Origin of the sequence: Paenibacillus sp. FSL H3-0310 (assembly GCF_038002785.1) — a bacterium.
In the GTDB taxonomy this organism is placed as follows: Bacteria; Bacillota; Bacilli; order Paenibacillales; family Paenibacillaceae; genus Paenibacillus_AQ; species Paenibacillus_AQ odorifer.
In genome coordinates this window covers 229,978-287,648 of the sequence record NZ_JBBODC010000001.1, presented here as the reverse complement: position 1 = coordinate 287,648, position 57,671 = coordinate 229,978, and the positions used below count along the sequence as shown (strand labels likewise).

Below are 57,671 nucleotides of genomic sequence, written 5' to 3'. Positions count from 1 at the left end.
AGATAGCAGATTATCAGCTATGCTTGCTTCACTAGCGATCCCTTGCCGCATCCGATCCTCCGGTATATAGGAAACGCCTAGCTTACGAATATCCAAAATATCCGATTCACGGATATCCTTTCCCTTCACTAGTACAGAACCCTGACTTGAGACACCTCTCAAGCTACCTGTAAGAGCTTCAATGAGCTGTGTCTGCCCGTTGCCTTCTACACCAGCAATTCCAACGATCTGCCCACCACGTACCGCAAAATTGATATCCGACAATAATGCTTTGCCATCTGCATCATTCACACCGAGTCCCTGCACCGTTAGTACTGGCTCACTAACAGCCAGAATCTCTTTGTCATATTTCAGCACGACATCTCTGCCGACCATTAACCGCGAGATTTCCTGTTCTGTCACATCCTGTGTTTGAAAAACACCTTCACTACGGCCGCTGCGCATAATCGTAATTCTGTCGCAAATCGCTTTGACTTCCTTTAATTTGTGCGAAATAAAAACTATCGTATGGCCCTGTTCCCTTAATTGCTTAAGTTCGCGGAACAATTCCTCTGTTTCCTGTGGAGTCAACACCGCAGTTGGCTCATCAAGCACCAGAATTTTCGCACCACGCAGCAGCGCCTTAAGAATCTCAACCTTTTGCTTCATCCCAACTGTAAGATCCTCTACTTTTGCCTTTGGATCCACGGCCAGATTGTATTTCCTTGCGGTCTCTTCCGTCATGCGCACAGCCTCGGCATAATTAATGCCAACTCCTCTGCGCGGCTCCATACCCAGCACCATATTCTCTGCCACCGTAAAAGAAGGTACCAACATGAAATGCTGGTGGACCATGCCGATGCCTCTATCAATGGCGTCCTGAGCGGATTGCAGCTTTACTTTTTCACCCTTGATATAGATCTCGCCTTCACTTGGCTCTTCCATGCCGAACATAATCTTCATTAAAGTCGATTTACCTGCACCGTTCTCACCTGCAATCGCATGTATTTCTCCCTCACGTAAAGAAAAATGCACGTCTTTATTTGCAACGACGCCATTGGGATATACCTTGGTAATTCCCCGCATTTCCAGCAGAGCTGTGTACATAGGTCTCAACGCCTTTCAACTTGGAGGTCTGCAAAAATATACAGCTGGAATTCCCCTGACTAGAAGAATCTCCAACTGTAGGTTTATCTCTATAGAACTGATCTTAAGATTTAAAGCTTAAGGCTTAACTGCGTTACGAATAGCTTCTACCTCTGCGGTTTCCATCCCCATCGCATTATCCACTTTAATTTCTTTATTGATCAGCTTTTGCTTCACTTCTTCAACCTTGGCCTGAAGATCAGCCGGGAATACATTTTTATAAATATCATTCTCAGCAATACCTACACCATCATCTACAAAGCTCAATACATCACGTTTGCCCATTTCTAGCGTACCCTCTTGCAATCTCTTCACTGCACCTAGAATAGCCGTATCAATCTTTTTAATAGATGAAGTAACGATTAGATTTGCTTTTTCACTATCCGTATCGTTAATCAACATTGCCTGATCGGAGTCTACACCAATTGCATATTTTTTCTTCTCTTTAGCTGCGTCAAAGATCCCAAGACCTGTACCCCCAGCCACGTTAAAAATAACATCCACACCGGAGTTATATTGAATTAGAGACAGCTCCTTACCTTTTGCCGGGTTAACAAAATCACCAGCGTACGACACAGCAACTTTTACATCAGGATCAACGTACTGAGCACCTTGAATGTAACCGACCAAGAAAGCATTAATCCCCGGAATATCCATACCGCCGACAAACCCAATCACATTCTCAGGGGTAGCATTCGGCATATCCGATTGTGTAGCTAATGCTGCTACGGCACCTGCCAAGAAAGATACTTCATTTGTCGCATAAGACATGTTGTACATGTTATCTGGTGCTTCATCGATGTCAGTATCATAATTAATGAATTTTTTGTCTGGATACAATTCTGCCGTTGCATTAAACATCTCTGTAATTTCAGAACCGCCAGAAATAATTACATCCCAATCCTCGGAAGCGATATCGTTAAATGTAGGCTCCCATTTCGTTTTATCAACGCCCATTTCAACAACCTTTGTTACTGCACCAAGTTCATCCTTAACCTTTTGCAAGCCGTTATTAGCGGAATCAAAAAATGATTTATCCCCAAGTGTCCCCGGAATCAGCAATACAACCTTGAGTTTATCCCCTGCACCTGTTTCTCCACCCTCAGCAGCGTTTGATCCAGTATTCGCAGAAGAACCGTTATTGGACGTGTTATTCCCACATGCTGTGACCAGAACCATCACCATTAATAACAACAAAGAAAGAACTTTTTTATTCATTACTCTATTCCACCCCTAATTTTAGTTGGTTAGTAATCCGCAGAATCCCATCTTCACCCATTGTATAATTCACGGTTCAAATGGAAATTCTCTTTTTTCCAAATAAAGTATCATTAAAAGTAATAAATTTAACGTTTAGGCTCAAAAATAGCAATAAAAATACCATTATTATTAATAATCCGCTTTATTTCCGAACGAGATGGCCAGTCAGGTTGCGAACTTTCGGATTTATTGATACGATCATAACAAATATTATTAAAAATAATTATATGATTTCGGTCATAGTTTTGTACGATTCGGCTAAAACATAAGTATTGGAGGATCATCATGGATCGTGTTCTATATATTGTAAGTGCCACACATGAGCTAAATACTTATATCCCTCCACACCAGCATGAATGCTACGAACTAGTCTATTATTTACAGGGGGTAGGGACAACCAATGTTGGCCCACGAAGTTACCATTTTCGCTCCTCTTCTTTCGCGCTTGTGCCACCCAATCATAAACATGACGAGCACCACCGTGAGGATGCAAATGTATTATTTGTAGGCTTCCACTCGGAACACCCTAATATGAGTAATCTGCTCGGCATATATGAAGATGATAAAGATCAGACCGTTCTTCAAATCCTGCTGCGAATGAAAGCAGAGTTTACACGCAAGCAAGACGGATTCTCTGAGCTTCTAAACCTACAAATGAGCGAGATTACCGTCCATCTTATGAGGCTTCTTAGTGCCTCTGGATATCAATCCCCAACAGAAGATCGAGTACAATATGTCCTTAATTATATGAATGAGCATTATCGCCATAAATTGTCCGTCGAAACACTATCAGAAATGTCCGGATATAGTTACGATCGTTTTCGCCATCTATTTAAAGAACGTTTCGGGTCTTCACCCCTGCGGTATTTGCTGTTAAAACGCCTGGATTATGCAAAGTCTCTATTACGTCATACTCAGATGCAAATCTCTGAAGTATCCGCTGCTGCAGGTTTTGTGAACGATGCCCAATTCTGCAATATGTTTAAACGAGAAATAGGTCTTACTCCGCGAGCATTCCGCATTAATAATCAATCAGGTTAATCACTAATCAGATTAAAAAAAGCCGTTGAAATAGAGAAACTCTCTATTCAACGGCTTACTGCTGTAAACCCAAGGACATAAAGAAAAAAGGTTTGTAAGAATGCTTTTATAAGCAGTCTTACAAACCTTTTTAAGATACCGGCGAGAGGACTCGAACCTCCACGGTTTCCCACTCGATTTTGAGTCGAGCGCGTCTGCCATTCCGCCACGCCGGCACATATGAACTAAATGGAGGCGCCACCCAGATTTGAACTGGGGATAAAGCTTTTGCAGAGCTTTGCCTTACCACTTGGCTATGGCGCCATGAAAACTTGGAGCGGACGACGGGAATCGAACCCGCGACCCTCGCCTTGGCAAGGCGATGCTCTACCGCTGAGCCACGTCCGCATAAAATGGCTGGGGATATAGGATTCGAACCTATGAGTGACGGAGTCAAAGTCCGTTGCCTTACCGCTTGGCTAATCCCCAATAACATTTTAAAGTAAAATGGGGCGACTGATGGGTCTCGAACCCACGAATGCCGGAACCACAATCCGGTGCGTTAACCCCTTCGCCACAGTCGCCATATTAAGTTGATATTGTTGCCATTATTCATTTTAAAGTAAATGGGGCGGCCGATGGGTCTCGAACCCACGAATGCCGGAACCACAATCCGGTGCGTTAACCCCTTCGCCACGGCCGCCATATTAAACTTTAGAAAGAACTTGGCAGGGGCAGCAGGAATTGAACCCACACCAACGGTTTTGGAGACCGTTGTTCTACCTTTAAACTATGCCCCTAAAAACTGGTGGAGGATGATGGATTCGAACCACCGAACACTCACGTGAGCAGATTTACAGTCTGATGCGTTTGGCCACTTCGCTAATCCTCCAAGGATGGTGCCGGCGAGAGGACTTGAACCCCCAACCTACTGATTACAAGTCAGTTGCTCTACCAATTGAGCTACACCGGCATGGCACTCATTCTTTTGTGATGATAAATGGTGGCTCGGGACGGAATCGAACCGCCGACACGAGGATTTTCAGTCCTCTGCTCTACCGACTGAGCTACCGAGCCATGATGAAAATGGCGGAACCGACGGGATTCGAACCCGCGATCTCCTGCGTGACAGGCAGGCATGTTAGGCCAACTACACCACGGTTCCAAAAGATATAATTGCTTAAGTTAATTGGTTGCGGGGGCAGGATTTGAACCTGCGGCCTTCGGGTTATGAGCCCGACGAGCTACCGGGCTGCTCCACCCCGCGTCAGTAAGAAAGTGTTATGGTGGAGGCTGAGGGGATCGAACCCCCGACCCTCTGCTTGTAAGGCAGATGCTCTCCCAGCTGAGCTAAGCCTCCATAAACAACAATTGTTATTGTACCAAAGTCCACTAGGATAAATCAAGTGAAAATTTGGTGACCCGTATGGGATTCGAACCCATGTTACCTCCGTGAAAGGGAGGTGTCTTAACCCCTTGACCAACGGGCCATACTAATTAAAAATTTGTGGCGGAGAGAGAGGGATTCGAACCCTCGAGACGCTTGTGGCGCCTACACGATTTCCAATCGTGCTCCTTCGGCCAAACTCGGACACCTCTCCATATGGCTCCCCGAACAGGACTCGAACCTGTGACAACTCGATTAACAGTCGAGTGCTCTACCAACTGAGCTATCAGGGAATATTCATACCAGGCTTGATGCCTGAAAACTGAATCCGAAACGAATCTGCATTCTACGTATAGGATAAGCCCTCGACCGATTAGTATTGGTCAGCTCCATGCATTGCTGCACTTCCACCTCCAACCTATCTACCTCGTCGTCTTCAAGGGGTCTTACTAATTGGGAAATCTCATCTTGAGGGGGGCTTCACGCTTAGATGCTTTCAGCGCTTATCCCGTCCGTACGTAGCTACCCAGCCATGCTCCTGGCGGAACAACTGGTGCACCAGCGGTACGTCCATCCCGGTCCTCTCGTACTAAGGACAGCTCCTCTCAAATTTCCTGCGCCCACGACAGATAGGGACCGAACTGTCTCACGACGTTCTGAACCCAGCTCGCGTACCGCTTTAATGGGCGAACAGCCCAACCCTTGGGACCTACTTCAGCCCCAGGATGCGATGAGCCGACATCGAGGTGCCAAACCTCCCCGTCGATGTGGACTCTTGGGGGAGATAAGCCTGTTATCCCCAGGGTAGCTTTTATCCGTTGAGCGATGGCCCTTCCATGCGGTACCACCGGATCACTAAGTCCGACTTTCGTCCCTGCTCGACTTGTAGGTCTCGCAGTCAAGCTCCCTTATGCCTTTGCACTCTGCGAATGATTTCCAACCATTCTGAGGGAACCTTGGAACGCCTCCGTTACTCTTTAGGAGGCGACCGCCCCAGTCAAACTGCCCGCCTGACACGGTCCCCGTACCCGATTAGGGCACTAGGTTAGAACCTAGATACGATCAGGGTGGTATCCCAACGGCGCCTCCACCGAAGCTTGCGCTCCGATTTCTACGGCTCCCACCTATCCTGTACAGATCGTACCCAAATTCAATATCAAGCTGCAGTAAAGCTCCATGGGGTCTTTCCGTCTTGTCGCGGGTAACCTGCATCTTCACAGGTATTAAAATTTCACCGGATCTCTCGTTGAGACAGCGCCCAAGTCGTTACGCCATTCGTGCGGGTCAGAATTTACCTGACAAGGAATTTCGCTACCTTAGGACCGTTATAGTTACGGCCGCCGTTTACTGGGGCTTCGGTTCATAGCTTCGGGTTACCCCTAACCACTCCCCTTAACCTTCCAGCACCGGGCAGGCGTCAGCCCGTATACTTCGCCTTGCGGCTTCGCACAGACCTGTGTTTTTGCTAAACAGTCGCTTGGGCCTTTTCACTGCGGCCCCCTCGTGCTATTCACACTACCGGGGCACCCCTTCTCCCGAAGTTACGGGGTCATTTTGCCGAGTTCCTTAACGAGAGTTCTTCCGCGCGCCTTAGAATTCTCTTCTCGCCTACCTGTGTCGGTTTGCGGTACGGGCACCTTCTCCTGGCTAGAGGCTTTTCTTGGCAGTGTGAGATCATGACCTTCGCTACTATAATTTTCGCTCCCCATCACAGCCCAGCCTTAATGATGTGCGGATTTGCCTACACATCAGCCTCACTGCTTAGACGGACATCCATCAGTCCGCGTCACTACCCTCCTGCGTCACCCCATCGCTCATAGCGGATTACGGTGGTACAGTAATTTCAAACTGTTGTCCTTCGACTACGCCTTTCGGCCTCGCCTTAGGTCCCGACTTACCCTGAGCGGACGAGCCTTCCTCAGGAAACCTTGGGCTTTCGGCGGATCAGATTCTCACTGATCTTTTCGTTACTCATACCGGCATTCTCACTTGTGTAGTGTCCAGCGCTCTTTTCAGTACACCTTCAACCCCTACACAACGCTCCCCTACCCCAGATACATACGTATCTAGCCATAGCTTCGGTGGTGTGTTTAGCCCCGTTACATTTTCGGCGCAGAGTCACTCGACCAGTGAGCTATTACGCACTCTTTCAATGGTGGCTGCTTCTAAGCCAACATCCTGGTTGTCTGTGCAACTCCACATCCTTTCCCACTTAACACACACTTGGGGACCTTAGCTGATGGTCTGGGCTGTTTCCCTTTTGACAATGGATCTTAGCACTCACTGTCTGACTCCCGGCAATAAGTATATGGCATTCGGAGTTTGACTGAGCTTGGTAATCCTTGCGGACCCCGCACCCAATCAGTGCTCTACCTCCACTACTCTTATACCGAGGCTAGCCCTAAAGCTATTTCGGGGAGAACCAGCTATCTCCGAGTTCGATTGGAATTTCTCCGCTACCCCCACCTCATCCCCGCACTTTTCAACGTACGTGGGTTCGGGCCTCCAGTGCGTGTTACCGCACCTTCACCCTGGACAGGGGTAGATCACACGGTTTCGGGTCTACGTCCACATACTAATTCGCCCTATTCAGACTCGCTTTCGCTGCGGCTCCACCTTCTCGGCTTAACCTTGCATGTTAAACGTAACTCGCCGGTTCATTCTACAAAAGGCACGCCATCACCCATTAATAGGGCTCTGACTTTTTGTAAGCACACGGTTTCAGGTTCTATTTCACTCCCCTTCCGGGGTGCTTTTCACCTTTCCCTCACGGTACTGTTTCACTATCGGTCGCCAGGTAGTATTTAGCCTTAGCAGATGGTCCTGCTGGATTCATACGGGGTTTCACGTGCCCCGCACTACTCGGGATCCGTCTCGGAGAGAATACAGTTTAGGTTACAGGGCTTTTACCTCTATCGCGGGCCTTTCCAGACCTCTTCACCTACCATATTCCTTTGTAACTCCATGTGAGACGTCCCACAACCCCTAAGAGCAAGCTCTTAGGTTTAGGCTGTTCCGCGTTCGCTCGCCGCTACTGACGGAATCACTATTGTTTTCTCTTCCTCAGGGTACTTAGATGTTTCAGTTCCCCTGGTCTGCCTCTACATTTCCTATGTATTCAGAAATGAGTAACTGCGAATTACCACAGCTGGGTTTCCCCATTCGGACACCCCCGGATCAAAGCTTGCTTACAGCTCCCCGAGGCAGTTTCGTTGTTCGCCACGTCCTTCGTCGGCTCCTGGCGCCTAGGCATCCTCCGTGTGCTCTTATTAGCTTAACCTTGATTCTTCCGCAGGAAAATATCATACGATGACATTCTCTTTGGAATCATCTCACTAATAACATTTACTTGTTTGCACAAGTTGCTAAAAGATGTTCTAAAACGCAAATTCGTTTCGGTATCCAGTTTTCAAGGATCAAGTCTTACTTGAGAGCTTAAACTCTCAAAACTGAGCAACGAGTGAGTAACAGGCCTAAACCTGAGTTTTGGAAGCTTAGCTTCCGATTTGAATGTTCTCATTGCAGAGAACGATTCTCCATAGAAAGGAGGTGATCCAGCCGCACCTTCCGATACGGCTACCTTGTTACGACTTCACCCCAATCATCTACCCCACCTTCGGCGGCTGGCTCCCTTGCGGGTTACCCCACCGACTTCGGGTGTTGTAAACTCTCGTGGTGTGACGGGCGGTGTGTACAAGACCCGGGAACGTATTCACCGCGGCATGCTGATCCGCGATTACTAGCAATTCCGACTTCATGCAGGCGAGTTGCAGCCTGCAATCCGAACTGAGACCGGCTTTGATGGGATTGGCTCCACCTCGCGGCTTCGCTTCCCGTTGTACCGGCCATTGTAGTACGTGTGTAGCCCAGGTCATAAGGGGCATGATGATTTGACGTCATCCCCACCTTCCTCCGGTTTGTCACCGGCAGTCACTCTAGAGTGCCCAACATTACTTGCTGGCAACTAAAGTTAAGGGTTGCGCTCGTTGCGGGACTTAACCCAACATCTCACGACACGAGCTGACGACAACCATGCACCACCTGTCTCCTCTGTCCCGAAGGCCGCTGCTATCTCTAGCAGATTCAGAGGGATGTCAAGACCTGGTAAGGTTCTTCGCGTTGCTTCGAATTAAACCACATACTCCACTGCTTGTGCGGGTCCCCGTCAATTCCTTTGAGTTTCAGTCTTGCGACCGTACTCCCCAGGCGGAGTGCTTACTGTGTTAACTTCGGCACCAAGGGTATCGAAACCCCTAACACCTAGCACTCATCGTTTACGGCGTGGACTACCAGGGTATCTAATCCTGTTTGCTCCCCACGCTTTCGCGCCTCAGCGTCAGTTACAGCCCAGAAAGTCGCCTTCGCCACTGGTGTTCCTCCACATATCTACGCATTTCACCGCTACACGTGGAATTCCACTTTCCTCTTCTGTACTCAAGCCACCCAGTTTCCAGTGCGACCTCAGGTTGAGCCCAAGGTTTAAACACCAGACTTAAATAGCCGCCTGCGCGCGCTTTACGCCCAATAATTCCGGACAACGCTTGCCCCCTACGTATTACCGCGGCTGCTGGCACGTAGTTAGCCGGGGCTTTCTTCTCAGGTACCGTCACTCCGGTAGCAGTTACTCTACCGGACGTTCTTCCCTGGCAACAGAGCTTTACGATCCGAAAACCTTCATCACTCACGCGGCGTTGCTCCGTCAGGCTTTCGCCCATTGCGGAAGATTCCCTACTGCTGCCTCCCGTAGGAGTCTGGGCCGTGTCTCAGTCCCAGTGTGGCCGTTCACCCTCTCAGGTCGGCTACGCATCGTCGCCTTGGTGGGCCGTTACCCCACCAACTAGCTAATGCGCCGCAGGCCCATCCCTCAGTGACAGATTGCTCCGTCTTTCATTCTTCTCTCAGGAGAAAAAAGAAATTATCCGGTATTAGCTACCGTTTCCGGTAGTTATCCCAGTCTGAAGGGCAGGTTGCCTACGTGTTACTCACCCGTCCGCCGCTAAGTTATTTTGAAAGCAAGCTTTCAAAATAACTCCGCTCGACTTGCATGTATTAGGCACGCCGCCAGCGTTCGTCCTGAGCCAGGATCAAACTCTCCAATTAGTATTGAAAAGAGCGATATGCTCATTTTGAAACATCTGACGAGAAAATTAATTCTCTAATTTTGGATTTCACTTGCGTGATTTCCTACTCACTCGTTGTTCAGTTTTCAAAGATCAAGCTGTTTATTTCGTCGATGTGTTGTTCAGCAGCGACCTTTATAATATATCACAGCGTCCTCGTTTTAGTCAACCTTTTTTTTAATTTCTTTTTTCGGTTGTCTTTCGAATGTTTTCGAAAGCACATCTCTGTGTCAGAGGGACGAGTTATAATTTAACACATGAACAAGGAAAGAGTCAACCATTAATTTTTCTGAATAAATATGAGCGTTTCATATTAGTAAACAAACAAAAAGAGAGTGCTCAGCCTCTCCCTATCCTTGCTCATCTCTCTATAATTAAACATCTTCTGCTGTATCTAATTCATCTCTATAATGTATAGCGGATCGCATGCCCTTCTCCCTCGTGAACATCAGCCCAAGATGTAATCTCTCGGATTAGCGAACGAGAAACCAGCTTTCGTAAAACAAGGGGTAGTTCAGACTCTAATTGACTCAGACCTGAATGCTGCAGTAATTCTTTAATGCTCCATGCTTCCTTACGGCTATTCAAAATATTAAAGAGCAATAGACAACAATCCGTCATTTTGGACATAATCCCAAATTCACATGCAAGAAGCACAAGCTCAACACGTTGCTCTAAGGTCTCAGTACTGACCGTTAACTCCTCATAAAGTTTATGAACGGAGGTATTCATGCTTTTAACCTGCTCCCAAATAGCTGGCTCGGGGAAAGCACCCACTTCACTCACTTCTATTCTTGCCCAATGATATAAAGCTATCAATACACAGTTGTAAGCATCCATAATAAATCCAGCCTCTATATAGCGCTTGGATTTCACATACATATGCAAAAAGCGAGCAAACTCCATAAATGCGACCCGTTCCTTAATCGGTCCTTCAAATTGTAATATCTCGCGGCGCATTTCCTCGAGTATTCCCTTGGGGTCCCAGATCACTTCCCCCCTCATCAAACTGATAAGAAGTTCGTTATTATCCCCTGCCATAACAGCCTGCTCCAAAGCAAAAAGGCCGATATGGACTGACTGGGTCCGTTGGTCACCGGCAATGGTATGGCGAACAATATGCTCTCTATCCTGTTCTTCATGCAATACTAACACTACCATATCAAAATCTTGAAGAAGTGCGCTTTGAAACGGAATATCCCCATTCTGCCGCAAAACGACCGCTCCTAAAACATTCTCATCAAACGTTTCTCCACTCAACAAAGTTACATTGGACAATTCCATGCTTCCCTCCATTAAATTTGGCGATTTTGCGTCCAGTCAGTTATAATTCAGTTATAATTATTATTCTACATATGAAAGACAGTTCCTTCTGGACAACCCAACTATATTTAGTTAGGAGCAAACACTCATGAAGTTTAAAACGGCTAAGATCAACGCTTTTCGCACATGGGGATTACTGCTCACAATGCTCGGAATGGGACTTATGGTTTTGGGTACAGCGGGCATCGTGTTTTGGGGCTCAACTGGAAAAGTATTCGCTGGAATCGGTCTTGTAATCGGTTTAATCTCAATGATGGCAAGTCTTGCAATCTATTTCTGGGCTGGGATGCTGTCAACTAGCGCAGTCCAACTGGAATGCCCTGAATGTCACAAGCTGACCAAAATGCTGGGCAAAACAGACCGCTGTATGTTCTGCCATACCATCCTTACTATGGATCCAGCTGAGGCCAATATTACTGCGGAACAACTTAAGAGTCAGCAGCTTAATCAATAAAACACATCTTACAGAAGCTTATTACTAGCGATTTATAATGCAATCAAACATTTGCTAAATACAACAAAGGGGCCCCTATATTGGGAGCCCCTTTGTTTAATATGAATGAAATAATAATTACTTATGAATCCCTTGTAATGCCTCCCACGCAGACGGATTACTAAAGCTGCGATTCCATGAACCGATGCCACCAAGCCCTAAAGACTTAGCAAGCTCAACTCTAGCTTTTAAAGAAACTTTGTCTTCGATCCATATTTTTTTAAGAGCGCCATCCTCCTTATACTCAACGTAATTCTGCCCTGCTGCCTTATCAAAGGTTGGGGTCAGCTTCTTCTCTTTAATAATTTTTTCAACGGCATTCATACTAACCGATTTAGAGCTTACTTTGGTCTTGCCATCCACCTGGGCCTCAGTCCAGATTCTAGTATACAGTGGAATCCCTAGAATCAGCTTCTCAGGCGGCACATCGTCTTCCTCTATGATCCGGCTTAACGAGCTTTCTACCCACGGCAGAGACGCAACAGAGCCCGCTACAGGACTAGCAGCCCAATGCTCGTCATAAGCCATAACAATAAGATAATCAACTACTGAATTAAGAGCTCTACGATCAAGGAATGCTGACCACATCTCACTGTTGGATTTAGGGGTTACGTCTATGGAGACGATTAAGTTTTTGGCTTGAGCCATAGGTTTTAGCTCTCGCATAAATTGTGTAACATTCTCCCCGTCTTTCGTATATACATTCTCAAAGTCAATATTAATTCCATCCAGCTTGTATAAATCTGAATACTCGAGGATCTGTACGATCGCGTTCATCCGCTTCTCATAGCTCGACAATGCCTCAGTGGTTATGTCTGGTTCAAAGCTATTGCTGAGCAGCCCCCATACTTCCAAACCGCGCTCATGGGCCCACTGCACATACGCACTATCAGCCTGACTGCGCACATTCCCGTCACCATCTATGATACTGAACCAAGTCGGGCTAGCCACGTTAACGCCCGGAAGCTCACCGAATGTACTTGGGTCAGGTTTGCGTTGATAAACAGCTTCCCAATACAAATTCACTGACTTCCCTTTCCAGCTTCGTTCTGCCCGTGAGGGAGTGGTGCTTTTGGGTTCCACTGTCTTTTGACCGTCTGAGATAATATCACTGGCCTTGGCATAACCCTCATAACCGCTGCTTAACTGCACATACAGCCAGTCCTCATTTTCCTTATTCCAAATACTCACGATGGCGCCTGGGGACATATCGGCCACGATGGGTGCGTGAATCGACGCTTCGCTGCGAAGAGCGACTGTCTTATCACCTGCTTCACCTTTCACTTTCCCCAGCGGTACAGTCTCCCCTGCTGTCATTAACAGCACAGCCCCGGTAGTCGTATCCTCTTGAATCTCAAACCCATACAGGTCTTCTAAAACATCCGCAGGAAGATAAGTTATCTTTTCCTTAACTTCAGGTGCCAGCCGCAGCTGCAGCGGACGATTGTTCAGACTAGCATCGGTTTTATCCTCTTGCATATATAGAAGTTCACTTTCCGTTGATAGGATGACCGATTTAGTCTTTTCTTCATAACGAATAGATGAGTCCACATGTTCCTGCAGTAATGGTAGAGGTAAAAGCATGCTATCACCGGTCCCTGAGGCGGAATATCCTGTTAGCTCTCCTTTTACGAAGATAGGATGTTCTAGGCCTTTCCAGTCTGGATCGATGTGCTGGCGATTTGGCAATACAAAAAACACAACCCAATAAGCTGCTGCCGCAATGAGCAAAAGTCCAAAAAAGCGTCGGAAAAGACCTCCGCGCTTTTTGACGCGTTTCTGTCTATATCTTCTGTCCAAAATATATCCTCCAAATATTAGATGATTTTAAGTTAAGTCTAACAATACGATTATAACATCCACTTGGTTCCGGATAACCAGTATAAGTTAGTCATTTTCACTATATTTTGTTATTTTGAAAAAAAATAAAAACGTGAGTCCTCCGCTTTCGGATTTCACACGTTTATTGTGTAGCTTGGCTATACGCCCTTAAGTACAGTAGTATTCTGTCTTATTGTTGCTTCTCTCTGCAACATTTGCAAACTCCATGCAATTCCATACGCAAACCCGTAATTTTGAAGCCCGTTTCCTGCTCTGCATGTATCTCTACATCATGAAGCGAAGGATAACTAAAATCTTCAATCTTACCGCATAGCTGACAGATGACATGATAATGATCAGATACATTGGCATCAAAACGACTGGAACTATCCCCGTAGGTCAACTCGCGAACCATGCCGGCTTCCATAAACATCTTGAGATTATTATATACAGTTGCTACGCTCATGCTCGGAAATTTCGGCTCTAGCGCCCGGTATATATCGTCAGCTGTAGGATGATTCATTGCTTCCATCAAATACGTAAGAATCGCATGACGCTGGGGCGTTATACGGACACCTGTTGTCTTTAATTGTTCCAGTGCATGTTGTACTCCACTCCCCATTACTGTCACCGCCTTTTGAATTTAAAAATAAAAGAAATACTTCTTAAGATTGTAAGACCGATTTTTCAATATTGTCAACGAAGTCTATACATTATATTTATTATTATATAAGAAAAATTACTTTTTTCAATATTTCCTAACATTTAGATTGCTATTTCCTTCAACATGAAGCTTGAACTCGCCGGTCCCCACTTCACCTGATACTTTTTTCTTATCAATTGTAAGTTCAGGCAAATCTGAAGTAATATCACCATATCCACTGGATCCATTCACTGTATAGTTGCTTAACATCGGTAAATACAATTGAATGTCACCAACTGCGCTATAAATGTCCCAATCTCCAGCGACATCAGAAGAGCGAACATCAATGGTACCATTTAGAGATTCGGCATGTAGCTTGGATCTGGCTCCATCCACCTCTAAATTACCGTTTTTGGTAGTAATATCGATATCATTGCTATTTCCGATCGCACTAATATTGCCGACAGCCGTCGATAATTTCAAAGCACCGGTAACATCCCAAGCATTCATATTGCCTCCGCTCGTTGTTAAATCAACGCTGCCTTGAACAGATCTGGCACGGACAGCTCCATTCAGTGTTTTTCCCTTAACATTACCAAAGATACGATGAAGGATCAGCTCTCCATTCCCCGTTTCCAGAGAAATGTCTTCGATGGCTTCTACATTCTGCAACGTGATCCCGCCATTCATAGTGCGAACATCGAGATTAAAGCGGCGATCCTCCGGCAAGTAAATATCTAAATCCATGCGTGGCTGGCGTTTACCGGATTCTCCATAGGCCTTGCTATTCGAGGTGATTTTTATGTTGGGCCCTTCAACAACGTCCACAAAGGACTGTTCTGATATAGCTTCAGCCATCGGCCCATCCAACTGATCTACCCAAACTGTCGTTGTAATTTGAATATCATCCACCGGAGCACGGTGTAATAAAATATCACCATTAATACTATCAATAGATATTTTTGCTGTATTTAATTCCACCGGAACAATTAGCGGGGCTTTCTGATATTTGCTGCCTTTAGCCTCACCATAGTCCACTGCTGCTGCCGTCAGGTTTAGACTGACATTTTTCCATAGATATAAATAATGTTCTTGCTCTGCAACAATAAATACACTCGCAGCTAGCAATATAGCAGATAAAAGCCCACGTAAATCCAATCTGATTCTGGTTCCCTTGGCTGAACGGTTAGAGAAGATAAACATCAGCAGGAACTCAATCCCCCATAACACCGGGATGACTGGCCACCACTTCAAGAGCAGAAGCATATAGTCAGTTCCCTCTCTCCAATCCAAAAACAAAGGAACAGAAATAGCTATCAGTAATACAGAAGCCGTATATCTTCCCACGCGCCGCTTGCGAGGTTCATTGTCTTTACGCTGCACAACTGCTCTGGCAATTTCTCTAGCTCCTATAAATAAGCCACCGCATACTAAAATGACAGACACGGCCATTTCGGCATAATGTTCAATAAAGAACTGGAGCCATGTTGGTTTCTGCCGGAACAGAATAAGCAGGGCGCCCCCTAAGAGCAATAAGAGTCCAAAGGATATCCCAGGCTCGCTGACGATACTACGACGTTTAGGAGCCTCGTTTGCTTTGGTCACAGAAATAGCAAGATCATGATCCTCTGGGAAGCGAAGAAGCCTGTCCGCTGATTGCAATACGTCATACACGTTATAAAAATAGATCACTGGAATAATGAGCGCAAGTAAAATAAGCAGTGGAACATTGATCTGCATCCCGATGGATGAGAAATACAATAAAGCTGAGATATCCAAAAGAATTAGAAAGATGAAGGTGATCCCTTTTCGGAGAAGTCCAAAATACAAATGCCCCGTCCCAGGGATGAGTGCTGCCAGCAGTCCAGCAATAAATTTACGTTTGCGGTGGCGCCGCTTCGGACGCGGAGGAATAATCCTCTTCTGTATCTCATTTTCCTTAGTCTCTATATCAACAGAACCTTGCAGTTCTTCCTGCTCTGGGAGCATTGCAGAGTCATGTTTCATTTTGGACTCCTCCTTTCGTAAATAGTTGTCTATGAATATCTTTTTTCAAAGAGAACCACTCCGATGAAATTCAATCAATTCAACTCCTGGAGCGACTTCCTCCACACCGGTAGGCAGAAAACCATGTTTACTGTACAACGAAACGGCAGGTGTATTCTTTTTGCCTGTCGACACAATGAATTGCTCCATCCCTGCAAAATGCTCAAATACATATTCCAAAAGATGGCTAGCGATACCTCTACGAAAAAAGTCCGGCCCCACCATCATTCGTGTAATCGTCAATTTTCCAGGAGATTCTTCCTCTACAGCAACAGCACCCATTAGTTCCTCATCTTTATCGAAGCAGCCATAAAAACCCTCTTTTGAGCTGCTGAGCATTTCTCTCGTCTCCATCAGAGGTGGTATTTCACGAAAGCCTATAAGTTCAGCTTCCAGTCTATAGGCCTTATGCTGAAGACTCCATAATTCATTAACGGTGCTTTCATCCTGCAGATTTAGCTTGTTAATTGTATTCATCCTAACCAGTCCCCTTATATGCCGCTAAGGGCCTGCCGTTGCCGACAAGCCCTTAGCTTATTACATAAGTATATTACCCCAATTATAAACGCCGCTGGCGTCCTTTTACAGACGACAAGCGTTTAGCTGCTCAATACCTCGATGAGAAGTTTATTAGCAAGACCCGGATTCGCCTTACCTTTACTTTCTTTCATGACTTGTCCGACCAGGAAGCCGATTGCTTTCTGTTTACCCGCTTTATAATCTTCCACTGATTGCGGATTGGCGGCTACGACTGCTTCCACTATCCCTTTAATGGCACCTTCATCGCTGATCTGCACTAGACCTTTTTCCTCAACGATAACAGCTGGCAGTTTACCGCTCTCTAGCATTTCTTTAAATACTGTTTTAGCGATTTTGCTGCTGATGGTTCCGGCTGCAATCAGCCCGATCATCTCGCCTAGCCCTTGTGGTGTAATTTGTACCTGCGACAACTCCAGATTATTACCATTCAAATAGGCAAGCAAGTCACCCATAATCCAGTTAGCTACAGCCTTGGCATCCTGCGTATAGGCAAGACACCCTTCGAAAAAGTCCGCTAACAATTTAGAGGATGTAATGACGCCTGCATCATAAGCTGTCAGGCCCAGTTCCTCGCTATAACGTGCTTTCCGAGCATCCGGAAGTTCTGGAATCGTTGAACGAATGGATTCTTTCCAAGCATCATCAATATGCAGAACGATCAAGTCCGGGTCCGGGAAGTAACGATAATCATGCGCTTCTTCTTTCCCGCGCATCGATAATGTTTTCCCTTGTGCTTCATCCCAGCGGCGAGTCTCCTGCACAACAACTCCACCATCATCCAGGATCTCAGCCTGACGATATTGTTCATACTCCAGTCCACGCAATACACCGCGGAAGGAGTTCATGTTCTTAAGCTCTGCTCTAATGCCGAATTCCTCTTGTCCTTCTGGGCGTAGACTGATGTTCGCGTCACAGCGCATCGATCCTTCTTCCATCTTGACATCGGATACGTCACAATACTGCATAATCGCACGGATTTTCTCCAGATAAGCACGAGCTTCCTCAGGGGAGCGCAGATCAGGTTCGGATACGATTTCGATAAGCGGTGTTCCCACCCGGTTAAAATCGACTAGCGAGGCAAAACCGCCATCTACGTGCGTAAGCTTACCTGCATCCTCTTCCAAATGAAGACGAGTAATGCCGATCCGTTTGGTCTCTCCGTTAACTTCAATGTCGATCCAACCGTTCAGGCCGATAGGCTGATCAAATTGTGAAATCTGATAAGCTTTTGGTGAATCCGGGTAAAAATAGTTCTTGCGGTCGAATTTGCTAACATCACCAATGGTGCAATTCAGCGCCATCGCTGCTTTCATAGCGTATTCTACCGCCTGTTTGTTGAGCACTGGCACTACGCCGGGGTGACCCAAGCAGACAGGACAGGTATGAGTGTTAGGTGGGGCTCCAAATTCAGTGGAGCATCCGCAAAAGATTTTGGAGTTGGTATGAAGCTCTACGTGAACTTCCAAGCCGATGACCGTTTCGTATTTAGACATAAGTAATCCCATTCCCTCCTTTACTACAGCTGTGGACGCTGCTTGTGATGATCTGTATTTTGTTCAAAAGCATGAGCGACACGCAAAATCGTGCTCTCGTCAAATTCCTTACCGATAATTTGCAGACCTACAGGCATGCCTTCCGCAAAACCACAAGGAACACTCACGGCCGGAATACCCGCCAAACTTACAGGAATCGTGAGAATATCGTTCAGATACATGGTCAGCGGATCTTCAGTCTGTGAACCCAATTTGAATGCTGTCGTTGGTGCTGTTGGGCCGATGACCACATCATATTTTTTAAAGATGTCATCAAAGTCCTGTTTAATCAAAGTACGCACCTTTTGTGCTTTTAAATAGTAAGCATCGTAATACCCGGAGCTGAGTGCATAAGTACCCAACATAATACGACGTTTAACCTCAGGGCCAAAGCCGCGGCTGCGGGAATTAAGATATAGATCAAGCAATCCTCCGCCTTCATCTACACGTGCGCCATAACGCACACCGTCAAAACGCGCGAGGTTAGATGAAGCTTCCGAAGAGGACAGCAAATAATAAGCTGCTACTGCGTATTCCGTATGTGGTAATGAAACTTCCTCCCAGACAGCACCCATTCCTTCCAGCACTTTAAGTGCAGACAAAACTGTCTCACGCACAGAAGCATCGACACCTGCTCCCAGGTATTCCTTAGGAACAGCAATGCGAAGTCCGGAAACATCACCAGTAAGTGAACTCAAATAATCAGGAATTTCTACTTTAGCCGAAGTAGAGTCTTGGGCATCATAACCAGCAATTGCTTGAAGCACATAGGCAGAATCCTCTACATTACGTGTTAATGGTCCAATCTGATCTAGTGAGGAGGCAAAGGCTACCAGCCCGTAACGTGATACAAGACCGTAAGTAGGTTTGAGACCTACAACACCACAATAGGAAGCTGGCTGGCGGATGGAACCCCCAGTATCCGAACCTAGTGAGAAGAACACTTCGCCCGCAGCTACTGCTGCTGCAGATCCGCCACTGGAACCGCCGGGCACACGCTCTAAATCCCAAGGATTGCGTACAGGACCAAAGCTTGAGTTCTCATTAGATCCGCCCATTGCGAATTCATCCATATTTAATTTACCGATCGTTACGGCATCTGCTTGCTGCAGTTTAGAAGCTACAGTAGCGTTATAAATCGGCTGGAAGTCGCTCAAAAATTGGCTGGCACAAGTTGTGCGCAGGCCTTTAGTTACAATATTATCCTTGATTCCAGCAGGAAGACCAAACAGCAACCCACGTGCTGCTCCGGATGCCAGTTTGTCGTCCAAAGCGCGTGCAGTGCTACGAGCGCCCTCCTCATTCAAGGTCAAAAATGCATTTACGTTCTTATCCCGCTCAGCTATAATCGCCAGCGATTCTTCAGTCAGTTCACTGACCGATACCTCTTTAGCAGTTAACATGCGGTGTACTTCAGGCAATCGATTTTGAAACAGGCTCAAGATTCTTCCCCCTTTCTAATTATGTAGTTATTCCAAAACAGCTGGAACCTTGAAATGTCCGTCTTCATCATCTGGAGCGTTAAGAAGTGCTTCCTCTTGCGTAAGGCTATCCTTCACAACATCCTCCCGCATTACATTGCTGACTTGCAGCACATGCGTGGTCGGCTTTACATTCTCCGTATCTAGCTCATTTAATTTCTCGGCATATTGTAAAATAGCATTCATTTGTTCTGTAAAGGTTGCCTCTTCTTCCGGGCTCAGCTGCAGACGAGCCAGTTTGGCCACATGCTGCACATCTTTAACGGTAATGCTCATAAGAAAAATCCCTCCTGTTTAAAGGGCTAAAGCGCCCGGATAACGTTTTTAATTATATTGTAGAAGCTTGGACAATTCAATGATGGGCTGTAAAACAAACGCTCCTTTATCAAAGTGAAGGGGATTCCTACACATTTTAAAGGAGCGTATCGTTAGTATATTCATAGAGAAGGGTTTTGACAGTCAGTGATTTCACAGCATTTAGCAGCGGTATGACAAAACAAAAAAGCCGGCTTGCGCCGGCCTTCCTTAAATCCAAGCTCGAAGATTCACTTGTTTGATGAAATCCGCTTGGGACATGCTTTCGCTTGACGTTGATTCCGTCTCTTCTATATCCATATCTTCACCGTTCATCAAATGATGGAACAGCTTCTCATTGTACGTGGACAAAGCATAATCAATCAACGCTTCATGCGTTGCTCTCTCAGCCTCAGCTACTAATAAATGTTCTTCCGCCTCAATGTCCTCAGCCGGAACATAAAAGTTCCTATTAGCCTCTGGTACACGAATAACATAGTCAAACGCATTATCGGGATTGCGGTCGTAAGCAATTAGGTAGCCGTATTCCCCGATAGGAAGACTCTGCTCGAAAGCGTCCGCAACAATGACAATCTTCTCTCCTAAACGCAGCATCGCCCTACCTCCTAACCCCAAAATCTTTCAAGATTTTGCTTGTTTCAACAGTCTACTAAAAAAAGATAGAACTGTCTAGTTGAAGGCTGGCCGATCCTACAAATTCTATGAAAATATACTATATTTAATAAAAATATAACTTATGGTTCAAGCGGGTAAGTTATTCTTCCTTGTCAAAAGTGCAGCACCCACTAAACAAATCAAGATCAAAATAGCTGCTGAAAGATAGGGTCCAACCCTGAAGCCTTCTCCAGCCATAAGAATTCCAGCCGATAACCCGGAAAGACCCGCAGGTGCCCATTCAAACCATGAAGGCAATAAGCTTTGGCCTAATGATAATCCTGCCATTAGCGCCAATGCTAAAAAGGCGGCAACTGGAGATTTTAAAAATCCACTAAACAACAACGTAGCTGAGACAGCACATAACAGCCACAATCCATATACTCCAGAAGCTGCGATGACATCTCCCCAAGATAGTGAACCAATCAACTGCTCCGTGTAGTAAGCCGCCCCCGCTGCACCTAATCCTAGAGCAACGATCAACAGGGTCAGCTGCGCTGCCCATTTAGCGAACACTATTGCGGCTGGAGAAACCGGCCTTACCAGAATTAATTCCATAGTTCCGCTATAGCGCTCACCGGCTAAAACATTCATCGCGCCAAGCGCCAATACTAACATTCCGATCGTTCCGTACTGTCCCAGAGATTGCGCCATCACAGCTGCGGCACTCGGTATTTCATACCCCTCTAGCAGACCTGGGGGAACATCACCTGAAGCTTTTAATATTTCCGGCAAATAATAAGTAGTTAACGGCTGCATAATACCTAATAGGATAAAAACGACAGGTATCCAGATTAACTTATAACTGCGAGCCATTTCGAGCATTTCTTTGCGATAAAGGACCCAGGCGCTTCTCATACTCCCACCACCTTCATAAATAAATCCTCTAACGTGGAAGAACCCGCTTCAAATTGCAGTAATGGAATTTCGAGCTGCGCCGCTTCTTGCAGAATCGTCCATCGGGCCATGTCTACATCGTTCACATTAAAAATTGCCTGATCTCCGAACAACTGAGTCTCTAGTACAAACGGTTTGGCAGCAAGAGACTCCAGCCACTGAATAGCTTTTTCTTGCTTCTCTGTACGTAAACGAATAACAGGAAGGCTGTATTGTGTACGCAGCTGTGATAAAGACCCCTTCTCAGCAATCAAGCCCTGATTCATTAAAATAATATCATCGCAAATTTCTTCTGCATCATGCAGCACATGTGTAGAAAAAACTACAGTTGTCTCTTCACGTATCTCCCGCAGCAGTCCCATTACTTCTCTGCGGCCAATCGGATCAAGTGCAGATACAGGCTCATCAAGCAACAGCAGACGAGGCCGGTGCACAAGCGCCTGAGCCAGACCCAGCCGCTGCTTCATCCCACCGGAGTATCCACCAATCCGGCGACGAGCATCACCTTTAAGCCCTACACGCTCAAGCGATTCCAATGCCCTGCTGGTTGCGTCTTTAGTTCCCATTCCACTAAGCTTTGCAGCGAAAACAACATATTCATGTCCAGTCATCCACCCATAAAAAGCTGGGGACTGTGGCACATATCCTAATCCTCTGCGATATTCGGCTCCAGGACGGCTCCCCTCAAATGAAATCATTCCAGAGGTGGGTTCTAGCAGCCCTGCCAGCATACGAAGTGTGGTCGTTTTCCCAGCACCGTTAGGCCCCAGTAAAGCGACGCACCGTTCTTTCTCAATTTCAAAGCTTATATCATTTACGGAAATATGCGCCCCATAGCTTTTGCGCAAATTCTTAACTTGAAGGAGTGACATCAGACATCTTTCCTTCCTATTGTGAAATAAGCTACGCTGCCTAATATATTTCCGCAAATAATGATAATAATCCACATCCATTTTGGACCACGAACGTTATCCGCTTTGGCCAGAGATATCAGACCAATAATAGCAAGCAAAGCCTGCAGAATAATTAACGGCATGATTAAACCCCATTTTACCTCTTCCATGAAGTACCACTCCTTGTAATAGGATGAAAGGAACGAGCTTCTTACTAAAGCTTCACAACTGCTTATTCCGTCTACGTCGCTCAGGAAGAATAACAACAAGTAAGTAGACTAATGCGGGTGACGGAACTGTAGTAATCGCCCACAATCCCCAGAACCAAGCTTTTTTCCCGCGCCGTCTTGCATCCCGGAACAGTAAGGTCCCCTGCAGCATTAACGCTACTGCTATGCCAAACCACAACCAAAGAGGCACATCCTGCAGCTCATTCATTCTTGTACACCTTCTCTATTTCTTCTGATCCTGGCGATCCCTAAGCCACCCAGTCCTACAATAGGAATGATCGCCTGAATAATCCAATAGATCATGGGTGCAGAAGTGAGAATGGATAAAAATGCGCAGATCAGGATCAATGAGACCCCCCAGAATAACAGTAGTTCTTTGCGTTCCCTTCTCTTTCTCTGCACAGCTGCATCAGCCATTAACCACTCCAGTTCCTGTAACGAAGGTGGGGTGAGGTCATCATATTGCGCATCCAAACGTTCAAGCTCTTCAGTAAGCTTGTGCAAATACAGTTCTGGCTCCTTATCCTTCTCCATCCTCATTCAGCTCCTTTCGCAATTGGTTAAGACCAAGGGACACACGCGATTTGACCGTGCCAGAAGGAATTTGCATGATCACACCGATTTCTTCATAGCTATAGCCATAATAATGCTTCAGCAGCACAGCTACCCTCTGAGCAGAGGGTAGCTTGGAAATGGAATCAAGTACTTCACTCCATTCTTCCCCCCTGCTCTCAAACCGCCAACGAATCGAACGGGTGCCCTGCGCCTGCTGTTCCCGTTTCTTCCATTCTGCCTCACGTTTCCAGCGCCGCTTTCGATCGATAAATATTCTGGTGGCTATCGTAATTAACCAAGAGGAGAACGAAGAAGAACCGTTATAGGTATTGATTTTTTCCATACATCTGACCATCGTGTCCTGTACAAGATCCTCTGCCAGCAACGGATCCATAGTCACTTTGAGTAGATATTTGAACAGAAAAGTATAATGTTCTCGCAGCAGTGAAGACAGTGCTGAAGTATCTCCCTGCTGTGCCCGTCTGATTTTCTCCAGCGCCTGATCGCTCATCTGCCCCTCCATTCAGGATTTCGTTCTTATTTGTAATACGATTATGTATAGTGATTCGTTCAATGCGCTTTAATTTTATTTTTTGAGCTCCCAGAGCTTACGCCGCCATGGCTGAAGCAATCCTGCTTCAGCAGGGAAATGCCAAAAAAGAGGCGTTCTTCTAGGCTCGCCTCCTGAATTCACTGGTATTCTCCCATCCTTATTCTCAGATTGTATGTCCCTGCGTTCTATGGAAGTACAAAAACCGCCCTTTCCAGAACATTCTGAAAAACATCGGCATTTACTGCTGCAAAAACTAGTCCATTTCTCCTTGGAGTCATACCATCCGTAATCCAACGGGTAATATATATTCTTCTCCAATCTATTTCCCCCCATGCTTTTAAACCTATATGTAGACAAAAAAAGAACGCAAACCGGGATTAATTCCGCAGTCTGCGTGCTTCGCGAGGTTAATGTTACATTTAATTAACAATATTGTAGTCCTTTTGTATCCCTTTGTCTATCAAAAATTCCTCGATTCTTGTCAGTTCTACTAGAATGATTGTTTATTGAGGGATATAAGGGTTACGAACTTTTTCAAAACCGATGGTTGTTCGGGAGCCATGACCTGGATAAACCTTCACTTCATCATCCATTTTGTACAGCTTGCCACGAATAGAATCGAACAAATCACGTTCCCTGCCACCAGGCAAATCGGTGCGCCCAACTCCCATCTTAAACAGCACATCTCCAGAGAATAAATCATTCCCGCATAGGAAGCTGACACTGCCCGGAGAGTGCCCAGGTGTATGGTACACGTGGAAGGTATGTCCGATGAATTGCAGAACTTGTCCTTCTGCCAGATCATATTCTGCAGGATCTGTAGTTAAAGGAGATGAAACATCAGGCCACATCAATGAACCATTTAGCTTAGGGCTGCTGAGCCATTCACTCTCTAGTGGATGTAAATAAACAGGGCATTTCTTAGCTTTACGAATTTCGTCTACGCCGCCCATATGGTCAAAGTGCGCATGCGTCAGCAAAATAGCCTCGATCTCCATCCCTTCAATACTCCGCACTAATGCCGCAGGATTCATACCGGGATCAATAATGATACCCTTCGTTGGATCTGCACCTGTCAGCAAGTAGGCATTGGTCTGAAGAGGACCTAAATTAAACGAACGTATATTTAGCATTGGTCTAGAATCCGGAAATCAGACTACGCAGCTCTTTTGCGATAACTGCTTGTGATTCCGTTCCTTCCCCATAAGCTTGCCCCATAGCCTTACGTACTTCTGCGATTTTGCTGTCGTAATCAGCGGCCTCGCGATCAGGATTCTCACGTTTGAACTCTCTCATTAGGCTCTGCACATGCTCTGGACGAGGACCCCAATGTCCAAGCACATATCCGCCGGTATCTGCAAAGATCACAATCGGAACAGATCTTCCGCCCATGGTCAAGAATTCATCCATAAGCTCCTGGTTCTCCTCCAAAATGAATACCTCTGTCTTCATTCCGGCAGTCTCCAAAATACGGAATACCGCAGGGACATTACGAACTACATCTCCACACCAATCAGCGGCAAGGATAAGTACTCGCAAATCATCACGATGGTTCAGGCTTTCAAAAAATTCCTTGTCACTCTCATCTTCCCAAGAAAACTTCTCATACCAGGATTCAAAAGCCTGCTGGTTCTTCGTCATGCTTTCTACAAATTGGCGCGGTGTAAGACCTTTTCCAAATTTATGAGCTACATTCGGTTTCATTTTGCAGTCCCCCTCTTCTTGGATTTAAACCACTTATACACAAAATAAATGATGATTAGTGCTAACGCTACGAGAATAATTTCGTTGGTATACTTAGCTGCTACCTCGTCAATATCTTCCCACTTATTCCCCAATGTCATACCGAGATATACGAACAAAGCACTCCATGGAATAACAGCAAGTGTAGTCAATAAAGTGAACTTACCTAAAGGCATACGAGAAATCCCCGCTGGAACGGAAATGGCATGGCGAACAACGGGAATAAAGCGTGCCGTAAAGATTACGCCTGTCCCATATTTATTGAACCACTCTTCCGAATGATCAATATGCTTTTTTTGGATAAGAATATATTTCCCGTATTTCTCCAGTACAGGCCTGCCCCCATAACGGCCAATCCAATATACAAAGATCTGGGCAATCACTCCGCCTATCGTACCAAACAATACTGCGCCGAAAAAATTAATATCTCCACTCCATACCAAGAAACCACCGAAAGCCAATACAATTTCACTAGGAATAACTTCAATCATCAGTCCGATCATAATCCCAAAATAACCAAGACTCTGAATCCATTCAAATAATGTCGAGATCAGATCAGAAATAAAATGCAAACGTGCTCCTCCTCCCTTTTCCGCAGAATATGGCTACATGTATCAAGCTAATCGCCTTTGGCATCTTTATAAGACACTAAGCGTTTAAGCGAGTGAAATATAAGAACATAAAAGCATAGATACTAATCTTATACTTTCTTATATTTTTAAAAGCTTTGCCGCTCTGCTATATTTTCCAGTTTCTCTTAGCCTATTCTAGCACAAGCAACCTTATCACTTCTACTTACGCGGCAAGCAGCTTCCATCTTCCAATCCATACTTAAAAAGAGTTTGAGTAATAGGCATAAACAAAAAAGGTGAACAAATTCCACCAATAAAGGGAAAATGAACACCTTTTTATCTGCGCTCAATCAATAAGCCATCCAGCCGGCATCCGCCGTTATCACCGATCCATTCAAAAAGCTTGCAGCATCTGAAGCTAAAAATAAAGCTACTGAAGCAATCTCACTGCTCTCTCCTGTCCGTGGCATCGACGCCATACCTTCGCCCGCTTTTTGACTCCCAAAAGGACTTGGATCAGACAGATCAATATTTGTCTTTACCCCGCCCGGCGCTATGGCATTACAGCGAATTCCAAGCTTAGCGTATTGAAATCCTATATTTTTGGTCATCCCGATTACAGCATGCTTAGAGGAAGTATAAGCCACTCCCGCCCGCGAGCCCGCTAAGCCGCCAATAGAGGCTACATTGATGATACATCCGCTTTCCTGCGCCATAAAAATCGGCAAAACCTTACGAATGGCTCTCATCGGACCGGTTACGTTGACCGCAAGCACCTGTTCCCACAAGTCATCAGTGATCTCGTGCGCTGGCGTCATTTTATCCATAATTCCGGCATTATTAACAAGGATATGAAGGCCTCCGAACTGTGTGGTTGCGGCATCAATCATTCGCTGTGTGTCCTCTTCCTTCGAGACATCAGCCTTTACGGGGTAGACGACTCCGTGTCCCTCACCCTTTTCCGCCTTTTTGGCTACCGCTTCTACATTCGCCAGATGGATGTCCGCAGCAATCACTTTAGCACCCTGTCGGGCAAAAAGCAGAGCAATCGCTTCTCCAATCCCCGATCCTGCACCCGTAACAACTGCGACTTTATTGGTTAGTATCATATATCCGCTCCTCTGCGTCGTATGTTCGGTGCATCAAAGAATGCATGCCCATCGTTAGTATTAACACGAGTAGGCTTTGGACGGTCCTTAATTTTAAAGATTCGGTGACACTTTTACACACGCTATTGCTGAGTGAATACTGCATTGACAGCTATCAAAGCAAAGAGCTATTATATATTTAGATAATTATTTAAATATCGAAAGGCAGGGTGGAATATGAATGAATCCTTTAAAGCACTAGCTGACCCTACCCGTCGCCAAATCATTCGGTTACTAAGGGAGAAAGATCGAACCGCAGGTGAAATCGCAGATTTTTTCAACATGTCTAAGCCAAGCATTTCTCACCATCTGAATGCGCTGAAGCATGCCGATCTTGTACAGGATGAGCGAAAAGGACAATTTATTATGTACTCGCTAAACACAACAGTCCTCGAAGAGGTTCTCGGTTGGTTATTGGAGCTCACTGGGACAGGTAAGCAAACGGAGACGGAGAGTAAATCACTGGACGGAAAGCAGCAACATCAGGATATCGATTCCAAAAAGGAGGCGGATTAATGATGAAAGATTTCAAATGGAGATGGCAGGATACCCTCATCGTAATATTAGGTTTAGCTACATTAGCCTACGCTCTGATCAATTACAGCAAGCTTCCGCAGGAGTTACCGGCACAATTTGGAATTACGGGTAAGGTCAACAGATACTGGGACAAAAATATAGCTATTTTTGTGTTCGGAATCTTAGGCATTGTGCTCCCGCTGATCATGCAGTTCACACGCAGCATCGACCCTAAGCGGGACAATTACAAAAAATTCGAAAATGCCTATGCCATGAGCAGACTTGCTATTGGGATGCTTTTTAATCTAATGCTGGTGCTGTCGATTGCTTACGGTCTAGGTAAAGATATAAATGTTGGGAAGATCGCCATAGGCGCTGTTGGAATAATGTTTATTGCTCTTGGCAACTACATGCCACAGGTAAAAGATAATTACTTGTTTGGGGTTCGTACAGCCTGGACGCTCGCCAACCCCGAGGTATGGCGAAAAACACATCGTCTATCCGGGATAATGTGGATGATCGGTGGCCTACTTATTTTTGCAGGAGCCTTTTTGAGCGGAGCCTTGTCTCAGCTTCTTATTATTACGGCACTCGTACTTGCAATTATCGTGCCCATTCTCTACTCCTGGATGATTTCACGTCCGCTAAAATCGTAAAGCCAACATACTAAGCCGTCGACTCAAGTCGTCGGCTTGTTCTGTCATTTGGAACTCACGATCATTATGTTGCCCTCCTTTATTAGCCTCCTCTTCTGCCAACCTTCTATATTCCAGAAGAAGTTCATTCCCAGAGGCGACGCAGACTAGGCCTTCCTTTCGATTTCCTTCTGCAAGCTTTTTTTGCCCCATAAGAAGCATCCCTTCAATCGCCTTCACCCACTTGGCATTGTTGTACTTATCCAGCCTAAAGCTCTGGTCTATCCAATATAACGCTGCCCCCGGATGGTCACTGCTCATCCATCGTTCAGCCAGCTCCCAGCTTAAGCTGGCATTCTCGGGAGAATACAACAAACTCTGCCGAAGCAGACTCACGCTCTGTTCACCCGAGAGCAGCCTAGATAATGCTATAACCGTTCGAGGTGACCGGGGATTCCAACCCAGCGATTGCTGTAGCAACTCTACCTTCACCGAAGGATCCACCGACATAATCGCTTGTCGATAGAACTTCTCTCCTTGAGCGGCGTGAAAAGATAGCACCCCCAGCAGAAGCGAAAAACAACATACCGTAGTTCCGATTAGTTGGCGAAGGCGGATTTGGGGCGATTTCTTGGGTGTGGGGTAAGCGATTAGCGGATTCGTAGGTGTAGTGACATTGGTGAGCGGGTTCGTAGATGTGGATTGAGCAATTAGTGGATTCGCTTGTGTAGAGACATTGGTGAGCGGGTTCGTAGATGTGGATTGAATTGGCAGCTTGGTCTCAGACTGAGGGTGGGTTGGCGCAGATTGATGTTTCTGCTTATCCTCAGCCAGAGCAAGCGCTGGCAGCCAGAATAGCAGCAGCCAAAATAATCCGTAGCTCCAGTCAAAATCGACGACGCTGTGTAAGACGATGACCATAAACGGCGGCAGCAACCGCGGCGATTTAGTAGCCAGCAGCCAGCCTGTTGCCAACAGCATAAGGAGTATGGCTGCAAGACCAACGAATCCTAAGTTCAACAGGATGTCAAGGTATCCATTATGCACCTGGCTGCCTACATAAGGGCGAGATTGGGCGGCAAGGTAGGCATGCCGCCAAGTCTCACCCCCACGTCCCAGCCAAGGTGCCTCTGCCGCTAGCCGCCAGGCGTCGCGGTAGAACAGCCCGCGCGCGGATACCGTCGATGACGGTCCGGTAATCCGCTCGCGCACGTGCAGGAGGACGGCGATCCCCGCCGCCGTCCAACCCGCCGCCGCCAATGCCAGCATAGCGGCTCGGGCAGTGCCCGCCGCGCTGCGCTGGCGGCGGCACAGCCACAGGCCGGCTAGCAGCGCGCCGGCCCAAAGCCCGGCCAGCAACAGCAGGCCGGGCACAGGCTCTACCGCCAACCCGGCACGGGCCAGTTGGCGGTAGAGTAGCGCCGCGGCGGCCACGGGCGCGGCGCCAGCAGCAAGAAGCGGCGCGATTAGCTGCCGCTTCCAGAGCAAGACGGCGGCGCAGGCGCAAGCCGCCGTCAGCCATGCGCCGCGCGACTCGCTGAGGAGCAGCGCGGCGGTGTACGGGAACAGCGGCAGCAAGCGCAGCAGCGCGGCGGTCGTGCTTCCCGCTTTTCCCTGCTCCGCTTCCACGCCTCCTGCCCCTTTGCTCCTCCGTTCTGCTTCTGCGCACTCCATCCCCAGCCCAACACTTCTTGCTCCCAACATATTCACGCTCTTTTTTGGCTCCCCGTAATAAACAGCAACAGCAAATAGCCGTTCCAGCAGAAAAACAGCCATCACAGCACCAAAAGCATTCGGATATTCCATCAATCCTGCTAACCTAACCCCTGTGGCGCTCACTTCCGATGAATTGCTGTAGGCGACAGCGAAAGGCAACTTTACCACTCCACAAACAGCCAACAAAGCGCTCATGCTCAAAAACATACCCGCCATAGACCAAGTTACATTTACAATCCGCCGCCCCACCCGGTTCACCGCACAAAAACAAACCAATAATGCAAAGCTAGCATACAAGCCCCACCGCAGCATTTCATTCATAGTTCCCTGGGAGGAAAGCGGCCCGCGCAACCAATGAATCACATAAAGCGATAGAATAATTAAAGGGACGCTTAATAATATTCTTAACGCTTTATTTTCTCCGCTAACTTCACTACCTTCACTACCTTCACTAACTCCATTGACTCCCGTAATACCACTTACTGCACCTCCCCCACTTTTTCTCCATGCGCCAACCCCAACAAGATAATAAAGCGAGCACGTACAACACAACACAAACCATAAAGTTAGAAAGGGATACATCTCCTCAGTAAAAAACAATCCCCGCAACAAACAAGCACCCACCCCAGCCGTTATCACTAAGGCTCCACACATATATGCGATTGATGATTCCAGACTCCGGTCTTTTTTAAAACGCCACATTTAGATACCCCTGTATTCGTTAATTTATCTCTATCCTTTCCACATTTCCCTTATACAAGACTAGAACGCAAAAAGACGATACCTCTCCACAAAGGAGCCGTACCGCCCTAACCATTTGATCTCACTAGCTGTAAAATCCGAATTCCCATCCAAAAAAACTATATAGTTGTAAAAAGTGCAGCTATTCCCGTGCTCTCGCTGCTTACTTCCACTTTAATTGTACTTTCTGCAACTGTTTTTCAAGAATCCCGCCATATGCGGGGTATTGTTCGTTTTTAAGTGTACAAAGTGCAACTAAATTACTAAAACGCAGCTTCAGAGCATATTTAGTTGCACAAAGTACAACTAAACCAACTCACCATTAGATCGCACTAGCCGTACCGTCCTCATCATTGGATCACACTAGCTGCACTATCCGAATTCTCATCAAAAAAGCTATATAGTTGTAAAAAGTGCAGCTAATCCCGTGCTCTCGCCGCTTACTTCCACTTTAATTGTACTTTGTGCAACTGTTTTTCAAGAATCCCGCCATATGCGGAGTATTGTTCGTTTTTAAGTGTACAAAGTGCAACTAAATCACTAAAACGCAGCTTCAGAGCATATTTAATTGCACAAAGTACAACTAAACCAACTCGCCATTAGATCGCACTCACTGCAACATCCTACGCTTTCTACCTTAATATCCTCTACCCTTCTACCGAACTCTCAGTAGGAAGCAGATCGGCGCATACGCGTTCGAGGTAGGGTTTTGCTCCCAGAAAATCGCGGAATGCGGTGTATTCGCGCCATTTGACGGAGTTGTCCCCGGCTGAGCTCTTAACGGCACGAATCAAAATGTTCTTCGGTGTATTCTCCAGATCGATGAATTCCAGCAGCTGGCTGCTATAGCCCATCATATCGAGCAATTTGGCGCGAATGGCGTCTGTAGCCAAGGCGGAAAAACGCTCTTTCAATATGCCATGCGAAAGCATAGGGCTCATTACTTCATTTTCGATTTGTGCGAATAATTCATGCTGGCAGCAAGGCACGGACAAAATAACAGACGCTCCCCAACGTACTGCTTTTTCAAGGGCAGCATCGGTAGCTGTGTCGCAAGCATGAAGTGTGATCACCATGTCCACTTGCTCCAGCTCATTATACTCGGCAATGTCACCCACGAAGAACTTCAAGTGATCATAACCGATTTTGGCAGCAAGTTCGTTACAATGCTCAATCACATCTGCTTTTAAATCTAACCCAATGATATTAAGCTCCCGCTTCTTGCGAACGGTCAGATAGTGATACAGCGCAAAGGTCAAATATGATTTTCCACAGCCAAAATCCACAATCGTCAACGGTCGGCCTGTTGGCAGATCGGCAAGCACGTCCTCTACCATCTCCAGAAAACGATTGATCTGCCGAAACTTATCATATCTTTTGGCCAGCACTTTACCTTCTTTATTCATGATTCCAAGCTCCACCAGAAATGGCACAGGCTCTCCATCCTCCAGCACATAACGTTTGCGACGGTTGTGAGCTAGATCCGGCTCTTCCTTTTTACTTGGAGACTTGGTTAGGATTGATACTTTGAATTTCTTACTAATAAGCACCTGATAATCGGCTTCTACTGTACACAACAAACCTTGCCGATACGTTTCTCTAAATAAAAGAGATATTTCTTCCGCCGCTAACTCTGCGGGTACGTTGCGATGTTCTACCTTTGTACCAATATAGGACGCAAACTGATAATGCAGCTTCCCCTTTAGTTCAACAGGTTTAACCTGCACTTTGGTACAATTTTCGCCTTTATAACGTACTTGACTTAGGGTAGCCGTAATCAAAGTACGGTCATTAATTAGTTGTTCAATTAGAGCTGTTAAAGATTCCACAACGCACATCTCACTTTCGGGATTAAAAATGGAGAATCTATGTCTCCTAACCATCATCGTTCATTATATCACGTGTTAACAAGGGGCGTTCCTTGTTCTAGCAGGGCTTAACATGCAGCTCACCACTAACTATAGTTAATGCTCGCCCAGACAACTTAATCTCGTCTTTACTTACCTCTAACTGAAGCAAACCTCCACGTTTCGAAGCTTGATAAGCGGTCAACTGCGTACGATTGAGTCTATCCGCCCAAAAAGGTGCCAATGCAGTATGCGCTGAGCCTGTTACCGGATCCTCATTCACTCCTACCTTCGGCGCAAAAAAACGTGATACACAATCAATACCTTCGATAGAGCTTTCTGCGGTAACCGCGAAGCCTCTCCCTTCAAGCCCGGATAAAGCTCCGAAGTCAGGGCTAAGTTCGCGAACCCGGGCTTCTTGATCCAGTCGTACAAGCACATTGTCAGCATATCGCATAGTTTCCACCACATTCGCTTCTGCAATACCAAGCGCTGCTGCGAGACCTGAAATTAGAGGAGAGGGTTGAAGCTGATAAGGCGGGAAGTACAGAGAGATCAAATCTCCTGAACGAGAAGCTCTAAGCAACCCACTGCGTGTATAGAACCTAGCTTCCATGTCAGGCGCTAGCAATCCGCTCTCCCATAGTACATGCGCACTTGCTAGAGTCCCATGCCCACACAGCTTGACCTCAACTTTAGGTGTAAACCATCGCAAGCGATATCCATCTTCCTCTGGCCAGAGAAAAGCTGTCTCTGACAAGTTCATTTCCGCTGCTGTCTTCTGCATATAACCTTCATCGACGGGATGCTCCAGTAAACATACCGCCGCAGGATTGCCTGAATAAGCCTGTTCTGCAAAAGCATCTATAATATATAAAGGGATATTCATCGTATTCATCAGGTTCCTGCTTCCTTTCGTATCGCTGTTACCCTGCCCCACTCTTTTAACCCCTGCTCTACTTCCTCCAGAGGAAGGGCACCTTGTTCCAATTCTGCAGATGATTTGAGCAGCAGCCGATTGTACAGCTTATCCCCTTCTATTACAACATCTTCTCCTTGCTCCCACAGCCGGTAGAGGCTGTCCTCCGCTTTACTATATCGTCCTACCGACTCCATATACTCCAACAGTAGCCGCTCCGTTTTAGACGGGAGACGATAGGCCTGCACATCCTGCAAGAGTTCATCAATTTCCTGAGTCATATGCAGCAGCTCCCTGTCTGCTCCATGAAGATCCGCGTACAAATATAAGTGTAAAGCTCTCATACTTCTAAATAATGCTGCATCCTTATCGCCATTTGCCGCATAAATGCTGCCTTCTTCCTTCAGCAGTTTGGCCAGACCTTGAAGCTTATCGGACTCAACCACACCGCCAAAACGAAACATATCTATGATATCTTCTACAGATAGTGAATTTAAAAGACGTGAATTCAGCGGAAAATGCCGGTTCAACAGCTCATCGATTTCCCATAAAGCTTCTGTCGTCTTCCGTTCCTGCTTCAGAGAAAATACCTTGGCAACCATCGCCGTCATATCTTCGATCATCCGGACAATATAGTCTCTTCGAAACATGCAATTCCTCCTTTTCCGTACTGTGGTAGCAAAAAATTCAGGACTCAGACCACTTAAGTTATTCTATTGATTTATCTTAAACCATTGCCGAATTCTATGCCAGTTAAGGAGAATACCAGATCATTAGATAGCCCTTAAAAAAAGAGGCAGCACACGCCATAATGGCGCCGTGCTGCCTCTTTGTAGATGATTTTTTATACGCGGCTATTGTCTAAAACGGAAGCCTGAACAAAATCCTTTATGATCTCGGCTAATCGTTCAGGAGCTTCAAAAAGACTCATGTGGCCTGCACCCGATATCGTTGCTTGCGTTATATTCGGTTTATCCGCAGTAAAGGTTCGTTCAGCAGGAATCAATCCATCCTGCTCGCCAGCAACAAGCAATACCGGCAACGTAGTGGCCGTAATTACATCCCGTCGATCTGGACGCTCACGCATCGCCAGTGCAGCTCCTGCCGCTCCTTGTGGAGGCGTTTTGTAGCCGATTTCTTTAGCGCGCTCCAGCAGCTGTGGAGATGCAGAAGCGGTTGCTTCAGCAAACAATCCTGGTACGAAGCTGTCTACGAAAGGAGTAATCCCTTCATTTTGAATCGCGCTGACACTCTTCAGTCGTTTTTCCTTAGCTTCTTCACTATCTGGATAAGCAGTAGAATGAATTAATCCAAAGCCTTTCAATCGAGAAGCATAACGCTGAGCAAACGATAGCGTAATATATCCGCCAAGCGAATGACCAAGCATGATGCATTCAGCAATCTCCAGCGAATCTAACAGACCCAGAACATCATCTGCCATTTGTTCAATACTATAAGGTCCTAATGGAGCTTCCGAAGCTCCGTGACCACGTAAATCGGGAGCAATCACTCGGTAGCCGCTGCTTAAGACAGGAATGACTTGTTCCCAATATTCAGCGCTTCCACAAAAGCCATGCAGCAATACAATAACTTCGCCTTTCCCCTGATCACTGTAGCATATATTGCTTCCGTCACAACGAACTCTTTCCATGGCTGCTTCCCTCTTTCTAGAATACTAAGATAATGTCTAATATCTATTATTAAGCAAAACAGCCCGCCTTGAAACGGACAACTTATTTTTAAGTGCCCAATGGGTACTACTGGAGTCCGAATCCTTTTGCTGCCGCTATAGCGATATGTTCTGCCATAACCATCACTCTATGCAGTGGAGTGGTCTGCAACGTTCTATAGGGTTTCGGGCCATTCATATCTACAACGGCCGCCAAACTATAGTGACCTACGGCTGGAAGATTTGCCCCCACCGATTGTGCAGGCTGCAGTGGCTCACTCGAAACGAAGTAATATCCAAGCGCGATCGGAGGACCCAGACAAGCATCTACCGCAACTACAATATGCCCGGAGGGAATCTCAGCCACTCTGGCCACCAAGTTATCTGCATCGCAAGGAGACGGCAACGTACCGATTACATGTCGGAAGCCATGTTCCACAAGTTTGCTGCCCGTCAGCGGACCGAGTGCATCTCCTGTAGATCGATCTGTTCCAATGCACAGGAACGTGACTTCCTCGGAGGAATGCAGAGCAGCTATTTCCATGAAAAAGGACACTAATCCAGCATCGTCCATTTTAATGCGTTTTCCGCTTCCCTGTTCTCTGATTGCCAATACATTTCCTCCCTTCGATGATATTTTTGATCTCATGCCTTTAATTTAACATGATTTCAGTGAACCCGACAAAAAAATGGTGGTCAAGCTGCCAAACATGGTAAAATACATGAATCAGTATACAGAGAGGATGTTTTAACCTAATGGATTTAACAAAGCCTAGTCAGGAAAATGTTGAGTATATGATCGAGGCTATCAAGAACAAATTAAAAATGGCCAGTGCCGCGGCGATGCAAGCCTCCGCTTTTTCAGTAGATCATTATGAAGATATCTATGATGTATATGAGGTAGCCATGGGCAGCGACAGACTGAGTATTTCTCAGGTGGAAGCACTCGTCTCCGAACTCGGCCGTCTACGTCATAAATAATAGGTCTCCCTATTACAAGAAGAACCGATGTTGCCGTCCTTTAAAGATGACTACCGCTTCTCGTAGAAAAAAGCCCTTTGCTGCGTATCCAGAAGATGGATTCGTAGTCGAAGGGCTTTTTTTATATGATCCTACTTTATGAAATTAAGCTTGAACTCGGTATCCGCATGGCCTACTCGTGTACCCCCGTCATTGTAAATCACGCCTGAAAATGCATTGCGCAGCTTTTCCATAGTATTTTTCTGACTATAACCAATTTGATTTAAAATTCCCTGTACAATAAGTCCCCACTCTTCTTCCGACCCATCCAGAATCTTGAAAGCAATCCCCAGTCGCTCATGGCGTAAGCCGAAGCAATAGACACCCTTAAATCCACCCTTAGCAATAATATTATCATCTTCCAAAAGAATAGAATCAAGGCGACCAGATCCAGAAACCATCTCCGGATAAGCATTCATTGCCGTTGTAATAGTAGTAACCGCTTTGCGAGTAGCTTCATCTGCAATCAAATCGGGATTGGCTAATTTCAAATAGGCCGTCGCCAAGGCGGTCAGAGGCAGAGCAAATACCGGCAGCCCGCATCCGTCCGTACCTAAACCGATACTGTCTGGGGCCACACCAGCCATATAAGCAATGGTGTCGATAATCTCACGCTGCACCGTTTGCTCCGGCTGTGAGTATTCTTCAAGCGGCAAACCTTTGAGCTTACTGTAAGATAAGATGCCCATGTGCTTGCCCGCACAGTTATGATAGAACTTTCTTTTGCCCGCGCCACGAATGGCGTTCTCCCTGCTGGAATAATCCAGCGGGTAACTCGTTGCACAGATCATTTGTTGCTCATCGATGCCAATCTTGGAGGATATGCTCTCTAGCGCAGCTACATGGTAGCTCTCTCCCCGATGAGAGGCGGTCATCAGGGCAACCTCTGCGGGTGTAAAGCCGTAATGCTCCACAATCCCCCCACGTACACCTGGAATAGCCTGAAGGGGTTTAGCAGCTGAACGGGTGAACGATACAAATTCCGGATCACCTGCATACCCCTTTAAATTTCCGTTCTCTCCTACGATGGCAATATGCCCACTATGGACACATTCCAGCAAATCCGCCCGATACTCTCGTACTAATACGGTTTCCATGATTTCTCTCCTCTTTTAACTAGATGCTCTATAACTCACAAGGACTTATTAGTATTCACATTTAATAAATGCTAGAAAATAACCCCGTGCTCCGGGATTTTTGAGTACTCTACAAACTCCCTTAAGTGTTGGTTCCATGAGGAATTCTACTCCTATTTTCATTATTCTTCAATCCTGTCCCCACCAAGAAGATTTTAGAAACCGGATAAAATATAAAAAACCGCTTCCTTCTCAGAATCTTGATCTCTGAGTAGAAAGCGGTTTTTATGGAATTCAGCGTAGCCTCACAAGGGTAGCGCAGTTCGTCTTATCCTTTGCTTGCACCTGCGGTCAGGCCATCCACCAAGAAACGCTGTAGGAAAATGAACAGCAGCGTGACTGGGAGAGCGACCAATACCGCTCCGGCAGCGAACAACGTAAACTCGGTTGAGTTACTTTGGTTCACCATCCGGTAAAGCCCAACGGCGAGCGTTCTTGTATCCTCCGTGCGCAATACAAGGTCGGCGAATATAAAATCCACAAAGCAGCCGTTGAAAATCATAAGGCTGGCATAGGTGAGCATCGGCTTAGATAACGGGATCATGATAGAAAGAAATACTTTCATATGACTCGCCCCATCCATTCGCGCAGCATCTTCCAAGCTTTTAGGAATCGTATCAAAAAAACCTTTAGCCACAAAAACATTCGTGATAATAGCACCGCTGCTGTACACGAGCACAAGTGCCCAATGAGAATTCAGTAGCCCAAGTGTGTTCAGCAGCACGTAAACTGCAATCATAGCCATAAATCCCGGAAACATCTGCAGAACTAGGAGCGTGGTTAGTGTAGTTTTTCTGCCCGTAAATCGATAACGAGAAATGGCGTACGAAGTCAGCAGCAGCAAAAAGGTGCCGAGCAGCGTAGACAACGCCGCAATCTTTAGCGTATTCATGAACCATAGCAAATATTTAGTTTGCTCAAACAGTTCCTTGTAATGAACAAAGGTGAAATTCTTAGGAATCAATGAGTCACTGAACAAACTGTTTCCTGTTTTGAAAGAAGACATAATAATCCAGAAAGCTGGGAAAAGACTAATAAAACTGAGCACAATCAGCAATAAATGGCTTCCAAACGTTTTTAACGCTTCCGTCAGTCTTAGCTTCATGCAATCATATCCTCCTCTTTAAAGGATCGCGTCCGCCGGTAGCTCCAGATGGAGAATGTCGCGACCATCAGGAAGATGACAATCCCGATGACAGAAGCAAAGCTGTACTGTGACTGGTTCAGCGCCAGTTTATAAAGCCAAGTCACCAGCAGGTCAGTGTGGCCCGCGTACTGGTAGTTAGGATTAACCGGTTCTCCGTTAGTCATTAGATAAATGACATTAAAGCTGTTAATGTTGCCGGCAAACTGCATAATCAGGATAGGTGCGGTTGCGAACAATACCATGGGCAGCGTAATCATGCGGAATTTATAAAATGACCCAGCACCGTCTACTTCTGCCGCTTCATACATATCCTTCGGAATTGTTGTCAGCACCCCAAAGGCCAGAATCATGGTCACCGGAATGCCGATCCACATATTAGCCAGGATTACAGTGACCTTAGCCCAGAAAGGATTGGTTAGCCAGGCCACACCCTCCAGTCCCAAGGCTCTTAAATAACTATTGATCGGTCCGAATTGATTATTGAACATATTGCGCATGACGAGCAGAGAAATCATATTGGGAATAGCGAAAGGAACGATCAGAAGTGTGCGCCAAAGCTTTTTGCAGCGGACACGGGGCTGGTGAATAAGTACTGCAATAAGCACACCTCCAATGTAAGTCGTCGCAGTAGCAATAACCGCCCAGATCAAGGTCCAAGTCAGCACTCCACCAAAGGTGGAACTCCAGACATCCAGACTAAGCATTTTATTAAAATTACCGAAACCCACCCAGTCTACCAGATGTGCTGGCGGTAAAATCGGGTCGGCATAGTTCGTAAACGCCAGTAGCACCGAAAAAACAAGTGGTAATATCGTCAGAAAAACCACGGCCACAAAGGGAATCGCGAGGACAAGATAGGCAAAATTCCTCCGCCCCATAGCTCTGAGCGATTCAGCGAATGAATGAATGGGCTCTTTCCGGTCCCGTGCAGCTCCAACTAGGAATGCATCTCTGATGTTCAGTAAATGAAAAGCTGTATAAAAGAGCAGCGCCAGCAATGCCATTAGACCATTGATCATCATAAAAATGGAGTGGTCGCCTTCCACCATCCGGGTTAATTTGCCTACCTTGACCATACGGCTTGGAAATTCACCAAGCGTAATTAAGCCATGCAAATGTCCCATCAGATCATGAGCAATATAGTAGATTCCAGCAGACCCCACCAGCAGGAATACCAATCCTTTCAGCCACTGCCGGTTGTAGAACTGGCCCAGTCCCGGAATAATAGCCGAGAGTAGCGCTGCGCCTGTTTTCTTCCTCATGGTTAAATCACCTGCCCTTTACTTCGACTCCAGATCGGCCTGAATCGTGGTTACAGTCTGATCCAGCGTCTGTTTAACATCAAGATTTGAGTCGTTCCACAGGGACACAAACGCTGCTTTTAGGGGTTCCCAGACCGATTTAATTTCTGAAACGGAAGGCATTGGAACGGAATTTTGGAATTGCTCGAAGAATCCGCCAATAATAGGGTCATCTTTGATTTCCGGCGCTTCTCCAGCCTCTATACTCGCAGGAATCGCTCCCGTCATCTCAAAATTCTTAAGCTGATTCTCCTTATTGCTTGCAAAATGTGCGAACAAACGGCCTGCGACCGGATATTCCGTATATGAGTTGACATAATACGATTTGACCCCGGAGAAAGAAAGACTGTCTTGACCGTCAGGTCCCTTTGGAAGAGGCGCCACACCCAGGTTAACATTTTCCTTAAACGCCGCTATGGACCACGGCCCGTCGATATTCATCGCCAGCTTACCTTCTTGGAACAACTGTGTTTTCACGTCATAAGTGATATCTCCTGCATTCAAAGGCAGAATTTTTTTGAGGCTCTGCAGAAACGTAAACCCTTTGATAGTGCCTTCATTGTTCAATCCAATATCCTTGAAATTCGTATTGTTGTCTCCGTAAATATATCCGCCGAAGCTGCCAATAAACGGATAGCTGTAATATCCGACGAATTCCCACATGATTGCGAATTTGTTTTCCTTCGGATTGTTGTACGTATCTGCAAAAGCAATCACATCATCCCACGTTTTAGGAGCGTCAGGAATCAGGTCCTTGTTGTAGAACAGCGCATAGGTTTCTACCGATTTAGGATAACCGTAAAGAATGCCATCATAAGACGATGCCTGAACGGCTGTAGCCACCATCGTTGATTTGGTTTCTTCCTCAAAAACATCATTTGGCAAAAGCAGCCCTGCTTTTACGGCTTGCCCGATCTGGTCATGGGGCAGAGTCAACACATCTGCAGCAAGTTTAGACGGACCATCCGTCGCCAGTCTTGCGCCTTGATCACCACCTGCCATTTCCTCAACTGTGACGGGAACACCATATTCTTTTTCGAAATCAGCAGCAACCTGCTTCATGTACTCAAGCTGCTCCTTGGCTTCCCAGACCATCAGTTTGGCCCCTGCTTCTGGTTTCATTTCCTCATCGGTGGTATTCTCTCCGGAAGTATTTGTCTCATTTGTGGTTCCCCCCGGCTCGTTCACTGCGGAATTCGGACTCGAATTCGGCTTTGATGCGGAGTTCCCATTGCCTGAACCGCATGCGGTGACCGTCAAAGTTAACAGCAGGCATAGGACTAAACTAAATGTTACCGCTTGCATTTTGGAACGTTTACTCTTCTTCATTTGCTCATCTCCCCTTCGTTCATGAGTGATTAAACCTAACCCGCATTGAAAAAAAGCATATAAAAAAGGTACAACCTCATTTGCACAAAGTGCCGAGGTTGTACCTTTCCAGGTAACAGTGCCTTTAATTTGAATGCGTGTTATGAAAAATCAAGTTCGTTCGCCCTCATTCTATAATATCCATAATTTTGATTGCAATCAGAGTATAAGTCCAAAAAAGACGGTTTAACAAAGTTTATCTTTTCTTTTCTTTTATTTTCTCTTTATCCCTACCACATACTAAAAATTCCATATTGTAAATTCTTGTGAAATAACCTCTTGCTTTGCTCTTGAGGGTTATGGTAAGATGCAGACAAATTTAAAGGCAATGAAACCGCCAAGGGTTCAACCTCTGAAAATCATGAGGTTGGCCCTTTTTTGCGTTTACATGCCCGAAGGGATGGAAAATGAGTATGATTCAACCGGAAGCCGTTTATCACCGTATGGGACAAAATTGGTCATATGCCTACGATGAGTCTACACTTCATATTCGCATAAGAACTAAGCGGGACAACGTATCACAGATCGATCTTTTCTGTGGAGATAAATTTGGCTGGGACAAAACGCATGAGGTCATTCCAATGCAGCGCCTCGCTTCTGACGGCTTGTTCGATTACTGGCAAGCCTCCGTCCGTCCCGTTTACCGCAGACTCGCGTATTACTTTGCGCTTTATGACAAAGACGAAGTTCTTTATTTTTTGGAAAAAGGTTTTTATCCAGAGCCACCTGCTGTGGTATATGAAGGCTTGTTCGACTTTCCATTTTTGAATCGTGAAGATGTGCACTCCCCTCCATCGTGGGTGAAAGATGCAGTATTTTATCAAATATTCCCGGAGCGTTTCGCGAATGGGGATCCCACCAACGATCCGACAGCTGTATTGGAATGGGGCGGCACGCCGAGTCCTCGGAATTTCTTCGGAGGGGACTTACAGGGTGTACTAGATCATTTGGATTATCTCTGTGAATTGGGCATCAATGCTATATATTTTAATCCTTTATTTGCGGCAACCACCAATCATAAATACGATACAAAAGATTATTACTTGGTCGATCCTAATTTTGGCACTAATACATTGCTGAAAGAGCTTGTGGACTCCTGTCATTCCAAAGGCATCCGTGTCATCCTGGACGGTGTCTTTAATCATTGCGGTCATACCTTCCCGCCATTTGTTGATCTGCTCGCGAACGGGCAATCTTCACGTTATGCGGATTGGTTCCATGTACGCGAGTGGCCGCCACAGGTCATCGACGGAATTCCCACCTATGACACCTTTGCATTTGAGCCTATCATGCCTAAGTTCAACACTGAGAATCCTGAAGTCATAGAATATCTACTGAATGCAGGCCGCTATTGGATCGAGGAAATCGGTATAGACGGCTGGCGGCTTGATGTCGCAAATGAAGTCTCCCATTCGTTCTGGCGGCAATTCTGCAGTACGATCAAAAGCATTAATCCAGAAGCCTATCTCGTAGGAGAAATCATGCATGATTCCTTGCCGTGGCTGCTTGGCGATCAATTTGACGCCGTTATGAATTACCCGCTAACGAATATTCAAATTAATTTTTTCGCTCACGGACAGATCAATGCTGCACAATTCTCTCAGTCGGTTGCTACTATGCTAGCGAATTATCCGCAGCAAATTACGGAAGCCGCCTTTAATCTGCTAGACAGCCATGATACAGTTCGTTTCCTGACACTTTGTGGCGGTGACATCAGGAAGTTAAAGCTGGCCGTTTTGTTCCAGATGACCTTTCAAGGAGCACCCTGTGTTTATTATGGCGATGAAATCGGCATGGATGGCGGATACGATCCGGACAACCGAAAATGTATGGAGTGGGACTCCCAGAAACAGAATCAAGAATTGTTCGAATACTATCGCTGGACGATCAGCCTTCGTAAATCTCATCCCGCATTCCGGAGCAGTGGATTTAAAGCGCTGGAGATTCCGGGTTATCCAAAGTTGCTTGTATATGAGCGGTGGGACAAACAAAGCCGGTTCATAATCGTATTGAACAATGAAGATGTTATGGCCGAAGTCATCATTCCTGTAACCGGAGCAGACACGATATGGGTAAACCTAAAGACGCAGAAGCGGACTGAAACCTCCACATCCCAGCTGCATCTGAATCTGCCTGAATTCGGCTATGCGGTACTCCAAGCCGTTAATGATTAATCCGTAACATTATAAATTCAATCGTGGAAGGATGGAGACATATGCTGCATATCACAGCCTGTCTTCGCCTTCTTTTTGCGCATAAACAAATGTTGATAAAGCCTTAAAAACGCGGTTTATATGACCTAAAGCCCTCTAGATTACCGTATCCTCCCTTAAACTCCCGTAATCTCTCCCTTGCTCTTCAACTGTTTCAGCCCATACGCCAAAGTTTATATACGAAGTAAGATAAATTATAAGGAGTGATTGGTGATGAGTAACGTAGAACATGAAGTAGAGAACGGAAGCAGCTTATTAAAAGGTATCTTTATTGGTAGCTTAATTGGTGCCGCAGCAGCCCTGCTATTTGCACCAAAGCCTGGTCGTGAAATGCGCAGTGATCTGTCAGATAAACTTTCTCAAGCTACAGACAAGACCAAAGAAGTTGCTGGTGCCGTAACTGACAAAACCAAAGCTATTGCGACAACCGTTGGCGAAAAAGCAACCGATTTGGCTAGTACGGTGTCAGATAAAGCTTCTGATATCTATACCACTGTCAGTGACAGCAAACAACAAATTGCCGCCACTCTTCAAGAGGCTGGAAGTAAAATTGGTGACACTGTAAGTGAAGCCTCAAGCAATGTAAGCTCGGATGTTAAAGACGCCTCTAAAGACGTAGCTGATGAAGCTAAAGCATCCTCTAAAGAGGTTGCCAATCAGGCTAAGGATGCGAAAGAGGATGTAAAATCCTCCTATAAATCCAATTACTAATCTGCGGCATCATACAGCTATCACTTTAACAAACAACAGCCAGCTGACCGCAGCTGGCTGTTGTTTAGTTACACCTTTATTCACATCAGCAGATACAACTAGACATTTAATTAATGCCCGTTCGGGCTATAGAAAGCAGGGATGGCGCATGGCAGATTCAAATAACCAAACAAAACCTTATGAAATTGATGAACATCCTTTCGAGTTGCGACATGAAGTGAAACGCTTAAACAGTCGTCTTGATAAGATCGCTCACTCACTGGAAAAATCAGAATTCAAAGACATTCTCGACAACTATTCAGATCCGAAAAAAAGAATCATCACAAACCTGATGGCCGGTATATCTCGGGGACTTGGACTATCTCTCGGAACATTTGTAGTCCTTGGTTTATTAGGCTACATTCTTAGTCTTTTTCTTAATGTTCCAGTAATCGGAGAGTATCTTGGCGAAATTAAAAAATACATTGATGCTAATAGCTAACCGCAAGACTATCAATCTATTCCCCAACTATCGACCGCTTCCCCCGCTTGTCCGTCTAATCCTCTAGGTTGGACGGACAAGCGGGGGAATAAGTCTACAACAGTATACAAATAAAGGACATGCGGGTCTCCAGTCAGCGGAGAGAGGCATGTCCTTATCGTCGAAAATGTATATTACCCATACAGGAACTCAATAGGAAGAGTTGGCCATAATCTGCTTTAACTTCTCAGTGGCCCGCTTCTGTATGCGTGAAACGCTCATCTGTGATACCCCCAGCTTCTGGGCGATCGCCCGCTGGGATTGTCCATCTTGGAACGCTAACAGCAGCACCTGCTGCTCCTGTTCCTTCAATTGACCTAGTGCTTGTTGCAAATCCATACGTTTCTCTACGGTCTCGTAATCATTTGCGTCAGAGCTGATCAGCTCGCCTAGTGTGGCTCCTGTCTCCTCTTGAGAAAGGGGCGAGTCTAGGGAGACGTAATGATAACATTCTCTGCCCGCCAGTACTTCTACAGTTTCTTCAACAGACAAATCAAGATAATGAGCAATCTCATCCACCGCAGGCGAACGTTCCAGCTTCACTGTTAGTTCGTCAATCGCGTGTTGAACAAGTGCTCCCTTTTCTTTAATCCGTCTAGGTACCTGTATGTACCAAGATTTATCACGTAGGAAATTCTTCATATGTCCAATCATGCTTTTCATCGCATAGGGCTCAAAAGGGATTCCAAGGCTAATATCATATTGCTGTAATAACCGGATGAGCGCCATTTGCCCGACCTGATATAAATCCTCATACAAGTCGGGGCGGTTGCGAGAAATTTTTCCAGCAGCCATTTTTACCATAGGCTCATATTTCTTAATCAGCACTGTTGCGCGTTCATTATCCTTAGTCTGCTGATATTCCCAAATTTGGGTGACTGCTTCATTCATGGACTCGGGGGGAGTCACCTTATCACTCATACCTTTTCCTCGCTAAAGTTAAGGTGCTTCTTCAAAGTTACTACCGTCCCTCTTCCGGCCTCACTTACGACGCTCACGTCATCCATCAACGCTTGCATTAAGTAGAACCCTAAACCGCCGACCTGAACGTCACTTAACTCTTTATCATGCAGTGTCATACGCTCACTGGACGAGTCTTCCAAACCGTCAAAGCTCTCCCCCTCGTCTTTGACTGTAATGGATAGGGCACTTTCACCCACCTCAAAGATTACATCAACCATTCCGTCTTGTTGTCCATAGGCGTACAATACTGAGTTGTTACACGCCTCTGATACAGCTACCTTCATATCTTCAATATCTTCGTAGGTGAAGCCCATTTTTGAAGCAATACCATATAAATTCAACCTAACAATATCCACATACTCTGCGCTAGCCGGCAGCTGAAGAATTACTTTTTGCACATCATCACTCATTCTTTGTTCTATCCTTTCCTAGTGGGAATTCTCTTGGGAGGCAAAAAACTTGGTAATACCAGTCATGTCAAACAGCTTCTGAATTTGGGGAGGAACATCCTCAACCATAAACTTAACGTCCATACCTTGTCTTGATTTCAGGATCGAAAGTAGAATACCAATACCCGTGCTATCGATGTATTTTAATTCTTTAAGATTTATTACTAAATCATGCTTCGTATCACCTACAAGCGGCTCCATTACCAAACGGAAATCGGAAGCCACGGATAGATCAAGTTCACCATTCAGGAAAACCGTACATACACTTTCTTTTGTCTCTGTCTTAGCGTGAAACTTATTACTTTTATGCGTGTTCATAGACGATCTCTCCTGATAAATATTTTCTATATTAATAACCTCATAGTCCTACCTTTGAAACAAATAACATTAAAATATAAACTAGTAAATCTTGGGTTACGCCTGAAAAATAGATGTATCTGTTTCAACCATCCGATTATCGCTGCTAGAATACCGAGAGATAATCTGCTTAATACTACTCATCTTAAGTGGCTTGCTGATATAGTCATCCATTCCTGAGGCTTTACAGCGATTCTGGATGCCATCCATGACATTCGCAGTCATTGCAATAATAATAGTCTTCTCAGCCGCCGGACCGCCTTCTCGACGGATTTGAGCGGTTGCCTCCAGGCCATCCATTACTGGCATTTGGAGATCCATAAAGATAAAATCATAGGGCTGCTTAAGCGCCATTTGCACAGCCTGTTTCCCGTCCTCAGCCATATCAGCTTCATAGCCGAGCTTATCTAGCATGCTAACCATCAGACGCTGATTGATAGGATGGTCATCTACAACAAGGATTCGGCTTCTGCTCTCCTGATTAAGAAGAAGATGAGGCGATTCCTCTTCTTGATAACCTCCTGTCAAATCTTCTCCAGGTACGGATGCTTGTATCGTAAAAATAAAGGTAGCTCCTTTTTGCTCCATGGATTCTACCCGTATTTCTCCGCCCATCATGCCTACAAGGGATTTACATATGGCTAAACCAAGCCCTGTTCCCCCGTATTTCCGTGTCATTGAAGAATCCAGCTGTGAGAACGGTTGGAACAATCGGTCGCATTTCTCTGGAGAAATACCAATCCCTGTATCCATGATCGTGAACTCGACTTCTACCTTGTTCCCAGATGTTTCTTTGATGGAAGCGACTAAATAGACACCGCCTTGATTCGTAAATTTAACTGCGTTAGCAATCAGATTAATTAATACTTGGCGTAAACGGGCCATATCTCCATATAAAAGTCTAGGCAACTTCTGATCGATAAAATAAGCAAGCTCCAGGTTCTTTTTTCCCGCTTCCACCGAAAAGAGGCTGAACACCTCTTGAATACATGTGCGAAGTTCGAACAGCTGCTCTTCGATTTCCATTTTGCCGGATTCCATTTTGGTGAAATCAAGAATATCGTTTATCACCGTAATCAACGTGTCTGCACTTTTCCGAATGATCTCGGAATACTCCTTCTGCTCAGGAGCAAGGTCAGTCTCCATTAATAAATCAATCATACCCACTACGCCATTCATTGGTGTACGAATCTCATGACTCATCATAGCCAGAAATTCCGACTTCGCTTTGGAGGCGATCTCCGCCTCTTCCTTAGCCTTTACGAGCTCACTATTTATGATTTCCAGTTCTTTCGTCTTTTGCTGCAGCAGCATGGTCTGAGTCTGATGCTTCTTGCTCGTAATATACATCTCGACAAAACCTTGTATCTTAGACTTCAGAATTTGTGGAATGAAGGGCTTGACCATATAATCAATAGCCCCTGCAGAATAGCCCGCGAATAAATGCTCCGCTTCCTTACTATTCGCAGAGATAAAGATAATCGGAATTTCCTTTGTTTTTTCTCTGGCTTTAATCAACTTTGCGGTCTCGATCCCATCCATACCTGGCATCTGCACGTCCAGTACGATGACAGCAAAATCATACCTTAACAAACACCGCAGCGCTTCTTCGCCGGAGGTGGCTTTGACTAGCTCATAATGCTGGCTTTCAAGTACCGCCTCCAGCGCCAGCAGATTTTCAGGACGGTCATCTACTAGTAGTATATGAATTGGTTCTTGAAACCCCATAGGACCACCCTCCTTCATGCGTTATTTTATGTTACGGTATATTTTTTCTACTCTGTCCAAAGACTCATAACAATCGCTGTACTTCGTAAAGTGAATGGATTCTTTAGAGCCTAGAACAAGTATTCCAAAACGACTTAAACTTTCATGAAACAAGCCGTGAACATGATCCCGCAGCTCATCATTGAAATAGATCATCACATTGCGGCAGAAAATAACATTAAACTCATTAAAAGAAGTATCTGTAGCCAAGTTATGCTCAGCGAATATAATGTTTTTGCGTAAATATGGCTGTAAAATAACCGAGTTATACTTCGCTGTATAGTATTCAGAGAATGCCCGGGTACCTCCCGCCTCCAAATAATTCTTAGTGTATTGCTTCATTCTGCTAATATCATAGACGCCTTCCTTAGCCTGCTGTAAAGAACGCTCATTCATATCTGTGGCATAAATCCGAGCCTTATCGTAAAGCCCTTCTTCATGAAGCAGGATGGCCATAGAGTATACTTCTTCACCAGTGGAGCATCCAGCATGCCAGATACGAATATAGGGATAAGTCCTCAACAACGGAACTACCTTCTGGCGAAACGTTAAAAATAACCCCGGGTCCCTAAACATTTCGGTAACCGGAATGGAGAGACTATAGACAAATCGTTCAAAACAGGCACGATCATGCAGCACCTTTTCTTGCAGCGCGGATATGCTGTGTACATTCTCCGCATGCACATGATGCCAGATACGTCGCTTCAAAGAAGGCAACGCATAATTCCGGAAATCATATCCATATAAACGGTGTACTCCATCAAGGAGCAGCTCGATCTCAATTTGCTCCAACTCGTCACTTCCTACCATAACGGGCTGCTCCTCATATCCGTGTTCTATCGCTTTCATTGTTATCCCGACTCCCTTATTAACACACCGTAATTCTAGTCATGTTAGTTCTTAAAAAGGTATTACCCCAAATTTGAGTTTACGAATACAACCAGACACGCATTAACGAAAGAAGTTGACCTGTTGCGATCGGTTTCTTCATATAATCAGAAGCTCCCGCTTCAATACATTTGGCGCGATCCTCTTTCATTGCTTTGGCGGTAAGCGCAATAATAGGCAGTTTCTGATATTGCGGCATTTCACGGATTCGGCGCATAGCTTCATATCCGTCCATTTCCGGCATCATCATATCCATAAGCACGAGATCAAAATCTTCTTGCTCTACCAGCATTTCCAGCGCTTCACGTCCATTCTCCGCAAACTTCACTTCCATGTGGTATTCTTCCAGTACACTAGAGAGTGCAAAAACATTACGAATATCATCATCGACGAGCAGTATTTTCTTCCCTTCGAATAACTCTTCTTTGTTATGCAGCTTCTGCAAAATTTTACGTTTATCTTCCGGAAGATTGGCTTCTACCCGGTGCAAGAACAACGTTGTCTCATCCAGTAGTCGTTCCGGAGAACGAACATCCTTAATAATTATGGATTCAGCATACTTGCGGAGCTGTGTCTCTTCTTTGCTATCTAAATCCTTACCTGTATAAATAATAATAGGAAGATCATTTAATTCTTCATCATCACGAATCTGATCCAGCAATTCAAAGCCGTTCATATCCCCAAGCATAAGATCCAGAACCATACAATCATATCTCTGCTTGCGCAGCTCCATCAGTGCCTCATTGCCGGTTGATACCGCGGTGATAGCTACATCATCGTGACCAATCAATTCCATAATGGAACGACGTTGAATCTCATCATCTTCAACAATCAGAAGGTACTTCACTGTGCTGGACGTATAGTTCTCAATTTGTGAGAAAGCCCGCTCCAATGCTTCTCTTGAAGATGGTTTTCTAAGATACGCCATAGCTCCCATCATTAATCCTTGCTTCACTTCATCGTTCACTGAGATAACATGAACAGGAATGTGACGGGTCTGAGATGCACTTTTCAGCTCTCTAAGAATGGTCCAGCCGTCCATTACAGGCAGCTGTATATCGAGAATGATCGCATCTGGCAAATAAGTTTTTGCCATCTGCAGTCCTATATCGCCTTGAAGCGCTACTAAACCTTTAAATCTGCGCCCACGAGCCATGTCTAACAAGATTTTCGCAAAGCTTTCATCATCTTCAATAATAAGCAGGACTTTGTCATTCGCCGTCAAATTGTCACGGTCATCCTCAATTGTCAGTTGTGGAAGGGGTACGTTAACGGCTGCTGGCACTAAGGTTGGAAGCATGTCTCCAATATATTCATCATATGTGGAATCCTCTTTGGACACCGCAGCTTCTATTTCTGCACGTTGTTTACTGTAATTTGCCTTCACCGGCAAATATAAAGTGAAGGTACTGCCTTGTCCCTCACGGGATTCGAGCACGATAGCGCCACCCATTATACGAACCAATTCACGGCTGATCGACAATCCCAACCCCGTGCCTCCATATTTACGGCTGGTTGTTCCGTCTACCTGCTGGAAGGCTTCGAATACAATATCTGTTTTGTCAGCCGGAATACCAATGCCACTGTCCTTCACAGCAATAGCAATATATTCATTATCACTCGGCAGATTTAGTGGCAAGAGATTATTATCTGCCGGGCTAACTGAAAACTCGATAAAACCTTCGGTTGTAAATTTAAAGGCATTGGAAAGCAGGTTTCTTAAAACCTGCTTCAACCGGTGACTATCGGCAATTACGCTATCAGGCAGCGGCTCGTTAAAGGCTATCCGTAAGGAGAGTCCTTTTTTGATCGCCTGCGGAGCAAAATTCTGCTTCACAAAGCTTTTCAGCTCAGTCAGTTTAATTTCTTCATGATTCAGTTCCATTTTTCCTGCATCAACCTTGGATAGATCGAGAATTTCATCAATCATTTTAAGCAGGTCAGCACCTGACATGTAAATCGTATGGGCAAATTCAACCTGTTTCTCCGTTAGATTACCATCCTTGTTCTCAGTAAGCAGCTGAGACAAGATCAGCAGACTGTTGAGCGGCGTCCGCAATTCATGGGACATGTTCGCCATAAATTCCGATTTATATTTACTAGTCACGGATAATTGCATAGCCTGTTTCTCTAGCTGAACCTTAGCATGCTCAATTTCATCTTTTTTCTCCTCAACCTCCTGCACTTGCTCCTCTAGTGCACGAGTCTTGGCGACGAGTTCCGTATTGTAATGCTCCAGTTCCTCCTGCTGACGTTGCAGCAGTTCTTCTGAACGTTTAAGCGCATCTGTCTGCTCTTCCAAGTTCTCATTAGAACGACGCAGTTCTTCTTGCTGAGTCTGCAGCTCCTCTGACTGACATTGCAGTTCTTCCGTAAGTGCTTGTGACTCACGCAGTAATTTCTCTACAATCAGACGACGACTAATATTATTGAAAATAATGCTTAAATTATTCGCAAGTTGTTGCAGCAAATCATTTTTCAGACTGCTAAATGGCTGGAATGAAGCGAATTCTACTACACCGAGCAGCTCGTCTTCAAAAATAAGCGGATGAATGGAAATATATCCTGGCTGTGAATCCACAAAGCCGGATTTCACGGAGATATAATCTTCAGGAGCCCGCTCCAATCTGATTGGGTGCATATCAAGCGCACTTTGTCCTACAAGCCCTTCTCCAATCAAAAAACCTTCCTTTGGTTTCTTATCGTTATCTACTGCATAATAACCACTGCTTCGTAAAAAATCGGGACGATTAGCATCCTTCAAATACACAGCTCCAAACTGGGCTCCGAGCACAGGGGTGAACTCGTTGATAAAGGTCTGTGAGACCTGATCCAATGAGCTAACCCCCCGGAGAAGTTCTGTCACCTGAGCAACATTTGCATTCAGCCAGGATTGATCATTCTGTGCCTGTGCATAAGCCTGTTCCATTTGCTGTTTCTCTTCAAGATCTAACGCCATTTTCTTAAAGACAAGGGCAACCTCACCAATCTCATCTTTCGAAGTAACCTTTATGCGCCTTATGGCCCGAATTCTGCCGTTGCCAAAGCTGGTAATCATCATCGAAACGACATTAAGCCCCCGCGTAATGCTTGGAATGATCCATAAAACAACTCCAAGTCCAAGTAGCAGGCCCACAATCATCATCAAGATGACCATCTGAGTAGAGCTTTGATAGGCATCTTTAGCTTTTGCGCTCTCTTCATTCATAATAAAGGCATTATAATCAGAAAGACTGTTCAGAGCATTTAACACGGCATTCTGAATCGCTTGTCCCTCTGTGTTAGAATACGTGCTGGCATTCTGGAAATAACCAGCTGATAGCAGCTTCAATATTTTTTCCTGATAATTTAGATAGATCGTATAAGAATCATCAATTTGATTAACGATCTGCATCTCTTCAGCGCTAGTCATTGATTCTTTTATTTTGTCGTAGTGCTCATTCGCCTTAGCTATTTTTTTATCAATCTCTTTTTTTTGTGATTCTACCGTTGATGTATCCGCGCTTAACATGGTCGTCGTTAATATGCGCGCCATATCATTCACTTCTCCACGCATACCTGAAGAAGAGCGCCCCTTCATATATCTATCCTGGTAACCCTCAAGCTGACCATTCATATAATCCAAACGATCGTATCCAATCATAGTAAGTGCCAGCATAATCGCCAACATCGCACTAAAACCAATTAAGAGTTTAGCCTTTATTTTCATCCTCATTCTGTTCCCTTCTTCAGTGAGATCCACACTATACATTTGTCATCGTCACGCTCTTTAGGAACATCAGCATTGAAAAAAGCAGCCCGTATAGTTTCTTCCTTCCATTCATGTTCAACATTTAAATGCTTAATCATAAACTTCAGCTGCTCTTCCTGTTCACCCTCAACCAGCTCCAGCAGACCATCTGTATAGAGAACCAAATGCCCTTCATCTTCGTAGGTCAAGCTCTGAGGCTGAATATCAATCCGTTCAAACAGGCCTACAGGGTGACAATTACTTTCCAGCAAGACCGGAGTCTTAGCTGCGCCCTCAAAAAATAGCGCAGGTGGATGCCCGGCGTTAACGTAGTCAATACGCTTTATACGAGTGTCGATCACAAGATAAATCGTCGTAAAATAATATTGAATCAGCTTTTTCTCAATATAAAGTTGGTTAAACCTTCGATTGAGTTCCTGAATTACCTTTTCCGGCTCTACATAGGTAGTTACCGTATCCTTTAATACTGACGCAAGGAACATGCAAAAAAGAGAGGACGATATACCGTGTCCCATAATGTCCAGGAGGATTACGCCATATCGGCCATCTCCAAGGGGATACCAGGCATATAAATCACCCGCCAATTCAGAGGAAGGCTGATAGATAGCATGCACCTCGAAATTCTCTTCCTGCAGGGGTAGGCTGAGTACAGCATTCTGCACGAGTGCAGCCAGTCTCAATTCCTCCTGAATCCGCTGATCCCGTTCCTTATGCCAATCTTTCTCACGTTTTAACCGCAGAGCAAGCCGAATCCGGGCCATTAGCTCCACTTTATTAATAGGTTTCGTAACATAATCTACTGCACCTGCATCCAGCGCTTCGGCCAATTTCTTAGAATCGCCTACAGCTGTAACCATTATTATTGGAATATCCTTAAGATGTTCGTATTGCTGCACAACACGACATGCTTCGATCCCATCCATTTCTGGCATCATCATATCCAGTAAAATCAGATCAATATCTGACATCCGGGGACGTCCATCTTCACTCCCCGAACCGATTCCAAGCCGTTCCAGCATCTCTTTGGCAGAGGATGCGGTTACGAAATTTCGGTAATCTTCTTTTTTCAGGATTTCACGGATAATGATAACATTAGTCGGATTGTCATCCACGATTAAGATTCTCATCATCTTCACCTCACACGATTAGTATTACGACCGTAAAATTCTGCAAACCTACTAACTATATCATACGCTATTTCACAGTGTTATTTCTATTTTCATAATATGTAAATATAGTCATAGGATCAATTTACGTATTCAGCAAAGTAACCTCCAGCCCCACTATACCTAGTGGGGCTGGAGGTTACTCTATTCTAAAGACAGCCTATGTTTATTAACCAATTTGCTCAAATATGAAACAGATTAGGAAGAAATACTATCAAATAAATCAATTCCTTCAAATTCACCCGCCAAATTTCGATATATTTTGAGTGCGTTATTCCCTCTCAGGTATACATCCCCATCTTCGGCTATAAAATACGGTTTGCCCAGAGTATCTTGCAGATTATCTGTTAAAGGATCGATTTCTACGCCATCTACATGTAAACCGAACTGCTGTGCTTGCGGAGGTGCAACATGTACATAAAGTACAACACCCTCGCCCACACCCACTGTCACATCTGCGTAATGGTACTCCACTGTCTCTAGCAATGGATCATTTGTCACCGCAAGCGGATTGCCTTTGGTCAGAAGCAGTTCTTCCTTTGTGGTGTATAAAGCGACACCTTGCAGAGAATCAAAGCGATTTATATATGGGCTGGATTCTGAAGCATGTTCAAATGCGAGAACCGACTTAGGTTGTTCAATAAAAGTAGAGATAGGCACCAACTGTGGAGACGCATCAAAGTATGGGAAAAGAAGACCAAATAAAAGGATCATCATGTTCATGTTGTGTCCCACCTTTCTTATCTGCAGCCACCGATTACAGAAGCCTTACTATCTTATGCTTAATGACGAAATTTCTTCCAAAGAGTTGCAGCTACGTCTACACCTTTTAGCACTGTAGCTATTTTTCCCGGTGACTTCTCAGCATAAATGGCATCATAGGAGTTAACAGTACGTTCTTCAGCAGGAGTTAGCGGAGCTTCTTTTATAGAGACTTCCTTACTTTTCTCCTTCAGCTCACGCGATTTACGATATTTCTCGATCACTGTGACTGACACTTGTTTGACTGTTAAGGTTAGCTCATTCATAACATCACCCAGATTCTTGACAGAATCGATGACTGGGTCAATCTTCTGAATCTTATGCTGTACATCGGCAGTGATTTCATTTGCGTGTCTGACCGTCGTTTTCACTTCATAAGTAAGCTCATCCATCGTCTTCTGTACTTCCACCAAGGTTTGGCTGACTTTGTCGAGTGAATCCTTTGCCGACTTTAAAGTTTTAATTAAAAAGAAAACAAGTACTGCGAATGCAATTGCGACGAGTGCTACACTAAGTTCAATGATCATATTTATAACCCCTTCCATATCTCATAAATATCGGCTAATCAGCCTTGTATACTGCATAGTTACCCCTGGTCCCATAAGCCGAAACATCTTGTCGAGCGTTGTCAAGAGTCCCTCTTCCCTTTTGTTTCAAAATCAAAGTCCCCGTTTATACAATGACTACATTAATCAAAAAAGGATAGGTGATATGTAATGTTAAAATGGTCCGCAATACTACTTGTAGTCGCAGTAATCGCCGGTATCTTTGGTTTCTTCAACCTAGTAGCTGCCGCTGCTGGTCTTGCTAAGATCCTGTTCTTCGTCTTCCTGGTTCTGTTTGTAATTTCTCTCTTCACGGGACGCAGAGGCAGATCTATGTAGCCCCTCTTATTAATGGTGTGACTGTTGTATCCCTCCCATATCTATCCATATATCTTATTCATCATGCAGAAAGTATAGGTCATTCCTGCACAGATGTCACTTGAGAAAATAAGAAATGTTGAATGGGTGGTTCATCACGCATCAATTACGTTTACTAGCTTATTAACAAACAGCGCTTTTGGAAAAAAATACATCCAACCCCCACAGGAGGAACCAAACATGAAAAAAATCGCCAGCCTTACAGTAGCCTTAGGACTTATGGCTTCCATTGCAGCTACAGCTTCAGCAGCTGAAGTAACAGGAACTACTACGGCTCCTGCAACCGTAACTGGAAGCACTTACAGCAATTCTTTTGAAACCATTATTACTCCAGCGGATATGAGTCCAGCTACACCGCAAATAGTGCTGACTGAGAAAACACCTTTCTACTTTTCAGTCGGAGGTATAATTCCAGCAGGCTGGCTTGGCGTTCAGACTCTTGATACAACAGGTGAAGTCATTTCGGATACTTGGGGTAATGAATGGAGAGAAATTTACACTTGGCTAGGAAAAGCATGGGTTAAGGTTCCTGTATCAGCCAATGTGATTTTGCCATAATTAATCAATAAGCGAAGAAGGGGTGTCCCAAGAGCCAAGAAAATGGCCGATGGTACTGCCCTTTTTTTATGTGGAGAGTACATATTCTGAACAGATAAACAGGAAGAGCTACCCCTTCAGTAGAGAATTCTACTAAAAGGATAGCCCTCTTGCGCGTACGCCCGCCATCGTTCACCCGTCACAAACATGCGATGCTGTCGCTTCCTGCATTTTCATATATTTAGCGAATGACCGAACCTCCGTAGAGAAAACGATTCATCCAAGAAGCGCTTAGTTTATCTACTCTTACCCCGCCTGAAGCTACGGAATAAGTTTGTAGAACTTGTCCATCTCCTAGATACATTGCAACATGCGATATTCTAGCTGTAGATTTGTCGATTCCCTCATAAGCAGAAGCAGAATTCCCCTTATAATCCATAAAGAACATTAAGTCGCCGCGCTTCAAATTGGAAATAGACGTAACCACCGTACTATTCGACTTCACCCAATCTCCCTGTTGACGGGAATCCGCCGGCAGTTTGAGATTGGCTGCATCCATAAAAATTTGCCGGATGAAGTCCGAGCAATCAAAGGTGCTTGTATCATTTCTGCTGGAGCCATACTCATAAGGCGTTCCTAGATATCCCATACCTGCAGCAATCACCCGTTCGATTTGGGCTGAAGCCCCCGGTGTGGTTACAGGTGGATTGGGTGTAGGCGTTGGTGTTGGTGTTGGTGTTGGTGTTGGTGTTGGTGTTGGTGTTGGTGTTGGTGTTGGTGTTGGTGTTGGTGTTACCGTTCCAGATCCCCCACCGTTTCCTGAAAGTGTACTATATTGTTCACTTGAACTTATATATCCGATGCTACCATCCGCCGCTTTAACTTGATACCAGTAACTGTTAGGCTGCGCCAGAACTTCTACTTTTTCTCCCTTATTCAAAAGCTTCATTATTTTCCCGCTTGTTGAAGGTGAAACTCGAAGATTCACACCATACTTAATGGTGCCAGTTTGTGCCGATGGTGTCGTTACTGAAGCAGAGGATACACTGATATATTTATCTCCTGCACTTGTATAACCCACTGAACCATCAGCCGTTTTTACTTGATACCAATAGCTGTTAGGCTGCGAAAGGATCTGCACTTGATCTCCCTTTTGCAAGTACTTCACTATTTCTCCGTCAGTAGAAGGGGTGCTGCGAAGGCGAACACTAGCCTCGATCACACCTGTTTGAACGGCTGAAGCTGCTGTAACTGAATTAGATGAACTTGAGGCTGCCGCTGCTTGTCCAGGAGCAGAT

At 45.4% G+C, this 57,671-nt stretch carries 51 protein-coding genes, 16 tRNA genes and 2 rRNA genes (2 of these 69 only partly in view); 10 read left to right on the top strand and 59 right to left on the bottom strand.

Annotation, left to right across the window (positions count from 1 at the left end; genetic code table 11):
- Together MHH63_RS01520 and MHH63_RS01515 are read right to left on the bottom strand one after the other, a co-directional pair.
- Window positions 1-1,086 carry the 5' portion of an ABC transporter ATP-binding protein gene (locus MHH63_RS01520; protein ID WP_076130297.1) on the bottom strand. Its footprint begins 477 nt before the window's first position, so 1,086 of the gene's 1,563 nt are visible here — the first part of the coding sequence; its start codon is at window positions 1,084-1,086; its stop codon lies beyond the left edge, outside the window.
- 117 nt (window positions 1,087-1,203) lie between these two features.
- Window positions 1,204-2,343: a BMP family ABC transporter substrate-binding protein gene (locus MHH63_RS01515; protein ID WP_076184828.1), complete on the bottom strand. Its 1,140-nt coding sequence runs from the start codon at window positions 2,341-2,343 to the stop codon at window positions 1,204-1,206.
- Window positions 2,344-2,670: 327 nt separating this feature from the next.
- Between MHH63_RS01515 and MHH63_RS01510 the strand changes: the two genes are divergently transcribed.
- Window positions 2,671-3,426: an AraC family transcriptional regulator gene (locus MHH63_RS01510; protein WP_341171142.1), complete on the top strand. Its 756-nt coding sequence runs from the start codon at window positions 2,671-2,673 to the stop codon at window positions 3,424-3,426.
- 136 nt (window positions 3,427-3,562) lie between these two features.
- Here the strand turns inward: MHH63_RS01510 and MHH63_RS01505 are convergent.
- From MHH63_RS01505 to MHH63_RS01415, 19 genes are all read right to left on the bottom strand, one after another.
- A tRNA-Leu gene (locus MHH63_RS01505) sits at window positions 3,563-3,641 on the bottom strand.
- Window positions 3,642-3,655: 14 nt separating this feature from the next.
- Window positions 3,656-3,729 (bottom strand) — tRNA-Cys (locus MHH63_RS01500).
- Window positions 3,730-3,738: 9 nt separating this feature from the next.
- Window positions 3,739-3,813 (bottom strand) — tRNA-Gly (locus tag MHH63_RS01495).
- Window positions 3,814-3,819: 6 nt separating this feature from the next.
- A tRNA-Gln gene (locus MHH63_RS01490) sits at window positions 3,820-3,894 on the bottom strand.
- Window positions 3,895-3,913: 19 nt separating this feature from the next.
- Window positions 3,914-3,989, bottom strand: a tRNA-His gene (locus tag MHH63_RS01485).
- 43 nt (window positions 3,990-4,032) lie between these two features.
- A tRNA-His gene (locus MHH63_RS01480) sits at window positions 4,033-4,108 on the bottom strand.
- A 23-nt stretch (window positions 4,109-4,131) separates the two neighbouring features.
- Window positions 4,132-4,205 (bottom strand) — tRNA-Trp (locus MHH63_RS01475).
- 6 nt (window positions 4,206-4,211) lie between these two features.
- Window positions 4,212-4,297, bottom strand: a tRNA-Tyr gene (locus tag MHH63_RS01470).
- A gap of 5 nt (window positions 4,298-4,302) precedes the next feature.
- A tRNA-Thr gene (locus MHH63_RS01465) sits at window positions 4,303-4,378 on the bottom strand.
- A 28-nt stretch (window positions 4,379-4,406) separates the two neighbouring features.
- Window positions 4,407-4,482, bottom strand: a tRNA-Phe gene (locus tag MHH63_RS01460).
- Window positions 4,483-4,492: 10 nt separating this feature from the next.
- A tRNA-Asp gene (locus MHH63_RS01455) sits at window positions 4,493-4,570 on the bottom strand.
- 25 nt (window positions 4,571-4,595) lie between these two features.
- Window positions 4,596-4,672: transfer RNA gene (locus MHH63_RS01450), tRNA-Met, on the bottom strand.
- A 17-nt stretch (window positions 4,673-4,689) separates the two neighbouring features.
- Window positions 4,690-4,765 (bottom strand) — tRNA-Val (locus tag MHH63_RS01445).
- Between the two features lie 55 nt (window positions 4,766-4,820).
- A tRNA-Glu gene (locus MHH63_RS01440) sits at window positions 4,821-4,895 on the bottom strand.
- 18 nt (window positions 4,896-4,913) lie between these two features.
- Window positions 4,914-5,006: transfer RNA gene (locus MHH63_RS01435), tRNA-Ser, on the bottom strand.
- Window positions 5,007-5,009: 3 nt separating this feature from the next.
- Window positions 5,010-5,085, bottom strand: a tRNA-Asn gene (locus MHH63_RS01430).
- A 60-nt stretch (window positions 5,086-5,145) separates the two neighbouring features.
- Window positions 5,146-8,072 (bottom strand): 23S ribosomal RNA (locus MHH63_RS01425).
- 262 nt (window positions 8,073-8,334) lie between these two features.
- A 16S ribosomal RNA gene (locus tag MHH63_RS01420) occupies window positions 8,335-9,892 on the bottom strand.
- Together the 16S and 23S rRNA genes with 16 tRNA genes alongside form the textbook arrangement of a ribosomal RNA operon.
- Window positions 9,893-10,317: 425 nt before the next feature.
- Window positions 10,318-11,196, bottom strand: a complete 879-nt coding sequence (locus MHH63_RS01415; RefSeq protein ID WP_076128632.1) for a nucleotidyltransferase-like protein — start codon at window positions 11,194-11,196, stop codon at window positions 10,318-10,320.
- Window positions 11,197-11,323: 127 nt separating this feature from the next.
- On the opposite strand from MHH63_RS01415, the gene MHH63_RS01410 reads away from it, so the two are divergent.
- Window positions 11,324-11,689 carry a DUF2614 family zinc ribbon-containing protein gene (locus MHH63_RS01410; protein WP_036680151.1) on the top strand — a complete coding sequence of 122 codons (366 nt, stop codon included), beginning with the start codon at window positions 11,324-11,326 and terminating at the stop codon, window positions 11,687-11,689.
- A gap of 117 nt (window positions 11,690-11,806) precedes the next feature.
- Here the strand turns inward: MHH63_RS01410 and MHH63_RS01405 are convergent, their stop codons facing one another.
- The 18 genes from MHH63_RS01405 to MHH63_RS01320 all read right to left on the bottom strand — a co-directional run bounded on the left by MHH63_RS01405 (window position 11,807) and on the right by MHH63_RS01320 (window position 27,312).
- Window positions 11,807-13,528, bottom strand: coding sequence for a glycosyl hydrolase family 18 protein (locus MHH63_RS01405; RefSeq protein WP_076304770.1), 1,722 nt, complete (start codon window positions 13,526-13,528; stop codon window positions 11,807-11,809).
- Window positions 13,529-13,739: 211 nt separating this feature from the next.
- The gene (perR, locus tag MHH63_RS01400; RefSeq protein WP_036680160.1) at window positions 13,740-14,171 is read right to left on the bottom strand and encodes a peroxide-responsive transcriptional repressor PerR; all 432 of its coding nucleotides are present in this window, start codon (window positions 14,169-14,171) and stop codon (window positions 13,740-13,742) included.
- A 126-nt stretch (window positions 14,172-14,297) separates the two neighbouring features.
- Window positions 14,298-16,199, bottom strand: a complete 1,902-nt coding sequence (locus MHH63_RS01395; protein ID WP_254849011.1) for a DUF4097 family beta strand repeat-containing protein — start codon at window positions 16,197-16,199, stop codon at window positions 14,298-14,300.
- A 45-nt stretch (window positions 16,200-16,244) separates the two neighbouring features.
- On the bottom strand, window positions 16,245-16,715 hold the full coding sequence (locus MHH63_RS01390; protein WP_076146333.1) for a GNAT family N-acetyltransferase: 471 nt from the start codon (window positions 16,713-16,715) through the stop codon (window positions 16,245-16,247).
- Window positions 16,716-16,837: 122 nt separating this feature from the next.
- Window positions 16,838-18,283, bottom strand: a complete 1,446-nt coding sequence (gene gatB / locus MHH63_RS01385; protein ID WP_445321748.1) for an Asp-tRNA(Asn)/Glu-tRNA(Gln) amidotransferase subunit GatB — start codon at window positions 18,281-18,283, stop codon at window positions 16,838-16,840.
- A gap of 11 nt (window positions 18,284-18,294) precedes the next feature.
- Window positions 18,295-19,752: an Asp-tRNA(Asn)/Glu-tRNA(Gln) amidotransferase subunit GatA gene (gene gatA, locus MHH63_RS01380; RefSeq protein WP_076128638.1), complete on the bottom strand. Its 1,458-nt coding sequence runs from the start codon at window positions 19,750-19,752 to the stop codon at window positions 18,295-18,297.
- A gap of 27 nt (window positions 19,753-19,779) precedes the next feature.
- On the bottom strand, window positions 19,780-20,067 hold the full coding sequence (gene gatC / locus MHH63_RS01375) for an Asp-tRNA(Asn)/Glu-tRNA(Gln) amidotransferase subunit GatC (protein ID WP_036680166.1): 288 nt from the start codon (window positions 20,065-20,067) through the stop codon (window positions 19,780-19,782).
- A gap of 249 nt (window positions 20,068-20,316) precedes the next feature.
- Window positions 20,317-20,700 carry a hypothetical protein gene (locus MHH63_RS01370; protein WP_036680170.1) on the bottom strand — a complete coding sequence of 128 codons (384 nt, stop codon included), beginning with the start codon at window positions 20,698-20,700 and terminating at the stop codon, window positions 20,317-20,319.
- 147 nt (window positions 20,701-20,847) lie between these two features.
- Window positions 20,848-21,618, bottom strand: a complete 771-nt coding sequence (locus MHH63_RS01365; RefSeq protein ID WP_076128640.1) for an ABC transporter permease subunit — start codon at window positions 21,616-21,618, stop codon at window positions 20,848-20,850.
- Window positions 21,615-22,529, bottom strand: coding sequence for an ABC transporter ATP-binding protein (locus tag MHH63_RS01360; protein ID WP_076128642.1), 915 nt, complete (start codon window positions 22,527-22,529; stop codon window positions 21,615-21,617). Before MHH63_RS01360 ends, MHH63_RS01365 begins: the two co-directional genes overlap by 4 nt.
- Entirely contained in the window at window positions 22,529-22,720 is a 192-nt protein-coding gene (locus MHH63_RS01355; RefSeq protein ID WP_036680175.1) for a PLDc N-terminal domain-containing protein, read from the bottom strand. The genes MHH63_RS01360 and MHH63_RS01355 overlap by 1 nt, the downstream gene beginning before the upstream one ends.
- A gap of 52 nt (window positions 22,721-22,772) precedes the next feature.
- Window positions 22,773-22,988, bottom strand: coding sequence for a hypothetical protein (locus MHH63_RS01350; RefSeq protein WP_076128644.1), 216 nt, complete (start codon window positions 22,986-22,988; stop codon window positions 22,773-22,775).
- Window positions 22,985-23,314: a YxlC family protein gene (locus MHH63_RS01345; protein ID WP_076128645.1), complete on the bottom strand. Its 330-nt coding sequence runs from the start codon at window positions 23,312-23,314 to the stop codon at window positions 22,985-22,987. Before MHH63_RS01345 ends, MHH63_RS01350 begins: the two co-directional genes overlap by 4 nt.
- Window positions 23,301-23,846 (bottom strand): RNA polymerase sigma factor SigY, encoded by a 546-nt coding sequence (sigY, locus tag MHH63_RS01340; RefSeq protein ID WP_076179762.1) that lies wholly within the window; start codon window positions 23,844-23,846, stop codon window positions 23,301-23,303. Before sigY ends, MHH63_RS01345 begins: the two co-directional genes overlap by 14 nt.
- A gap of 545 nt (window positions 23,847-24,391) precedes the next feature.
- Complete coding sequence (locus MHH63_RS01335; protein WP_341171140.1) at window positions 24,392-25,021, bottom strand: MBL fold metallo-hydrolase; 630 nt, start codon at window positions 25,019-25,021, stop codon at window positions 24,392-24,394.
- 4 nt (window positions 25,022-25,025) lie between these two features.
- Window positions 25,026-25,592: a thioredoxin family protein gene (locus MHH63_RS01330; protein ID WP_076128653.1), complete on the bottom strand. Its 567-nt coding sequence runs from the start codon at window positions 25,590-25,592 to the stop codon at window positions 25,026-25,028.
- Window positions 25,589-26,203 carry a DedA family protein gene (locus tag MHH63_RS01325; RefSeq protein WP_036680184.1) on the bottom strand — a complete coding sequence of 205 codons (615 nt, stop codon included), beginning with the start codon at window positions 26,201-26,203 and terminating at the stop codon, window positions 25,589-25,591. Before MHH63_RS01325 ends, MHH63_RS01330 begins: the two co-directional genes overlap by 4 nt.
- A 350-nt stretch (window positions 26,204-26,553) precedes the next feature.
- Window positions 26,554-27,312, bottom strand: a complete 759-nt coding sequence (locus MHH63_RS01320; RefSeq protein WP_076128654.1) for a glucose 1-dehydrogenase — start codon at window positions 27,310-27,312, stop codon at window positions 26,554-26,556.
- 216 nt (window positions 27,313-27,528) lie between these two features.
- On the opposite strand from MHH63_RS01320, the gene MHH63_RS01315 reads away from it, so the two are divergent.
- Together MHH63_RS01315 and MHH63_RS01310 are read left to right on the top strand one after the other, a co-directional pair.
- Window positions 27,529-27,867 carry an autorepressor SdpR family transcription factor gene (locus MHH63_RS01315; RefSeq protein WP_076179758.1) on the top strand — a complete coding sequence of 113 codons (339 nt, stop codon included), beginning with the start codon at window positions 27,529-27,531 and terminating at the stop codon, window positions 27,865-27,867.
- Window positions 27,867-28,523 (top strand): SdpI family protein, encoded by a 657-nt coding sequence (locus MHH63_RS01310; RefSeq protein WP_052097330.1) that lies wholly within the window; start codon window positions 27,867-27,869, stop codon window positions 28,521-28,523. The genes MHH63_RS01315 and MHH63_RS01310 overlap by 1 nt, the downstream gene beginning before the upstream one ends.
- Here MHH63_RS01310 and MHH63_RS01305 read toward each other — a convergent pair.
- The 6 genes from MHH63_RS01305 to yyaC form a co-directional block, all read right to left on the bottom strand.
- Entirely contained in the window at window positions 28,512-30,920 is a 2,409-nt protein-coding gene (locus tag MHH63_RS01305; protein WP_341171139.1) for an O-antigen ligase family protein, read from the bottom strand. The two genes, MHH63_RS01310 and MHH63_RS01305, sit on opposite strands and share 12 nt — an antisense overlap.
- Before the next feature lie 686 nt (window positions 30,921-31,606).
- Window positions 31,607-32,797, bottom strand: coding sequence for a class I SAM-dependent methyltransferase (locus tag MHH63_RS01300; protein WP_076303094.1), 1,191 nt, complete (start codon window positions 32,795-32,797; stop codon window positions 31,607-31,609).
- A gap of 88 nt (window positions 32,798-32,885) precedes the next feature.
- Window positions 32,886-33,704 (bottom strand): PhzF family phenazine biosynthesis protein, encoded by an 819-nt coding sequence (locus MHH63_RS01295; RefSeq protein WP_254848856.1) that lies wholly within the window; start codon window positions 33,702-33,704, stop codon window positions 32,886-32,888.
- On the bottom strand, window positions 33,704-34,375 hold the full coding sequence (locus MHH63_RS01290; RefSeq protein WP_076128661.1) for a DUF6483 family protein: 672 nt from the start codon (window positions 34,373-34,375) through the stop codon (window positions 33,704-33,706). The genes MHH63_RS01295 and MHH63_RS01290 overlap by 1 nt, the downstream gene beginning before the upstream one ends.
- A 194-nt stretch (window positions 34,376-34,569) precedes the next feature.
- On the bottom strand, window positions 34,570-35,376 hold the full coding sequence (locus MHH63_RS01285) for an alpha/beta fold hydrolase (protein ID WP_076128663.1): 807 nt from the start codon (window positions 35,374-35,376) through the stop codon (window positions 34,570-34,572).
- 106 nt (window positions 35,377-35,482) lie between these two features.
- A complete protein-coding gene (gene yyaC, locus MHH63_RS01280; protein WP_254849013.1) occupies window positions 35,483-36,007 on the bottom strand; it encodes a spore protease YyaC in 525 nt (174 codons plus the stop codon).
- A 143-nt stretch (window positions 36,008-36,150) separates the two neighbouring features.
- On the opposite strand from yyaC, the gene MHH63_RS01275 reads away from it, so the two are divergent.
- Window positions 36,151-36,375, top strand: a complete 225-nt coding sequence (locus MHH63_RS01275; RefSeq protein WP_036680203.1) for a DUF1128 domain-containing protein — start codon at window positions 36,151-36,153, stop codon at window positions 36,373-36,375.
- Between the two features lie 131 nt (window positions 36,376-36,506).
- Here the strand turns inward: MHH63_RS01275 and MHH63_RS01270 are convergent, their stop codons facing one another.
- The 4 genes from MHH63_RS01270 to MHH63_RS01255 all read right to left on the bottom strand — a co-directional run bounded on the left by MHH63_RS01270 (window position 36,507) and on the right by MHH63_RS01255 (window position 41,327).
- On the bottom strand, window positions 36,507-37,511 hold the full coding sequence (locus MHH63_RS01270; protein WP_341171138.1) for an asparaginase: 1,005 nt from the start codon (window positions 37,509-37,511) through the stop codon (window positions 36,507-36,509).
- A gap of 307 nt (window positions 37,512-37,818) precedes the next feature.
- On the bottom strand, window positions 37,819-38,655 hold the full coding sequence (locus MHH63_RS01265; protein ID WP_076128667.1) for a sugar ABC transporter permease: 837 nt from the start codon (window positions 38,653-38,655) through the stop codon (window positions 37,819-37,821).
- Window positions 38,652-39,959, bottom strand: a complete 1,308-nt coding sequence (locus MHH63_RS01260) for a carbohydrate ABC transporter permease (RefSeq protein WP_076128669.1) — start codon at window positions 39,957-39,959, stop codon at window positions 38,652-38,654. Before MHH63_RS01260 ends, MHH63_RS01265 begins: the two co-directional genes overlap by 4 nt.
- Before the next feature lie 18 nt (window positions 39,960-39,977).
- Complete coding sequence (locus MHH63_RS01255) at window positions 39,978-41,327, bottom strand: sugar ABC transporter substrate-binding protein (RefSeq protein WP_254847769.1); 1,350 nt, start codon at window positions 41,325-41,327, stop codon at window positions 39,978-39,980.
- Window positions 41,328-41,773: 446 nt separating this feature from the next.
- On the opposite strand from MHH63_RS01255, the gene MHH63_RS01250 reads away from it, so the two are divergent.
- The 3 genes from MHH63_RS01250 to MHH63_RS01240 all read left to right on the top strand — a co-directional run bounded on the left by MHH63_RS01250 (window position 41,774) and on the right by MHH63_RS01240 (window position 44,771).
- Complete coding sequence (locus MHH63_RS01250) at window positions 41,774-43,540, top strand: glycoside hydrolase family 13 protein (protein ID WP_341171137.1); 1,767 nt, start codon at window positions 41,774-41,776, stop codon at window positions 43,538-43,540.
- A gap of 252 nt (window positions 43,541-43,792) precedes the next feature.
- Window positions 43,793-44,290, top strand: a complete 498-nt coding sequence (locus MHH63_RS01245; RefSeq protein WP_076128671.1) for a YtxH domain-containing protein — start codon at window positions 43,793-43,795, stop codon at window positions 44,288-44,290.
- Between the two features lie 148 nt (window positions 44,291-44,438).
- Entirely contained in the window at window positions 44,439-44,771 is a 333-nt protein-coding gene (locus MHH63_RS01240) for a DUF5665 domain-containing protein (RefSeq protein WP_036680215.1), read from the top strand.
- Between the two features lie 189 nt (window positions 44,772-44,960).
- Here the strand turns inward: MHH63_RS01240 and MHH63_RS01235 are convergent, their stop codons facing one another.
- The 9 genes from MHH63_RS01235 to MHH63_RS01195 all read right to left on the bottom strand — a co-directional run bounded on the left by MHH63_RS01235 (window position 44,961) and on the right by MHH63_RS01195 (window position 55,440).
- Window positions 44,961-45,731, bottom strand: coding sequence for a sigma-70 family RNA polymerase sigma factor (locus tag MHH63_RS01235; RefSeq protein ID WP_076128673.1), 771 nt, complete (start codon window positions 45,729-45,731; stop codon window positions 44,961-44,963).
- Complete coding sequence (gene rsbW, locus MHH63_RS01230; protein WP_036680217.1) at window positions 45,728-46,183, bottom strand: anti-sigma B factor RsbW; 456 nt, start codon at window positions 46,181-46,183, stop codon at window positions 45,728-45,730. The genes MHH63_RS01235 and rsbW overlap by 4 nt, the downstream gene beginning before the upstream one ends.
- An 18-nt stretch (window positions 46,184-46,201) precedes the next feature.
- A complete protein-coding gene (locus tag MHH63_RS01225) occupies window positions 46,202-46,540 on the bottom strand; it encodes an STAS domain-containing protein (RefSeq protein ID WP_076128675.1) in 339 nt (112 codons plus the stop codon).
- Window positions 46,541-46,636: 96 nt separating this feature from the next.
- Entirely contained in the window at window positions 46,637-48,307 is a 1,671-nt protein-coding gene (locus MHH63_RS01220) for a response regulator (protein ID WP_076128677.1), read from the bottom strand.
- 21 nt (window positions 48,308-48,328) lie between these two features.
- Window positions 48,329-49,195 (bottom strand): CheR family methyltransferase, encoded by an 867-nt coding sequence (locus MHH63_RS01215; protein WP_051491113.1) that lies wholly within the window; start codon window positions 49,193-49,195, stop codon window positions 48,329-48,331.
- A gap of 79 nt (window positions 49,196-49,274) precedes the next feature.
- Window positions 49,275-52,943, bottom strand: a complete 3,669-nt coding sequence (locus MHH63_RS01210) for a response regulator (protein ID WP_076128810.1) — start codon at window positions 52,941-52,943, stop codon at window positions 49,275-49,277.
- A gap of 2 nt (window positions 52,944-52,945) precedes the next feature.
- Complete coding sequence (locus MHH63_RS01205) at window positions 52,946-54,112, bottom strand: SpoIIE family protein phosphatase (protein WP_076128679.1); 1,167 nt, start codon at window positions 54,110-54,112, stop codon at window positions 52,946-52,948.
- A 237-nt stretch (window positions 54,113-54,349) separates the two neighbouring features.
- Entirely contained in the window at window positions 54,350-54,874 is a 525-nt protein-coding gene (locus MHH63_RS01200; RefSeq protein WP_076128682.1) for a hypothetical protein, read from the bottom strand.
- 59 nt (window positions 54,875-54,933) lie between these two features.
- A complete protein-coding gene (locus MHH63_RS01195) occupies window positions 54,934-55,440 on the bottom strand; it encodes a DUF948 domain-containing protein (RefSeq protein ID WP_036680224.1) in 507 nt (168 codons plus the stop codon).
- Between the two features lie 189 nt (window positions 55,441-55,629).
- Here MHH63_RS01195 and MHH63_RS01190 point away from each other — a divergent pair, with 189 nt between their 5' ends.
- A complete protein-coding gene (locus tag MHH63_RS01190) occupies window positions 55,630-55,797 on the top strand; it encodes a DUF1328 domain-containing protein (RefSeq protein ID WP_036680225.1) in 168 nt (55 codons plus the stop codon).
- 219 nt (window positions 55,798-56,016) lie between these two features.
- Window positions 56,017-56,394 carry a hypothetical protein gene (locus tag MHH63_RS01185; protein WP_076128684.1) on the top strand — a complete coding sequence of 126 codons (378 nt, stop codon included), beginning with the start codon at window positions 56,017-56,019 and terminating at the stop codon, window positions 56,392-56,394.
- Window positions 56,395-56,614: 220 nt separating this feature from the next.
- Here MHH63_RS01185 and MHH63_RS01180 read toward each other — a convergent pair whose 3' ends face one another.
- Window positions 56,615-57,671, bottom strand: the 3' portion of a protein-coding gene (locus tag MHH63_RS01180; protein WP_341171136.1) for a C40 family peptidase. The gene runs 71 nt beyond the window's last position; 1,057 of the gene's 1,128 nt are visible here — the last part of the coding sequence; the start codon falls outside the window, past its right edge; its stop codon occupies window positions 56,615-56,617.

Bases quoted from the DNA above. Each gene is read 5' to 3' on its own strand.
- MHH63_RS01515 (WP_076184828.1), bottom strand. From the start codon at position 2,343: ATGAATAAAAAAGTTCTTTCTTTGTTGTTATTAATGGTGATGGTTCTG.
- MHH63_RS01510 (WP_341171142.1), top strand. From the start codon at position 2,671: ATGGATCGTGTTCTATATATTGTAAGTGCCACACATGAGCTAAATACT.
- MHH63_RS01415 (WP_076128632.1), bottom strand. From the start codon at position 11,196: ATGGAATTGTCCAATGTAACTTTGTTGAGTGGAGAAACGTTTGATGAG.
- MHH63_RS01410 (WP_036680151.1), top strand. From the start codon at position 11,324: ATGAAGTTTAAAACGGCTAAGATCAACGCTTTTCGCACATGGGGATTA.
- perR (WP_036680160.1), bottom strand. From the start codon at position 14,171: ATGGGGAGTGGAGTACAACATGCACTGGAACAATTAAAGACAACAGGT.
- MHH63_RS01395 (WP_254849011.1), bottom strand. From the start codon at position 16,199: ATGAAACATGACTCTGCAATGCTCCCAGAGCAGGAAGAACTGCAAGGT.
- MHH63_RS01390 (WP_076146333.1), bottom strand. From the start codon at position 16,715: ATGAATACAATTAACAAGCTAAATCTGCAGGATGAAAGCACCGTTAAT.
- gatB (WP_445321748.1), bottom strand. From the start codon at position 18,283: ATGGGATTACTTATGTCTAAATACGAAACGGTCATCGGCTTGGAAGTT.
- gatC (WP_036680166.1), bottom strand. From the start codon at position 20,067: ATGAGCATTACCGTTAAAGATGTGCAGCATGTGGCCAAACTGGCTCGT.
- MHH63_RS01370 (WP_036680170.1), bottom strand. From the start codon at position 20,700: ATGCTGCGTTTAGGAGAGAAGATTGTCATTGTTGCGGACGCTTTCGAG.
- MHH63_RS01365 (WP_076128640.1), bottom strand. From the start codon at position 21,618: ATGAGAAGCGCCTGGGTCCTTTATCGCAAAGAAATGCTCGAAATGGCT.
- MHH63_RS01360 (WP_076128642.1), bottom strand. From the start codon at position 22,529: ATGTCACTCCTTCAAGTTAAGAATTTGCGCAAAAGCTATGGGGCGCAT.
- MHH63_RS01355 (WP_036680175.1), bottom strand. From the start codon at position 22,720: ATGGAAGAGGTAAAATGGGGTTTAATCATGCCGTTAATTATTCTGCAG.
- MHH63_RS01350 (WP_076128644.1), bottom strand. From the start codon at position 22,988: ATGAATGAGCTGCAGGATGTGCCTCTTTGGTTGTGGTTTGGCATAGCA.
- MHH63_RS01345 (WP_076128645.1), bottom strand. From the start codon at position 23,314: ATGGAGAAGGATAAGGAGCCAGAACTGTATTTGCACAAGCTTACTGAA.
- sigY (WP_076179762.1), bottom strand. From the start codon at position 23,846: ATGAGCGATCAGGCGCTGGAGAAAATCAGACGGGCACAGCAGGGAGAT.
- MHH63_RS01335 (WP_341171140.1), bottom strand. From the start codon at position 25,021: ATGCTAAATATACGTTCGTTTAATTTAGGTCCTCTTCAGACCAATGCC.
- MHH63_RS01330 (WP_076128653.1), bottom strand. From the start codon at position 25,592: ATGAAACCGAATGTAGCTCATAAATTTGGAAAAGGTCTTACACCGCGC.
- MHH63_RS01320 (WP_076128654.1), bottom strand. From the start codon at position 27,312: ATGATACTAACCAATAAAGTCGCAGTTGTTACGGGTGCAGGATCGGGG.
- MHH63_RS01315 (WP_076179758.1), top strand. From the start codon at position 27,529: ATGAATGAATCCTTTAAAGCACTAGCTGACCCTACCCGTCGCCAAATC.
- MHH63_RS01310 (WP_052097330.1), top strand. From the start codon at position 27,867: ATGATGAAAGATTTCAAATGGAGATGGCAGGATACCCTCATCGTAATA.
- MHH63_RS01305 (WP_341171139.1), bottom strand. From the start codon at position 30,920: ATGTGGCGTTTTAAAAAAGACCGGAGTCTGGAATCATCAATCGCATAT.
- MHH63_RS01300 (WP_076303094.1), bottom strand. From the start codon at position 32,797: ATGTGCGTTGTGGAATCTTTAACAGCTCTAATTGAACAACTAATTAAT.
- MHH63_RS01295 (WP_254848856.1), bottom strand. From the start codon at position 33,704: ATGAATACGATGAATATCCCTTTATATATTATAGATGCTTTTGCAGAA.
- MHH63_RS01290 (WP_076128661.1), bottom strand. From the start codon at position 34,375: ATGTTTCGAAGAGACTATATTGTCCGGATGATCGAAGATATGACGGCG.
- MHH63_RS01285 (WP_076128663.1), bottom strand. From the start codon at position 35,376: ATGGAAAGAGTTCGTTGTGACGGAAGCAATATATGCTACAGTGATCAG.
- MHH63_RS01275 (WP_036680203.1), top strand. From the start codon at position 36,151: ATGGATTTAACAAAGCCTAGTCAGGAAAATGTTGAGTATATGATCGAG.
- MHH63_RS01270 (WP_341171138.1), bottom strand. From the start codon at position 37,511: ATGGAAACCGTATTAGTACGAGAGTATCGGGCGGATTTGCTGGAATGT.
- MHH63_RS01265 (WP_076128667.1), bottom strand. From the start codon at position 38,655: ATGAAGCTAAGACTGACGGAAGCGTTAAAAACGTTTGGAAGCCATTTA.
- MHH63_RS01260 (WP_076128669.1), bottom strand. From the start codon at position 39,959: ATGAGGAAGAAAACAGGCGCAGCGCTACTCTCGGCTATTATTCCGGGA.
- MHH63_RS01255 (WP_254847769.1), bottom strand. From the start codon at position 41,327: ATGAAGAAGAGTAAACGTTCCAAAATGCAAGCGGTAACATTTAGTTTA.
- MHH63_RS01250 (WP_341171137.1), top strand. From the start codon at position 41,774: ATGAGTATGATTCAACCGGAAGCCGTTTATCACCGTATGGGACAAAAT.
- MHH63_RS01245 (WP_076128671.1), top strand. From the start codon at position 43,793: ATGAGTAACGTAGAACATGAAGTAGAGAACGGAAGCAGCTTATTAAAA.
- MHH63_RS01240 (WP_036680215.1), top strand. From the start codon at position 44,439: ATGGCAGATTCAAATAACCAAACAAAACCTTATGAAATTGATGAACAT.
- MHH63_RS01235 (WP_076128673.1), bottom strand. From the start codon at position 45,731: ATGAGTGATAAGGTGACTCCCCCCGAGTCCATGAATGAAGCAGTCACC.
- rsbW (WP_036680217.1), bottom strand. From the start codon at position 46,183: ATGAGTGATGATGTGCAAAAAGTAATTCTTCAGCTGCCGGCTAGCGCA.
- MHH63_RS01225 (WP_076128675.1), bottom strand. From the start codon at position 46,540: ATGAACACGCATAAAAGTAATAAGTTTCACGCTAAGACAGAGACAAAA.
- MHH63_RS01220 (WP_076128677.1), bottom strand. From the start codon at position 48,307: ATGGGGTTTCAAGAACCAATTCATATACTACTAGTAGATGACCGTCCT.
- MHH63_RS01215 (WP_051491113.1), bottom strand. From the start codon at position 49,195: ATGAAAGCGATAGAACACGGATATGAGGAGCAGCCCGTTATGGTAGGA.
- MHH63_RS01210 (WP_076128810.1), bottom strand. From the start codon at position 52,943: ATGAAAATAAAGGCTAAACTCTTAATTGGTTTTAGTGCGATGTTGGCG.
- MHH63_RS01205 (WP_076128679.1), bottom strand. From the start codon at position 54,112: ATGAGAATCTTAATCGTGGATGACAATCCGACTAATGTTATCATTATC.
- MHH63_RS01200 (WP_076128682.1), bottom strand. From the start codon at position 54,874: ATGAACATGATGATCCTTTTATTTGGTCTTCTTTTCCCATACTTTGAT.
- MHH63_RS01195 (WP_036680224.1), bottom strand. From the start codon at position 55,440: ATGATCATTGAACTTAGTGTAGCACTCGTCGCAATTGCATTCGCAGTA.
- MHH63_RS01190 (WP_036680225.1), top strand. From the start codon at position 55,630: ATGTTAAAATGGTCCGCAATACTACTTGTAGTCGCAGTAATCGCCGGT.
- MHH63_RS01185 (WP_076128684.1), top strand. From the start codon at position 56,017: ATGAAAAAAATCGCCAGCCTTACAGTAGCCTTAGGACTTATGGCTTCC.